This window comes from Kosakonia sp. 1610 (genome assembly GCF_050435845.1).
GTDB lineage: Bacteria > Pseudomonadota > Gammaproteobacteria > Enterobacterales > Enterobacteriaceae > Kosakonia > Kosakonia cowanii.
Genome location: NZ_JBNDKZ010000003.1, coordinates 397141 through 454811 on the forward strand (window position 1 = coordinate 397141; position 57671 = coordinate 454811).

General features: G+C 56.1%; 49 protein-coding genes (1 of these 49 running past the window's edge). 34 read left to right on the plus strand and 15 right to left on the minus strand.

Annotated features, from left to right (window positions below; genetic code table 11):
• Positions 1-135: 135 nt before the first annotated feature.
• The 19 genes from mraZ to mutT all read left to right on the plus strand — a co-directional run bounded on the left by mraZ (position 136) and on the right by mutT (position 22066).
• A complete protein-coding gene (gene mraZ, locus ABIC80_RS12540) occupies positions 136-594 on the plus strand; it encodes a division/cell wall cluster transcriptional repressor MraZ (RefSeq protein ID WP_023480198.1) in 459 nt (152 codons plus the stop codon).
• A 2-nt stretch (positions 595-596) separates the two neighbouring features.
• Complete coding sequence (gene rsmH, locus ABIC80_RS12545; protein ID WP_023480357.1) at positions 597-1538, plus strand: 16S rRNA (cytosine(1402)-N(4))-methyltransferase RsmH; 942 nt, start codon at positions 597-599, stop codon at positions 1536-1538.
• Positions 1535-1900, plus strand: coding sequence for a cell division protein FtsL (ftsL, locus tag ABIC80_RS12550; protein WP_023480380.1), 366 nt, complete (start codon positions 1535-1537; stop codon positions 1898-1900). Before rsmH ends, ftsL begins: the two co-directional genes overlap by 4 nt.
• A gap of 25 nt (positions 1901-1925) precedes the next feature.
• Entirely contained in the window at positions 1926-3692 is a 1767-nt protein-coding gene (locus ABIC80_RS12555; RefSeq protein WP_023480405.1) for a peptidoglycan glycosyltransferase FtsI, read from the plus strand.
• Positions 3679-5166 (plus strand): UDP-N-acetylmuramoyl-L-alanyl-D-glutamate--2,6-diaminopimelate ligase, encoded by a 1488-nt coding sequence (gene murE / locus ABIC80_RS12560; RefSeq protein ID WP_429177374.1) that lies wholly within the window; start codon positions 3679-3681, stop codon positions 5164-5166. The genes ABIC80_RS12555 and murE overlap by 14 nt, the downstream gene beginning before the upstream one ends.
• The gene (murF, locus tag ABIC80_RS12565; protein WP_429177376.1) at positions 5163-6521 is read left to right on the plus strand and encodes a UDP-N-acetylmuramoyl-tripeptide--D-alanyl-D-alanine ligase; all 1359 of its coding nucleotides are present in this window, start codon (positions 5163-5165) and stop codon (positions 6519-6521) included. The genes murE and murF overlap by 4 nt, the downstream gene beginning before the upstream one ends.
• The gene (gene mraY / locus ABIC80_RS12570) at positions 6515-7597 is read left to right on the plus strand and encodes a phospho-N-acetylmuramoyl-pentapeptide-transferase (protein WP_023480302.1); all 1083 of its coding nucleotides are present in this window, start codon (positions 6515-6517) and stop codon (positions 7595-7597) included. The genes murF and mraY overlap by 7 nt, the downstream gene beginning before the upstream one ends.
• A 2-nt stretch (positions 7598-7599) precedes the next feature.
• Positions 7600-8916: a UDP-N-acetylmuramoyl-L-alanine--D-glutamate ligase gene (murD, locus tag ABIC80_RS12575; protein WP_312605072.1), complete on the plus strand. Its 1317-nt coding sequence runs from the start codon at positions 7600-7602 to the stop codon at positions 8914-8916.
• Positions 8916-10157: a cell division protein FtsW gene (gene ftsW, locus ABIC80_RS12580; protein ID WP_054802800.1), complete on the plus strand. Its 1242-nt coding sequence runs from the start codon at positions 8916-8918 to the stop codon at positions 10155-10157. The genes murD and ftsW overlap by 1 nt, the downstream gene beginning before the upstream one ends.
• Positions 10157-11224, plus strand: coding sequence for an undecaprenyldiphospho-muramoylpentapeptide beta-N-acetylglucosaminyltransferase (gene murG / locus ABIC80_RS12585; protein WP_429177378.1), 1068 nt, complete (start codon positions 10157-10159; stop codon positions 11222-11224). Before ftsW ends, murG begins: the two co-directional genes overlap by 1 nt.
• Positions 11225-11284: 60 nt before the next feature.
• Positions 11285-12757 carry a UDP-N-acetylmuramate--L-alanine ligase gene (gene murC / locus ABIC80_RS12590; RefSeq protein ID WP_094419358.1) on the plus strand — a complete coding sequence of 491 codons (1473 nt, stop codon included), beginning with the start codon at positions 11285-11287 and terminating at the stop codon, positions 12755-12757.
• A complete protein-coding gene (locus ABIC80_RS12595) occupies positions 12750-13670 on the plus strand; it encodes a D-alanine--D-alanine ligase (RefSeq protein WP_429177380.1) in 921 nt (306 codons plus the stop codon). The genes murC and ABIC80_RS12595 overlap by 8 nt, the downstream gene beginning before the upstream one ends.
• Before the next feature lies 1 nt (position 13671).
• The gene (ftsQ, locus tag ABIC80_RS12600; RefSeq protein ID WP_042718391.1) at positions 13672-14523 is read left to right on the plus strand and encodes a cell division protein FtsQ; all 852 of its coding nucleotides are present in this window, start codon (positions 13672-13674) and stop codon (positions 14521-14523) included.
• Positions 14520-15776, plus strand: a complete 1257-nt coding sequence (ftsA, locus tag ABIC80_RS12605) for a cell division protein FtsA (RefSeq protein ID WP_023480191.1) — start codon at positions 14520-14522, stop codon at positions 15774-15776. The genes ftsQ and ftsA overlap by 4 nt, the downstream gene beginning before the upstream one ends.
• A 114-nt stretch (positions 15777-15890) precedes the next feature.
• Positions 15891-17039, plus strand: coding sequence for a cell division protein FtsZ (gene ftsZ, locus ABIC80_RS12610; protein WP_007373153.1), 1149 nt, complete (start codon positions 15891-15893; stop codon positions 17037-17039).
• A 100-nt stretch (positions 17040-17139) separates the two neighbouring features.
• Positions 17140-18057, plus strand: a complete 918-nt coding sequence (gene lpxC / locus ABIC80_RS12615) for a UDP-3-O-acyl-N-acetylglucosamine deacetylase (RefSeq protein WP_023480366.1) — start codon at positions 17140-17142, stop codon at positions 18055-18057.
• Between the two features lie 281 nt (positions 18058-18338).
• Positions 18339-18842 (plus strand): secA translation cis-regulator SecM, encoded by a 504-nt coding sequence (gene secM, locus ABIC80_RS12620; RefSeq protein ID WP_206616703.1) that lies wholly within the window; start codon positions 18339-18341, stop codon positions 18840-18842.
• Between the two features lie 57 nt (positions 18843-18899).
• Positions 18900-21605 carry a preprotein translocase subunit SecA gene (gene secA, locus ABIC80_RS12625; RefSeq protein WP_094422787.1) on the plus strand — a complete coding sequence of 902 codons (2706 nt, stop codon included), beginning with the start codon at positions 18900-18902 and terminating at the stop codon, positions 21603-21605.
• Between the two features lie 59 nt (positions 21606-21664).
• Positions 21665-22066, plus strand: a complete 402-nt coding sequence (gene mutT / locus ABIC80_RS12630; protein WP_054802802.1) for an 8-oxo-dGTP diphosphatase MutT — start codon at positions 21665-21667, stop codon at positions 22064-22066.
• A 25-nt stretch (positions 22067-22091) separates the two neighbouring features.
• Here the strand turns inward: mutT and yacG are convergent, their stop codons facing one another.
• From yacG to coaE, 3 genes are read right to left on the minus strand one after another with little or no spacing between them, the layout of a single operon-like run.
• The gene (gene yacG, locus ABIC80_RS12635; RefSeq protein ID WP_076768890.1) at positions 22092-22286 is read right to left on the minus strand and encodes a DNA gyrase inhibitor YacG; all 195 of its coding nucleotides are present in this window, start codon (positions 22284-22286) and stop codon (positions 22092-22094) included.
• Between the two features lie 9 nt (positions 22287-22295).
• Positions 22296-23039, minus strand: a complete 744-nt coding sequence (gene zapD / locus ABIC80_RS12640; protein ID WP_312277792.1) for a cell division protein ZapD — start codon at positions 23037-23039, stop codon at positions 22296-22298.
• Entirely contained in the window at positions 23039-23659 is a 621-nt protein-coding gene (coaE, locus tag ABIC80_RS12645; RefSeq protein ID WP_312277791.1) for a dephospho-CoA kinase, read from the minus strand. Before coaE ends, zapD begins: the two co-directional genes overlap by 1 nt.
• A gap of 319 nt (positions 23660-23978) precedes the next feature.
• Between coaE and ABIC80_RS12650 the strand changes: the two genes are divergently transcribed.
• On the plus strand, positions 23979-25022 hold the full coding sequence (locus tag ABIC80_RS12650; RefSeq protein ID WP_094419361.1) for a GMP reductase: 1044 nt from the start codon (positions 23979-23981) through the stop codon (positions 25020-25022).
• 39 nt (positions 25023-25061) lie between these two features.
• Here the strand turns inward: ABIC80_RS12650 and hofC are convergent, their stop codons facing one another.
• The 4 genes from hofC to nadC all read right to left on the minus strand — a co-directional run bounded on the left by hofC (position 25062) and on the right by nadC (position 29164).
• Positions 25062-26264, minus strand: a complete 1203-nt coding sequence (hofC, locus tag ABIC80_RS12655) for a protein transport protein HofC (protein WP_429177381.1) — start codon at positions 26262-26264, stop codon at positions 25062-25064.
• Positions 26254-27648 carry a type II secretion system protein GspE gene (gene gspE, locus ABIC80_RS12660; protein WP_429177382.1) on the minus strand — a complete coding sequence of 465 codons (1395 nt, stop codon included), beginning with the start codon at positions 27646-27648 and terminating at the stop codon, positions 26254-26256. The genes hofC and gspE overlap by 11 nt, the downstream gene beginning before the upstream one ends.
• A 9-nt stretch (positions 27649-27657) precedes the next feature.
• Positions 27658-28092, minus strand: coding sequence for a prepilin peptidase-dependent pilin (gene ppdD, locus ABIC80_RS12665; RefSeq protein ID WP_429177384.1), 435 nt, complete (start codon positions 28090-28092; stop codon positions 27658-27660).
• Between the two features lie 178 nt (positions 28093-28270).
• The gene (gene nadC / locus ABIC80_RS12670; RefSeq protein WP_023480330.1) at positions 28271-29164 is read right to left on the minus strand and encodes a carboxylating nicotinate-nucleotide diphosphorylase; all 894 of its coding nucleotides are present in this window, start codon (positions 29162-29164) and stop codon (positions 28271-28273) included.
• Between the two features lie 129 nt (positions 29165-29293).
• Here nadC and ampD point away from each other — a divergent pair, with 129 nt between their 5' ends.
• Positions 29294-29857 carry a 1,6-anhydro-N-acetylmuramyl-L-alanine amidase AmpD gene (gene ampD / locus ABIC80_RS12675; RefSeq protein ID WP_429177385.1) on the plus strand — a complete coding sequence of 188 codons (564 nt, stop codon included), beginning with the start codon at positions 29294-29296 and terminating at the stop codon, positions 29855-29857.
• On the plus strand, positions 29854-30708 hold the full coding sequence (ampE, locus tag ABIC80_RS12680; RefSeq protein ID WP_200579892.1) for a beta-lactamase regulator AmpE: 855 nt from the start codon (positions 29854-29856) through the stop codon (positions 30706-30708). The genes ampD and ampE overlap by 4 nt, the downstream gene beginning before the upstream one ends.
• Positions 30709-30723: 15 nt before the next feature.
• On the opposite strand, the gene ABIC80_RS12685 is transcribed toward ampE, so the two are convergent.
• From ABIC80_RS12685 to aroP, 3 genes are all read right to left on the minus strand, one after another.
• The gene (locus tag ABIC80_RS12685) at positions 30724-31674 is read right to left on the minus strand and encodes a glycoside hydrolase family 43 protein (RefSeq protein WP_305206861.1); all 951 of its coding nucleotides are present in this window, start codon (positions 31672-31674) and stop codon (positions 30724-30726) included.
• Positions 31674-33080, minus strand: coding sequence for a glycoside-pentoside-hexuronide (GPH):cation symporter (locus ABIC80_RS12690; protein ID WP_429177386.1), 1407 nt, complete (start codon positions 33078-33080; stop codon positions 31674-31676). The genes ABIC80_RS12685 and ABIC80_RS12690 overlap by 1 nt, the downstream gene beginning before the upstream one ends.
• A gap of 172 nt (positions 33081-33252) precedes the next feature.
• Complete coding sequence (aroP, locus tag ABIC80_RS12695) at positions 33253-34626, minus strand: aromatic amino acid transporter AroP (RefSeq protein ID WP_429177420.1); 1374 nt, start codon at positions 34624-34626, stop codon at positions 33253-33255.
• A 536-nt stretch (positions 34627-35162) separates the two neighbouring features.
• On the opposite strand from aroP, the gene pdhR reads away from it, so the two are divergent.
• From pdhR to yacL, 10 genes are all read left to right on the plus strand, one after another.
• Entirely contained in the window at positions 35163-35927 is a 765-nt protein-coding gene (gene pdhR / locus ABIC80_RS12700; RefSeq protein WP_023480248.1) for a pyruvate dehydrogenase complex transcriptional repressor PdhR, read from the plus strand.
• A gap of 175 nt (positions 35928-36102) precedes the next feature.
• Positions 36103-38766 (plus strand): pyruvate dehydrogenase (acetyl-transferring), homodimeric type, encoded by a 2664-nt coding sequence (gene aceE, locus ABIC80_RS12705; protein ID WP_023480311.1) that lies wholly within the window; start codon positions 36103-36105, stop codon positions 38764-38766.
• A 14-nt stretch (positions 38767-38780) separates the two neighbouring features.
• Positions 38781-40679 carry a pyruvate dehydrogenase complex dihydrolipoyllysine-residue acetyltransferase gene (gene aceF, locus ABIC80_RS12710; RefSeq protein ID WP_054802810.1) on the plus strand — a complete coding sequence of 633 codons (1899 nt, stop codon included), beginning with the start codon at positions 38781-38783 and terminating at the stop codon, positions 40677-40679.
• A gap of 202 nt (positions 40680-40881) precedes the next feature.
• The gene (gene lpdA, locus ABIC80_RS12715) at positions 40882-42306 is read left to right on the plus strand and encodes a dihydrolipoyl dehydrogenase (protein WP_042711868.1); all 1425 of its coding nucleotides are present in this window, start codon (positions 40882-40884) and stop codon (positions 42304-42306) included.
• Positions 42307-42587: 281 nt separating this feature from the next.
• Positions 42588-43319, plus strand: a complete 732-nt coding sequence (gene traT / locus ABIC80_RS12720) for a conjugal transfer complement resistance protein TraT (protein ID WP_023480291.1) — start codon at positions 42588-42590, stop codon at positions 43317-43319.
• A gap of 160 nt (positions 43320-43479) precedes the next feature.
• Complete coding sequence (locus ABIC80_RS12725) at positions 43480-44901, plus strand: hypothetical protein (protein WP_429177387.1); 1422 nt, start codon at positions 43480-43482, stop codon at positions 44899-44901.
• Positions 44902-45174: 273 nt separating this feature from the next.
• On the plus strand, positions 45175-47772 hold the full coding sequence (gene acnB, locus ABIC80_RS12730; protein WP_200579895.1) for a bifunctional aconitate hydratase 2/2-methylisocitrate dehydratase: 2598 nt from the start codon (positions 45175-45177) through the stop codon (positions 47770-47772).
• Positions 47773-47940: 168 nt separating this feature from the next.
• The gene (locus ABIC80_RS12735; RefSeq protein WP_429177388.1) at positions 47941-48786 is read left to right on the plus strand and encodes a YPO3983 family protein; all 846 of its coding nucleotides are present in this window, start codon (positions 47941-47943) and stop codon (positions 48784-48786) included.
• Complete coding sequence (locus ABIC80_RS12740) at positions 48776-49237, plus strand: DUF943 family protein (RefSeq protein WP_288876661.1); 462 nt, start codon at positions 48776-48778, stop codon at positions 49235-49237. Before ABIC80_RS12735 ends, ABIC80_RS12740 begins: the two co-directional genes overlap by 11 nt.
• A gap of 190 nt (positions 49238-49427) precedes the next feature.
• A complete protein-coding gene (yacL, locus tag ABIC80_RS12745) occupies positions 49428-49790 on the plus strand; it encodes a protein YacL (protein ID WP_042716579.1) in 363 nt (120 codons plus the stop codon).
• 30 nt (positions 49791-49820) lie between these two features.
• Here the strand turns inward: yacL and speD are convergent, their stop codons facing one another.
• The 3 genes from speD to ABIC80_RS12760 all read right to left on the minus strand — a co-directional run bounded on the left by speD (position 49821) and on the right by ABIC80_RS12760 (position 51930).
• On the minus strand, positions 49821-50615 hold the full coding sequence (speD, locus tag ABIC80_RS12750; RefSeq protein WP_023480253.1) for an adenosylmethionine decarboxylase: 795 nt from the start codon (positions 50613-50615) through the stop codon (positions 49821-49823).
• A 20-nt stretch (positions 50616-50635) separates the two neighbouring features.
• Positions 50636-51496: a polyamine aminopropyltransferase gene (speE, locus tag ABIC80_RS12755; protein ID WP_305206857.1), complete on the minus strand. Its 861-nt coding sequence runs from the start codon at positions 51494-51496 to the stop codon at positions 50636-50638.
• A gap of 86 nt (positions 51497-51582) precedes the next feature.
• The gene (locus ABIC80_RS12760; protein WP_023480277.1) at positions 51583-51930 is read right to left on the minus strand and encodes a YacC family pilotin-like protein; all 348 of its coding nucleotides are present in this window, start codon (positions 51928-51930) and stop codon (positions 51583-51585) included.
• Between the two features lie 144 nt (positions 51931-52074).
• Between ABIC80_RS12760 and cueO the strand changes: the two genes are divergently transcribed.
• Positions 52075-53640: a multicopper oxidase CueO gene (gene cueO, locus ABIC80_RS12765; protein WP_429177389.1), complete on the plus strand. Its 1566-nt coding sequence runs from the start codon at positions 52075-52077 to the stop codon at positions 53638-53640.
• Positions 53641-53864: 224 nt separating this feature from the next.
• Here cueO and ABIC80_RS12770 read toward each other — a convergent pair whose 3' ends face one another.
• Positions 53865-56255 carry a glucose/quinate/shikimate family membrane-bound PQQ-dependent dehydrogenase gene (locus ABIC80_RS12770; protein WP_429177390.1) on the minus strand — a complete coding sequence of 797 codons (2391 nt, stop codon included), beginning with the start codon at positions 56253-56255 and terminating at the stop codon, positions 53865-53867.
• A gap of 206 nt (positions 56256-56461) precedes the next feature.
• On the opposite strand from ABIC80_RS12770, the gene hpt reads away from it, so the two are divergent.
• Positions 56462-56998, plus strand: coding sequence for a hypoxanthine phosphoribosyltransferase (gene hpt / locus ABIC80_RS12775; protein ID WP_187801341.1), 537 nt, complete (start codon positions 56462-56464; stop codon positions 56996-56998).
• A 28-nt stretch (positions 56999-57026) separates the two neighbouring features.
• Here hpt and can read toward each other — a convergent pair whose 3' ends face one another.
• Positions 57027-57671 carry the 3' portion of a carbonate dehydratase gene (gene can / locus ABIC80_RS12780; RefSeq protein ID WP_042716572.1) on the minus strand. The gene runs 18 nt beyond the window's last position, so only the last 645 of its 663 coding nucleotides appear in the window; its start codon lies off the right edge, out of view — the gene reads right to left on this strand; its stop codon occupies positions 57027-57029.

Consider the following 57671-nt stretch of genomic DNA (forward strand, 5'->3'; position numbering starts at 1 on the left):
ATTACGAATAAGGGATCTTTTGTTCTTGTTGGCCTTTGCGCTGGCTTGACAAGCTTTTCCTCCGCTCCGTAAACTCCCTCGGTGGGGTTTTGTGGGATAAAGTGGTGGAAATGATCATGCGGGGGTAAACCGGACATGTTCCGTGGCGCGACGTTAGTCAATCTCGACAGCAAAGGGCGGTTATCCGTTCCGACCCGTTATCGGGATTCGCTGCAGGAGAGTGCCTCCGGCCAGATGGTCTGTACCATTGATATTCGCCACACATGCCTGCTGCTTTACCCTCTGCCCGAATGGGAAATTATCGAGCAAAAACTGTCGCGGCTGTCGAGCATGAACCCGCTTGAGCGGCGCGTACAACGTTTATTGCTGGGGCATGCCAGCGAGTGCCAGATGGATAGCGCCGGTCGCATCTTAATTGCGCCTGTCTTACGGCAGCACGCCGGGCTAACCAAAGAAGTGATGCTGGTCGGACAGTTCAATAAATTTGAGCTGTGGGATGAAACGACCTGGTATCAACAGGTCAGGGAAGATATTGACGCTGAGCAATCCGGTTCCGAAGGACTTTCGGATCGGTTGCAGGATTTGTCTCTTTAATGATGATGGAAAATTTTAAACACACAACGGTGCTGCTGGATGAGGCCGTTAACGGCCTGAATATTCGTCCGGATGGCATTTACATTGATGGCACTTTTGGTCGCGGTGGACACTCGCGCCTGATCCTCTCCCAACTGGGGGCGGAAGGCCGCTTGCTGGCAATCGATCGCGATCCGCAGGCAATTGAAGTTGCGAAGACCATTAATGACCCGCGCTTCTCCATCATTCATGGACCCTTTTCTGCGCTCGCTGATTATGTCAGCGAGCGCGATCTTATTGGCAAGATCGACGGCATTCTTCTCGATCTTGGCGTCTCTTCACCGCAGCTTGACGATCCGGAACGCGGCTTCTCCTTTATGCGAGACGGCCCGCTGGATATGCGTATGGATCCGACGCGCGGCCAGTCTGCCGCCCAGTGGCTGCAAACCGCAGACGAAGCGGATATCGCCTGGGTGCTGAAAACCTTTGGCGAAGAGCGCTTTGCCAAACGCATCGCCCGCGCCATCGTCGAGCGTAACCGCCTCGATCCGATGACCCGCACCAAAGCGCTGGCGGAAGTGGTAGCAGCAGCGACGCCGATAAAAGATAAGTTTAAACATCCCGCGACCCGTACCTTCCAGGCGGTGCGCATCTGGGTGAACAGTGAACTGGAGGAGATAGAGCAGGCGCTAAAAAACTCGCTCGATGTGCTGGCCCCGGGAGGCCGGCTTTCTGTCATCAGCTTCCACTCGCTGGAAGACCGCATTGTGAAACGCTTTATGCGTGAGCAAAGCCGTGGGCCGCAGGTTCCTGCCGGGCTGCCGATGACCGAAGCGCAACTCAGCAAGCTGGGTGGCCGTCAACTGCGAGCCTTAGGAAAAATGATGCCGGGCGAAGAAGAAGTGGCGGAAAACCCACGTGCCCGTAGTTCAGTTCTGCGTATTGCAGAGAGGACGAACGCATGATCGGCAGAGTGACAGAGACCCTCAGCAAAGTTAAGGGATCGTTAGGAAGCAGCGAGCGCCATGCCTTGCCTGGCGTGATCGGCGACGATCTTTTGCGGTTCGGGAAACTGCCACTCTGCCTGTTCATTTGCATCATCATGACGGCCATCACGGTCGTCACCACCGCGCACCATACCCGTTTGTTAACCGCACAGCGTGAACAACTGGTGATTGAGCGCGACGCGCTGGATATCGAATGGCGCAACCTGATTCTTGAAGAGAACGCCCTCGGCGATCATAGCCGGGTCGAACGGATTGCTACCGAGAAGCTGCAGATGCAGCACGTCGATCCTTCACAGGAAAATATTGTGGTGCAGAAATAGCGATGAAAAAGGAACAACCCAGCGCATGAAAGCCGCGGCGAAGATGGTGAAAGCGAAACGCCAGGAAGAGCAGGCCAACTTTATAAGTTGGCGTTTTGCGTTGCTTTGCGGCTGTATTTTATTGGCGCTCGGCTTCCTGATTGGTCGCGTCGCGTATCTGCAAATCATCAACCCCGATATGCTGGTGCGCCAGGGCGATATGCGCTCGCTGCGCGTGCAGGAGGTGGCGACCTCGCGCGGGATGATCACCGACCGCTCCGGACGTCCGCTGGCGGTCAGCGTGCCGGTAAAAGCGATCTGGGCTGACCCGAAAGAGCTGCATGACGCAGGCGGCGTAACGCTGGATAACCGCTGGAAAGCGCTCTCCGATGCGCTCAATATGCCGCTCGACCAGCTCGCCTCGCGCATTAACGCCAACCCGAAGATGCGCTTTATCTATCTTGCCCGCCAGGTCAATCCGGATCTGGGGGACTACATCAAAAAACTCAAGCTTCCCGGCATTCATCTGCGCGAAGAGTCGCGCCGCTACTACCCGTCCGGGGAAGTGACCGCTCACCTGATCGGCTTTACTAACGTCGACAGCCAGGGGATTGAAGGGGTCGAAAAAAGCTTTGATAAGTGGCTTACCGGCCAGCCGGGCGAGCGCATCGTGCGTAAAGATCGCTATGGCCGCGTGATTGAGGATATCTCCTCGACCGACAGCCAGGCGGCGCACAACCTCGCGCTGAGCATTGACGAACGTCTGCAGGCGCTGGTTTACCGCGAGCTGAACAACGCGGTGGCATTTAACAAAGCCGAGTCCGGCAGCGCCGTGCTGGTGGATGTTAACACTGGCGAAGTGCTGGCGATGGCCAACAGCCCCTCCTATAACCCGAACAACTTCTCCGGCACCGCCAAAGACGCGATGCGTAACCGCGCTATCACCGACGTTTTCGAACCCGGTTCGACGGTGAAACCTATGGTGGTAATGACCGCGCTGCAACGCGGCGTGGTTAACCCCAATACGGTGCTTAACACCGTGCCTTACCGAATTAACGGTCACGAAATCAAAGACGTGGCGCGCTATAGCGAATTGACCCTTACCGGGGTGCTGCAGAAGTCGAGTAACGTTGGCGTATCCAAGCTGGCGTTAGCGATGCCCTCCTCAGCGTTAGTAGATACTTACTCACGTTTTGGACTGGGAAAAACGACCAATTTGGGGATGGTCGGGGAACGCAGTGGCTTATTTCCTCAAAAACAACGGTGGTCTGACATAGAGAGGGCCACCTTCTCTTTCGGCTACGGGCTAATGGTAACGCCGTTACAGTTAGCGCGAGTCTACGCAACCATTGGCAGCTACGGCATCTATCGCCCGCTGTCGATTACCAAAGTCGATCCGCCCGTACCGGGTGAGCGCGTCTTCAACGAATCCATTGTCCGCACCGTGGTGCACATGATGGAGAGCGTGGCGCTGCCGGGCGGCGGCGGGGTAAAAGCGGCCATCAAGGGCTATCGCATCGCGATCAAAACCGGTACCGCGAAAAAAGTCGGGCCGGATGGGCGCTACATCAACAAATACATTGCATACACTGCGGGCGTCGCGCCTGCCAGCCGGCCGCGCTTTGCGCTGGTGGTGGTCATTAACGATCCGCAAGCGGGCAAATACTACGGTGGCGCGGTCTCTGCGCCGGTCTTCGGTGCCATCATGGGCGGCGTACTGCGCACCATGAACATCGAGCCGGATGCGCTGACCACGGGCGAAAAAAGTGAGTTTGTAATTAATCAAGGCGAGGGATCAGGTGGCAGATCGTAATTTGCGCGACCTTCTCGCTCCGTGGGTACCGATGCTACCTGCGCGAGCACTACGAGAGATGACACTCGACAGCCGTGTGGCTGCGTCGGGCGATCTCTTCGTGGCGGTGGTCGGTCATCAGGCGGACGGGCGTCGTTATATCCCGCAGGCGATTGCGCAAGGTGTTGCTGCCATTATTGCTGAGGCGAAAGACGAGGCAAATGACGGTGAAATTCGTGAAATGCACGGCGTGCCGGTGGTTTACTTAAGCCAGTTGAATGAGCGCCTCTCTGCGCTGGCGGGCCGTTTCTACGGCGAGCCGTCAGACCAGTTGCGCCTGATTGGCGTCACCGGTACCAACGGTAAAACCACCACCACGCAGCTGTTAGCGCAGTGGAGCCAACTGCTCGGCGAAACCAGTGCGGTGATGGGCACGGTCGGCAACGGCCTGCTTGGTAAAGTGGTGCCGACGGAAAACACCACCGGTTCAGCGGTCGATGTTCAGCATGTGATTGCCGGTCTTGCGGAGCAGGGCGCTACCCTTGCCGCGATGGAGGTCTCCTCCCATGGTTTAGTTCAGCATCGCGTGGCGGCGCTGAAATTCGCCGCCTCGGTGTTCACCAATTTAAGCCGCGATCACCTCGATTATCACGGTGATATGACCCATTACGAAGCCGCCAAATGGCTGCTCTTCTCCTCGCACCACTATGGTCAGGCGATCATCAACGCCGATGACGAAGTGGGCCGCCGCTGGCTGGCAAACCTGCCGGATGCGGTTGCCGTGTCGATGGAAGGCCATATCAACCCGGATTGCCACGGGCGCTGGCTGAAAACTCTGAGCGTCGATTACCACGATAGCGGGGCGACCATTCGCTTTGACTCCAGCTGGGGCGAAGGGAAAATCGAAAGCCGCCTGATGGGCGCGTTTAACGTCAGCAACCTGCTGCTGGCGCTGGCAACCCTGCTGGCGCTTGGCTATCCCCTCAGCGATCTGCTGAAAACCGCTCCCCGCCTGCAACCCGTTTGCGGCCGGATGGAAGTGTTCAGCGCGCCGGGCAAACCGACGGTGGTGGTGGATTATGCCCACACGCCGGACGCGCTGGAAAAAGCGCTGCAGGCCGCGCGCCTGCACTGCACAGGAAAACTGTGGTGCGTCTTTGGCTGCGGCGGCGATCGTGACAAGGGCAAACGTCCGCTGATGGGCGCGATTGCCGAAGAGTTTGCCGATGTGCCGGTCGTCACCGATGACAACCCGCGCACCGAAGAGCCGCGCGCCATCATTAATGACATTCTCGCCGGTATGCTCGACGCCGGACGCGCGCATGTGGTGGAGGGCCGCGCCGAAGCGGTGACCAACGCCATTATGCAGGCCAAAGAGAATGATGTGGTGCTGCTGGCAGGTAAAGGCCATGAAGATTATCAGATTGTCGGCACCCACCGTCTCGATTACTCAGACCGTGTCACCGCCGCGCGTCTGCTGGGGGTAGTAGCATGATTAGCGTAACGCTCAGCCAGCTTGCCGGCACGCTGCACGGTGAACTTTTAGGTCAGGACGTCACAATTGACGCCGTGACCAGCGATACCCGTAAACTGACGCCGGGCTGCCTGTTTGTGGCGCTGAAAGGCGAACGTTTCGACGCCCACGATTTTGCCGAGCAAGCCAAAGCGGGCGGCGCGGGCGCGCTGCTGGTGAGCCGCAAACTGGATACCGATCTGCCGCAGCTGGTGGTGAGTGATACCCGCCAGGCCTTTGGCGAACTGGCGGCATGGGTGCGTCAGCAGGTGCCGACGCGCGTCGTTGCGCTGACCGGCTCCTCCGGTAAAACCTCGGTGAAAGAGATGACCGCCGCCATTCTGGGCGAGTGCGGCAATACGCTCTACACCGCGGGTAACCTGAACAATGACATCGGCGTGCCGATGACCCTGCTGCGTCTCACCAAAGAGCATCAGTACGCGGTGATTGAGCTGGGTGCTAACCACCAGGGTGAAATCGCCTGGACCGTCAGCCTGACCCGCCCGGAAGCGGCGCTGGTTAACAACCTGGCCGCTGCGCATCTGGAAGGGTTCGGATCGCTGGCGGGCGTGGCGAAGGCGAAAGGTGAAATCTACACCGGCCTGCCGGCCAACGGCATCGCCATTCTCAATGCCGATAACAATGACTGGCTGAACTGGCAGAGCATTATCGGCGATCTCAAAGTGTGGCGCTTCTCGCCCAACGCGGCGAACAGCGATTTTACCGCCACCAATGTGCATATCACCTCGCACGGCACCGAGTTCACGCTGCAAACGCCGACCGGCAATGCCGAGGTGACTTTACCCCTGCCGGGGCGTCACAACATTGCTAACGCGCTGGCAGCAACCGCGCTGGCGATGGCGGTGGGCGCATCCTTGGATGCGGTGAAACAGGGCCTGGCGAAGCTGAAAGCGGTGCCGGGCCGTCTCTTCCCGGTGCGTCTTGGTGAAAACCAGCTGCTGCTGGACGATACCTATAACGCTAACGTCGGGTCGATGACCGCCGCAGCGCACGTGCTGGCAGAGATGCCTGGCTACCGCGTGATGGTGGTGGGCGATATGGCGGAGCTGGGCGATGAGAGCGAAGCCTGCCACGTTCAGGTCGGCGAAGCGGCGAAAGCCGTCGGTATCGACAAGGTGCTGAGCGTCGGCACATTAAGTAAAGCGCTCAGCGACGCCAGCGGCGTTGGCGAGCATTTCAACGATAAAGCTGCGGCCACGGCGCGTTTAACAGCGCTGATTGCCGAGCACCCAATGATTACCATTTTAGTGAAAGGTTCACGTAGCTCCGCCATGGAAGAGGTGGTACGCGACTTACAGGAGAACGGGACATGTTAGTTTGGCTGGCCGAGCATTTGGTCAAATATTATTCCGGCTTTAACGTCTTTTCCTATCTGACGTTTCGCGCCATCGTCAGCCTGCTGACCGCGCTCTTCATCTCATTGTGGATGGGGCCGCGCATGATCGCCCGCTTGCAGAAACTCTCTTTTGGCCAGGTCGTGCGTAACGACGGCCCGGAATCGCACTTCAGTAAACGCGGTACGCCGACAATGGGCGGGATTATGATCCTGACCGCAATTGTTGTCTCCGTGCTGCTGTGGGCTTACCCCTCCAACCCCTACGTCTGGTGCGTACTGGTGGTGCTGGTGGGCTACGGCATCATCGGCTTTGTCGATGATTACCGCAAAGTGGTGCGCAAAGATACCAAGGGGCTTATCGCCCGCTGGAAGTACTTCTGGATGTCAGTGATTGCGCTGGGCGTCGCGTTTGCGCTCTACCTTGCCGGAAAAGATACCCCCGCCACCGAACTGGTGGTGCCGTTCTTTAAAGATGTAATGCCGCAGCTCGGTCTGTTCTATGTGCTGCTCGCTTACTTTGTGATTGTCGGCACCGGTAACGCCGTCAACCTGACGGATGGCCTCGATGGCCTGGCGATTATGCCGACCGTCTTTGTCGCAGGCGGTTTCGCGCTGGTGGCGTGGGCGACCGGTAACATGAACTTCGCCAATTATCTGCACATTCCTTATCTGCGTCACGCGGGTGAGCTGGTGATCGTCTGTACGGCGATTGTCGGTGCCGGGCTCGGTTTCCTGTGGTTTAACACCTATCCGGCGCAGGTCTTTATGGGCGATGTTGGATCGCTGGCGCTCGGCGGCGCGCTCGGCATTATCGCCGTGCTGCTGCGCCAGGAGTTCCTGCTGGTGATTATGGGCGGCGTCTTTGTGGTGGAAACGCTGTCGGTGATTTTGCAGGTTGGCTCGTTCAAACTGCGCGGCCAGCGCATTTTCCGTATGGCGCCGATTCACCACCACTATGAATTGAAGGGCTGGCCGGAGCCGCGCGTGATTGTGCGCTTCTGGATTATTTCGCTGATGCTGGTGCTGATTGGCCTGGCAACGCTGAAGGTACGTTAATCATGGCAGATTACCAGGGTAAAAAAGTCGTCATTATCGGTTTAGGCCTGACGGGCCTTTCCTGCGTGGACTTTTTCCTCGCGCGCGGCGTCACGCCTAAGGTGATGGATACCCGTACGTCGCCGCCGGGGCTGGATAAGCTGCCGGAAACGGTCGAGCGCCATCTTGGTAGTCTTAACGATAACTGGTTGCAGAGCGCCGATCTGATTGTCGCCAGCCCCGGTATGGCGCTGGCGCATCCGTCGCTGAGTGCCGCTGCGGACGCGGGTGTCGAGATTGTCGGCGATATCGAGCTTTTCTGCCGTGAAGCGCAGGCACCGATCATCGCCATTACCGGCTCGAACGGCAAAAGCACCGTCACCAAACTGATCGGTGAGATGGCGGAAGCGGCCGGTAAAAATGTTGGCGTCGGCGGCAATATCGGCCTGCCAGCGCTAATGCTGCTGGACGAGGCGCGCGAGCTGTATGTGCTGGAGCTCTCCAGCTTCCAGCTGGAAACCACCTCCAGCCTGCACGCCGTGGCGGCAACCATTCTCAACGTTACTGAAGATCATATGGATCGCTATCCGTTTGGCCTGCAGCAGTACCGCGCCGCCAAACTGCGTATCTATGAAAACGCCAAAGTGTGCGTGGTCAATGCCGATGACGCTCTGACCATGCCGGTTCGCGGTGCCGATGAGCGCTGCGTCAGCTTTGGCGTTGACGTTGGTGACTATCACCTCAACCGCCAGCAGGGCGAAATCTGGCTGCGGGTAAAAGGTGAGAAGGTGCTGAACGTCAAAGAGATGAAACTGAGCGGCCAGCATAACTACACCAACGCGCTGGCGGCGCTGGCACTGGCGGATGCGGCAGGTTTACCGCGCGCCAGCAGCCTGAAGGCGCTGACCACCTTTGGCGGGCTGGCGCACCGCTTCCAGCTGGCGTTTGAGCATAACGGCGTGCGCTGGATCAACGACTCGAAAGCGACCAACGTCGGTAGTACCGAAGCGGCGCTTAATGGTTTGCAGGTGGAAGGGACGCTGCATCTGCTGCTGGGCGGCGACGGCAAATCGGCGGACTTCACGCCGCTGAAGCGCTATCTCGGTGGCGATCGTATTCGTCTTTACTGCTTCGGGCGCGATGGCGCTGAGCTGGCTGCGCTGCGCCCGGATGTGGCTGAACAGACAGAAACTATGGATCAGGCGATGCGCTTAATTGCCGCGCGCGTGCAGCCAGGCGATATGGTGCTGTTGTCGCCGGCCTGTGCCAGCCTCGATCAGTTTAAGAATTTCGAACAACGGGGCGACCAGTTCACCCGTCTGGCGCAGGAGTTAGGCTAATGCGTTTAACGCTTCCCCGCCCGAGAATGCCGCGTCTGCCAGGTTATGGGATCCTGGCGTGGCTGTTTGCGGCATTGAAAGGCTGGGTCATGGGCTCGCGACAGAAAGATACCGACAGCCTGGTGATGTACGACCGCACGCTGCTGTGGTTGACGCTCGGCCTGGCGGCGATCGGCTTCATTATGGTGACCTCGGCGTCAATGCCGGTCGGTCAGCGTTTGACGGACGATCCCTTCTTCTTCGCTAAACGTCACGGGCTCTATCTGTTCCTGTCGTTCTGTATGGCGATGATCACGCTGCGTCTGCCGATGGAGTTCTGGCAGAAGTACAGCTCGGTAATGCTGATTGCGGCGATCATTATGCTGTTAGTGGTGCTGGTGGTGGGGAGTTCGATCAACGGTGCATCGCGCTGGATTGACCTTGGCATCATGCGCTTCCAGCCGGCGGAGTTCACCAAGCTGTCGCTCTTCTGCTACCTGGCGAACTACCTGGTGCGCAAAGTGGACGAGGTGCGTAATAACCTGCGCGGCTTCTTAAAACCGATGGGCGTGATCCTCGTGCTGGCGGTCCTGCTGCTGGCGCAGCCTGACCTCGGTACGGTGGTGGTGCTGTTTATTACTACGCTGGCGATGCTGTTCCTCGCGGGTGCGAAGCTGTGGCAGTTCATCGCCATTATCGGCATGGGTATCTCGGCAGTGGTGCTGCTGATCCTCGCCGAACCCTATCGTATTCGCCGCGTAACCTCCTTCTGGAACCCGTGGGAAGATCCGTTTGGCAGCGGATATCAGTTAACCCAGTCGCTGATGGCGTTTGGCCGCGGCGAGCTGTGGGGGCAGGGGCTCGGCAACTCGGTGCAGAAGCTGGAGTATCTGCCGGAAGCGCATACCGACTTTATCTTCTCCATCATCGGCGAAGAACTCGGTTATATCGGTGTGGTAGCCGCACTTTTAATGGTATTCTTCGTCGCTTTCCGCGCCATGTCCATTGGCAGAAAAGCGCTGGAGATTGACCACCGCTTCTCCGGTTTCCTTGCCTGCTCCATTGGTATCTGGTTTAGCTTCCAGGCGCTGGTTAACGTCGGTGCGGCAGCCGGTATGCTGCCGACCAAAGGCTTAACCCTGCCGCTGATCAGTTACGGCGGCTCCAGTTTATTAATTATGTCGACGGCGATTACGCTGTTGCTACGGATAGATTATGAAACGCGTCTGAAGAAAGCTCAGGCGTTTACACGAGGTGTGTGATGAGTGGTCAACCTAAGCGGTTAATGGTGATGGCAGGCGGAACCGGCGGGCATGTTTTCCCCGGTCTCGCCGTGGCGCACCATTTGATGGATCAGGGCTGGCAAGTACGCTGGCTCGGAACCGCCGATCGTATGGAGGCTGACCTGGTGCCGAAACATGGCATTGATATCGACTTCATCCGCATCTCCGGCCTGCGCGGCAAAGGGCTGAAAGCGCTGCTGCTCGCGCCGGTGCGTATCTTTAATGCCTGGCGTCAGGCGCGCGACATTATGAAGCGCTTCAAGCCGGACGTGGTGCTGGGCATGGGCGGGTATGTTTCCGGCCCTGGCGGTCTTGCCGCCTGGTCGCTCGGTATTCCGGTTGTCCTGCATGAGCAGAATGGTGTTGCCGGTTTGACCAACAAGTGGCTGGCGAAGATCGCCACCAAAGTGATGCAGGCGTTTCCCGGCGCATTTCCGAAAGCGGAAGTGGTGGGGAACCCGGTGCGCGTCGATGTGCTGGCGCTGCCCCTGCCGCAGATGCGCCTGCCGGGCCGCGAAGGACCCATTCGCGTGCTGGTAGTTGGTGGCTCGCAGGGCGCGCGCGTGCTGAACCAGACCATGCCGCAGGTGGCGGCTAAACTGGGCGCGGCGATCACCATCTGGCATCAGAGTGGGAAAGGCGCGCAGCAGGATGTCGAGCAGGCATATGCCACTGCGGGTCAGGCGCAGCATAAAGTTACTGAATTTATTGACGATATGGCTAAAGCCTATGCGTGGGCGGATGTGGTCGTTTGCCGCTCCGGCGCGCTGACGGTAAGCGAAATCGCCGCTGCCGGTCTGCCAGCGCTGTTTGTGCCGTTCCAGCACAAAGACAGACAGCAGTACTGGAATGCCCTGCCGCTGGAGAAAGTGGGCGCGGCGAAGATCCTCGAACAGCCGCAGTTTACCGTTGATGCCGTGGCAGCAACGCTTGCGGGCTGGGATCGTGAAGCATTAAGAGAGATGGCGGAACGCGCGCGCGCGGCAGCCATCCCCGACGCCACCGAGCGGGTGGCGCATGAAGTGAGCCTTGCGGCTCAAGGTTAAATCGTGGCGACGCCTGTTTGCGTCGCGCCAATTTTTTTAGAAGTTGATGGCGTTTAGAAAATGAATACACAAGAACTTGCGAAACTGCGTTTAATCGTGCCCGAGATGCGTCGCGTCCGGCACATTCACTTCGTTGGCATCGGCGGTGCTGGCATGGGCGGTATTGCCGAAGTGCTGGCCAACGAAGGCTACCAGATTAGCGGTTCTGATTTAGCGCCAAACCCGGTGACGCAGCAGCTGACGTCCCTTGGTGCCACCATCTACTTCAACCATCGCCCGGAAAATGTGCTCGATGCGAGCGTTGTAGTGGTCTCCAGCGCCATCTCTGCCGATAACCCAGAGATTGTTGCCGCACAGGAAGCACGTATCCCGGTGATCCGCCGCGCGGAGATGCTGGCTGAATTAATGCGTTTTCGTCACGGCATCGCTATCGCCGGGACGCACGGAAAAACGACCACCACCGCCATGGTCTCCAGTATCTACGCAGAAGCGGGCCTGGATCCGACCTTCGTTAACGGCGGGCTGGTAAAAGCGGCCGGGGTGCATGCGCGCCTCGGTCATAGCCGTTATCTGATTGCCGAAGCGGATGAGAGCGATGCCTCCTTCCTGCACCTGCAACCGATGGTGGCGATTGTGACCAATATCGAAGCCGACCATATGGATACGTACCAGGGCGACTTCGAGAATTTGAAAACGACCTTTATCAACTTCCTGCACAACCTGCCGTTTTATGGCCGTGCGGTGATGTGTGTTGATGACCCGGTGATTCGCGAGCTGTTGCCGCGCGTTGGTCGTCAAATTACCACCTATGGATTTAGCGATGACGCCGATGTGCGCATTGAAGAGTACCGCCAGCAGGGGCCGCAGGGCCACTTTACGCTGGTACGCCAGGATAAACCGGCGCTGCGCGTGACGCTCAATGCGCCGGGTCGCCACAATGCGCTTAATGCCGCAGCGGCGGTGGCCGTGGCGACGGAAGAGGGGATTGATGACGAAGCGATTCTGCGCGCGCTGGAGAGCTTCCAGGGCACCGGCCGCCGCTTTGATTTCCTCGGCGAGTTCCCGTTGGAAGCGGTGAATGGCAACAGCGGCAGTGCGATGCTGGTTGATGATTACGGCCACCATCCAACGGAAGTGGACGCCACGATCAAAGCCGCGCGCGCCGGCTGGCCGGATAAAAATCTGGTGATGATTTTCCAGCCGCACCGCTATACGCGTACCCGCGATCTCTATGACGATTTCGCCAACGTGCTGACGCAGGTGGATAAGCTGCTGATGCTGGAAGTTTACGCCGCGGGTGAAACGGCGATCCCGGGTGCTGACAGCCGTTCGCTGTGCCGCACGATCCGCGGTCGCGGCAAGATCGACCCGATCCTGGTCTCCGATCCGGATCAGGTGGCAGCGATGCTGGCTCCGGTGCTGACCGGTAACGATCTGATCCTGATTCAGGGCGCAGGTAATATCGGCAAGATCGCCCGCAGCCTCGCGCAGTGCAAACTGGTTCCGCAAAGCGAGGAGGTGCAGCGTGGCTGAGAAAGTTGCCGTTCTGCTGGGTGGTACCTCCGCCGAGCGCGATGTGTCGCTTAATTCAGGCGCGGCTGTGCTTGCCGGGCTGCGTGAAGGTGGTGTTGACGCCCATGCCATCGATCCGCGCGAGGTTGATGTAACCCGCCTGAAAGAGATGGGCTTCAGTAAAGCGTTTATCGCGCTGCACGGTCGCGGCGGTGAAGATGGCACGTTGCAGGGTCTGCTGGAATTGACCGGCGTTCCCTACACCGGCAGCGGCGTGATGGCCTCTGCGATTTCAATGGATAAACTGCGCAGCAAACTGCTGTGGCAGGGCGCGGGTTTACCGGTTGCGCCATGGGTTGCGCTGACGCGCAGCGAGTTTGAATCAGGCCTGCAAGTGTCTGATATTCAAAGTATTGAAGCGTTGGGATTGCCCCTGATCGTTAAGCCAAGCCGTGAAGGCTCCAGCGTCGGGATGTCAAAGGTCAACGAAAGTAGCGATCTGCAGGCGGCTTTAGCGCTTGCTTTTCAACACGATGATGAAGTTCTGATCGAAAAATGGCTCAGTGGCCCGGAATTTACCGTCGCGTTGCTTGGAAATGAAATTTTACCGTCGATTCGCATTCAACCGGCGGGAATCTTCTATGATTATGAGGCGAAGTATCTCTCTGATGAGACGCAGTATTTCTGTCCATCAGGTCTGGAAGCAGAGCGGGAAGCGGCTTTACAGGCGCTGATCGCCAAAGCGTGGCAGGTTTTAGGCTGCCGCGGCTGGGGACGAATCGATGCGATGCTCGACAGTGATGGTCAATTTTATTTGCTGGAAGCGAATACCTCGCCGGGTATGACCAGCCATAGCCTGGTGCCGATGGCGGCGCGTCAGGCGGGGCTGAGCTTTACCCAGCTTGTTGTTCGTATTCTGGAGCTGGCGGAGTGATATGTCTCAGGCTGCGCTGAACACGCGAAATCGCGAAGCGGAGGCGGTAACGACCTCCCGCCGCAACAATGGAACGCGCCTTGCCGGCATTGTGTTCCTGTTGACGGTACTGTGCACCGTGTTGGTGAGTGGCTGGATTGTGCTCGGCTGGATGGATGACGCGCAGCGGTTACCGCTGTCGAAGCTGGTGTTAACCGGCGATCGTCACTACACGCGCAATGATGATATTCGCCAGTCCATTCTGGCGCTTGGCGCACCCGGGACCTTTATGTCCCAGGACGTCAATATCATTCAGAGCCAGATTGAGCGCCTGCCGTGGATTAAGCAGGCGAGCGTAAGAAAGCAGTGGCCGGACGAATTGAAGATTCATCTGGTTGAATATGTGCCCATAGCGCGGTGGAATGACCAGCATATGGTTGATGCGGACGGCAACGCCTTTAGCGTACCGGCGGAACGCACCAGCAAGCAGATATTGCCGATGCTGTATGGCCCGGAAGGCAGCGAAAATGAAGTGCTGCAGGGTTACCGCGATATGGGACAGGTGCTGGCAAAGGATAAGTTCACGCTGAAAGAAGCGGCGATGACCGCGCGGCGCTCCTGGCAGGTGACGTTGAGCAATGATATCAAGCTCAACCTGGGCCGTGGCGATACGATGAAACGTCTGGCGCGCTTTGTTGAACTCTACCCGGTGCTGCAGCAGCAGGCCCAGACGGATGGCAAAGAGATAAGCTACGTGGATTTGCGCTATGACTCAGGCGCGGCGGTAGGCTGGAAGCCTGCCCCTGTACAGGAACAAGCGGATCAGCAGCAAAATCAGGCACAACAGAATCAGGCACAGGCAGAGCAACAATGATCAAGGCGACGGACAGAAAACTGGTAGTTGGACTGGAGATTGGCACCGCGAAGGTCGCCGCTTTAGTAGGGGAAGTTCTGCCCGACGGTATTGTTAATATCATTGGCGTAGGCAGTTGCCCATCCCGTGGGATGGACAAAGGCGGAGTGAACGATCTGGAGTCGGTGGTGAAGTGCGTACAGCGCGCCATCGATCAGGCCGAACTGATGGCCGATTGCCAGATCTCCTCGGTCTACCTTGCGCTCTCGGGGAAACACATTAGTTGCCAGAACGAAATTGGTATGGTGCCGATTTCAGAAGAAGAAGTGACGCTGGAAGATGTGGAAAACGTGGTGCATACCGCGAAATCAGTCCGCGTACGCGATGAACACCGCGTGCTGCACGTGATTCCGCAGGAGTACGCCATTGACTACCAGGAGGGCATTAAAAACCCGGTAGGCCTTTCCGGCGTGCGTATGCAGGCGAAAGTACACCTGATTACTTGCCATAACGATATGGCGAAAAACATCGTTAAAGCCGTTGAACGATGTGGTTTGAAAGTTGACCAACTTATCTTTGCCGGGCTGGCCTCCAGCTATTCGGTGTTGACGGAAGATGAACGCGAACTGGGCGTCTGCGTCGTTGACATCGGCGGTGGTACAATGGACATGGCCGTTTATACCGGCGGCGCGCTGCGCCACACCAAAGTGATCCCTTACGCGGGGAATGTGGTAACCAGCGATATCGCCTACGCCTTCGGCACACCGCCGAGCGATGCGGAAGCGATTAAAGTTCGCCACGGTTGCGCGCTGGGATCGCTGGTCGGTAAAGATGAGAGCGTTGAAGTACCAAGCGTAGGCGGTCGACCGCCGCGCAGCCTGCAGCGCCAGACGCTGGCAGATGTGATTGAGCCGCGCTATACCGAGCTGCTCAACCTGGTCAACGACGAGATATTGCAGTTGCAGGAGCAGCTTCGCCAGCAGGGCGTGAAACATCATCTTGCGGCGGGGATTGTATTAACCGGCGGCGCGGCGCAGATTGAAGGTCTGGCGGCCTGCGCGCAACGTGTGTTCCATACGCAGGTGCGTATTGGTGCACCGCTCAATATTACTGGCTTAACTGATTACGCCCAGGAGCCGTATTACTCTACGGCGGTTGGGTTGCTGCACTACGGGAAAGAGACCCATTTAAGTGGTGAAGCGGAAGTGGAAAAGCGGACGTCAGTCGGTTCGTGGTTCAAACGAATCAACAGCTGGCTGCGAAAAGAGTTTTAATTTTTTTCAGAGACCGTAGAAAATTAGCGGTTTCAGGCGACAGGCACATACGCCAATCCTGATAAGCGGCCCACGGGCTGCCCGGTGAATGAGGCGTAAAGACGGAGAGAGATTATGTTTGAACCAATGGAATTAACCAACGACGCGGTGATTAAAGTCATCGGCGTCGGTGGCGGCGGCGGTAATGCCGTAGAGCATATGGTGCGCGAGCGCATCGAAGGGGTTGAGTTCTTCGCGGTGAATACCGACGCCCAGGCGTTGCGTAAGACGGCGGTAGGGCAGACCATTCAGATCGGTGGCGGTATCACCAAAGGTCTGGGCGCAGGGGCTAACCCTGAAGTCGGTCGTAATGCGGCTGAAGAAGATCGTGAAGCGCTGCGCGCTGCGCTGGAAGGCGCTGACATGGTCTTTATCGCAGCGGGCATGGGTGGCGGTACCGGTACCGGTGCAGCGCCTGTGGTAGCTGAAGTTGCTAAAGACTTAGGCATTCTGACCGTTGCGGTGGTGACTAAACCGTTCAACTTTGAAGGCAAGAAGCGCATGGCCTTTGCAGAGCAGGGTATTACCGAGCTCTCAAAACATGTCGATTCCCTGATCACTATCCCGAACGACAAGCTGCTGAAAGTGCTGGGTCGCGGTATCTCTCTGCTTGACGCGTTCGGCGCGGCAAACGACGTGCTGAAAGGCGCGGTGCAGGGTATCGCCGAGTTGATTACCCGTCCGGGTCTGATGAACGTTGACTTCGCCGACGTGCGCACCGTGATGTCCGAAATGGGCTACGCGATGATGGGCTCTGGTGTAGCAAGCGGTGAAGATCGTGCGGAAGAAGCGGCAGAAATGGCGATCTCCAGCCCGCTGCTGGAAGATATCGACCTCTCTGGCGCGCGTGGTGTGCTGGTTAACATCACCGCGGGCTTCGACCTGCGTCTGGATGAGTTCGAGACCGTTGGTAACACCATTCGTGCGTTCGCTTCTGACAACGCGACGGTGGTTATCGGTACCTCTCTTGACCCGGATATGAACGACGAACTGCGCGTGACCGTTGTTGCCACCGGTATCGGTATGGACAAGCGTCCTGAGATCACTCTGGTAACCAACAAGCAGGCGCAGCAGCCGGTAATGGATCGCTACCAGCAGCACGGCATGCAGCCGATGCAGCAAGAGCAGAAGCCGGCGAAAGTGGTTAACGACAATACGCCGCAGACCACAAAAGAGCCCGATTATCTGGATATTCCGGCGTTTTTGCGTAAGCAGGCGGACTAAGAATTTGCTGGAAGTTGGGCATGTTCGCTCTTTGTGCTAAACTGGCCCACCCATTGTGTTATACAATTTGGTTGGATTGGTAATAAGGCGAGATTATACGATGATCAAACAAAGGACTCTTAAACGTATCGTTCAGGCGACTGGTGTCGGTTTACATACCGGCAAGAAAGTCACACTGACGTTGCGCCCTGCGCCGGCAAATACCGGGGTCATCTATCGTCGCACTGACTTAAATCCACCGGTAGACTTTCCGGCTGATGCTAAATCTGTGCGTGATACTATGCTCTGTACTTGTCTGGTCAACGAGCATGACGTGCGGATTTCCACCGTCGAGCACTTAAATGCGGCTCTGGCGGGGCTGGGTATCGACAACATTATTGTCGAAGTCGATGCACCGGAAATTCCAATTATGGATGGCAGTGCAGCACCGTTCGTATACCTGTTGCTTGATGCAGGGGTCGAGGAGCTGAACAGCGCCAAGAAATTCGTTCGCATCAAAGAGACGGTGCGCGTTGAAGATGGCGATAAGTGGGCCGAGTTCAAACCGCATAACGGTTTTACGCTCGATTTCACCATCGACTTCAACCACCCGGCGATTGATGCCAGCACGCAACGCTACGCGATGAACTTCTCTGCCGATGCATTTATGCGCCAGATTAGCCGTGCGCGTACCTTCGGTTTCATGCGTGATATCGAATACCTTCAGTCCCGCGGCCTGTGCCTGGGCGGAAGCTTCGATTGTGCCATCGTAGTTGACGATTATCGCGTACTGAACGAAGACGGCCTGCGTTTCGAAGATGAATTCGTGCGCCACAAAATGCTCGATGCAATCGGCGACCTCTTTATGTGTGGTCACAACATTATCGGTGCGTTTACCGCTTATAAATCCGGTCATGCGCTGAACAACAAACTTCTGCAGGCTGTCCTGGCAAAACAGGAAGCCTGGGAATATGTGACCTTCGAAGACGAAGCTGAACTGCCGCTGGCATTCAAAGCACCTTCAATGGTTCTGGCATAACGCCATAACCTAAAAAATCGACTGGTTAACCTGGCACTCTCTCCGGTCAGGGGAACCAGTCGTTTTTCTTTTTGCGCGCCGCAAAATCCTCTCTTTACGACTAATCTTTCCGAAAATCTTTTCAACGCCGCGATCCTGCGTTTGATTGCTGCTTTCCTCGCCAGTTTTCACGCGCGTCAGGCCTGTTTCCTGCTGTGTGGCGGCGGCATTAGTGATAAGATTTGGGCGCAATCGACTTTCATAGACGCAACATCATGGACGCGTCTTTTTCGGTGGAGCAAGTGAGCGGAATACTGACGCGTTGGCGACAATTTGGCAGACGCTATTTCTGGCCGCATCTCTTATTAGGGATGGTCGCGGCGAGTTTTGGCTTGCCCGCGCTTGCCAGTAATACCGAAACCCACGCCACGCGCGAAACGACGCGCAATCACGCTTCGGCAACCACGGCGAATTTTACCAGCCTCGCGCTGCTGGAAGCGAAACGCCGCCCGAACTTCACCGTCGATTACTGGCATCAGCACGCCATCCGCACCGTTATTCGTCATCTTTCGTTCGCCATGGCGCCGCAAACGCTGGCCGCCGCAACGGAAGAGCCTTTGCCGATTCAGGCACACCATCTTGCCCTTCTTGATACGCTAAGCGCGCTGCTTAACGTTGAAAGCAAGCCGCCGGCGATTGTACGCCTTGCAGCTCGCCTCTCTTTTACCCCTTTCGCGACGTTCAGTGTCTCGAACTGGATTAGCCAGGCGCAGGGTATCCGCGCCGGGCCATACTCCCTCAGCTAAAAAAAGCCCTATTCATCCATTTTTTTCGCTTCGCTGAGCGGAGTATCAGAGATTTTTATCATGCTAAATTTGTTAACAAAAGTATTCGGTAGCCGCAACGATCGTACGCTGCGCCGTATGCGTAAAACCGTCAACCAGATTAATGCCATGGAACCGGCCCTTGAGAAGCTCAGCGATGATGAGCTGAAAGGGAAGACGGTAGAGTTCCGCGCGCGTCTTGAGAAGGGCGAAAGCGTTGATTCCCTGCTGCCGGAAGCCTTTGCGGTGGTACGTGAAGCCAGTAAACGCGTCTTCGGCATGCGCCACTTTGATGTGCAGCTGCTTGGCGGCATGGTGCTTAACGATCGCTGTATCGCCGAGATGCGCACCGGTGAAGGTAAAACCCTGACCGCAACCCTGCCGGCCTACCTCAACGCGTTGAGCGGCAAAGGCGTACACGTGGTTACCGTCAACGACTATCTGGCGCAGCGTGACGCCGAAAACAACCGTCCGCTGTTCGAATTCCTCGGCCTGACCGTCGGCATCAACCTGCCGGGCATGCCGTCTGTCGCAAAACGCGAAGCTTACGCCGCCGATATCACCTACGGCACCAACAACGAATATGGCTTCGACTACCTGCGCGATAATATGGCGTTCAGCCCGGAAGAGCGCGTTCAGCGTAAGCTGCACTATGCGCTGGTGGATGAGGTGGACTCCATCCTGATCGATGAAGCGCGTACGCCGCTTATCATCTCCGGTCCGGCGGAAGATAGCTCCGATCTCTACAAAAAAGTGAACAAAATCATTCCTCACCTGGTGCGCCAGGAGAAAGAGGATTCTGACACTTTCCAGGGCGAAGGCCACTTCTCTGTCGACGAAAAAGCGCGTCAGGTTACCCTGACCGAGCGCGGTCTGGTGCTGATTGAAGAGCTGCTGGTGAAAGAGGGCATCATGGAGGAGGGCGAGTCGCTTTACTCCCCGACCAACATCATGCTGATGCATCACGTTACCGCCGCGCTGCGTGCCCATGTGCTCTTTACCCGCGATGTTGATTACATCGTGAAAGAGGGTGAAGTAATCATCGTTGATGAGCACACCGGTCGTACGATGCAGGGCCGCCGCTGGTCCGATGGCCTGCACCAGGCCGTTGAAGCCAAAGAGGGCGTTGAGATCCAGAACGAAAACCAGACCCTGGCCTCCATCACCTTCCAGAACTACTTCCGTCTGTATGAAAAACTGGCCGGTATGACCGGTACCGCAGATACCGAAGCGTTCGAATTTAGCTCCATCTACAAGCTCGATACCGTGGTTGTACCGACTAACCGCCCGATGATCCGTAAAGATATGGCGGATCTGGTCTATATGACCGAAGCGGAAAAAATCCAGGCGATCATCGAAGATATCAAAGAGCGTACCGCCAACGGTCAGCCGGTGCTGGTCGGTACCATCTCGATTGAAAAATCAGAAGTGGTATCGAATGAGTTAACCAAAGCGGGCATTAAACATAACGTTCTGAACGCCAAGTTCCACGCTAAAGAAGCAGATATCGTGGCGCAGGCCGGTTATCCGGGCGCTGTCACTATCGCCACCAACATGGCGGGCCGTGGTACCGATATCGTGCTGGGCGGCAGCTGGCAGTCTGAGCTGGCCGAGCTTGTCGATCCGACCCCTGAGCAGGTTGCAGAGCTGAAAGCCGAGTGGCAGAAACGCCATGACGCGGTGCTGGCATCAGGTGGTCTGCACATCATCGGTACCGAGCGCCACGAATCGCGCCGTATCGATAACCAGCTGCGCGGTCGTTCCGGTCGTCAGGGCGATGCGGGTTCTTCCCGTTTCTACCTCTCGATGGAAGATGCGCTGATGCGTATTTTCGCCTCCGATCGCGTCTCCGGCATGATGCGTAAGCTTGGCATGAAGCCGGGCGAAGCGATTGAGCACCCGTGGGTGACAAAAGCGATTGCCAACGCGCAGCGTAAAGTGGAAAGCCGCAACTTCGATATCCGTAAACAGCTGCTGGAATATGATGATGTGGCGAACGATCAGCGTCGCGCAATCTACACCCAGCGTAACGAGCTGCTGGATGTGACGGACGTAAGCGAAACCATCAACAGCATTCGTGAAGATGTCTTCAAAGCGACCATCGACGGGCACATTCCGCCGCAGTCTCTGGAAGAGATGTGGGATATTCCTGGCCTGCAGGAGCGTCTGAAAAATGATTTCGACCTCGAACTGCCGATTGCGGAGTGGCTCGATAAAGAGCCGAACCTGCATGAAGAGACGCTGCGTGAGCGTATTCTGCAGAGCGCTGTAGAGACCTATCAGCGTAAAGAGGAAGTGGTTGGCGCGGAGATGATGCGTCACTTCGAAAAAGGCGTCATGCTGCAAACCCTCGACTCCTTGTGGAAAGAGCACCTGGCGGCGATGGATTATCTGCGCCAGGGGATCCATCTGCGCGGCTACGCGCAAAAAGATCCGAAGCAGGAGTACAAGCGTGAATCCTTCGCCATGTTCGCCGCGATGCTGGAGTCACTGAAGTATGAAGTGATCAGCACCCTGAGCAAGGTGCAGGTGCGCATGCCGGAAGAAGTTGAAGCGATGGAGCAGCAGCGCCGCGAAGAGGCAGAGCGTCTGGCACAGATGCAGCAGCTAAGCCATCAGGACGATGAAGCCGCTGCCGCCGCTGCACTTGCCGATCAATCCGGCGAGCGCAAAGTTGGCCGGAACGATCCTTGCCCGTGCGGTTCTGGTAAGAAATATAAACAGTGCCATGGCCGTCTCGCATAACGGCTAACTAACTGATGAAAAGGCGCAGAGATCTGCGCCTTTTTTATGGAGTCATCAGCATGAAAATACTCAACATCGCCGTCGGTATTATTCGTAATCCGCAGGGCGAAATCTTTATTACCCGGCGCGCGGCCGATGCGCATATGGCAAACATGCGCGAATTCCCCGGCGGCAAAATCGAAGCGGGTGAAACGCCGGAGCAGGCGATGATCCGTGAACTTCAGGAAGAAGTGGGCATCACCACGCAAAGCGCCACACTGTTCGATAAGCTGGAGTATGAATTCCCCGACCGCCATATCACGCTCTGGTTCTGGCTGGTGGACAAATGGCAGGGCGAGCCGTGGGGTAAAGAGGGGCAGCCGGGCGAGTGGATTGCGCAGAGTGCGCTGAAAGCGGAAGATTTTCCCCCCGCTAACGAACCGGTCATTACAAAACTGATTGCGCTGAGCCAGGCCCGCTGACCTTCAGCCAGCGGGCAGCCCGGGATTACTGTTGCTCTTCGCTCCACTCATCGCTGTCAGAGAGATCGCCTGCGCTGGGGATACGTTTCTCTTCCGCAGCCCATTCGCCAAGGTCAATCAACTGGCAGCGTTTGCAGCAAAAAGGGCGATACGGGCTGGCTTCGCCCCACACCACAGGTTTGCCGCAGGTCGGGCAATTCACAATTGTCTTATCAGTCATCAGGGTTCCTTAACAGCAGGCTAATTCAAAATCGAGCCGCTCCGGCACCGTGCCGTGTTCGCTATCGAGGGGCATAAAACGAATGGCAAAGCGGCTTTTATGGCCGGAGATTTGCGGGTAAAGCCGCGCGTCAAGCGGCAGTTGCAGACGCAGCAGATCGGCATCATCACCGTTATCCTGGTAGAAACCGTTCAGGCTGGTCTGGCGACGATACGGGGCGGCATTGCGGATCAGATCGAGGATTAATGTCAGGGTAGCGCGCAGCGGTTCAAGGCTCTCCAGCCAGTAATTGACCTGCGCATCGCGCTGCTCCTGCGGTAAGTGTAACCACATATGCAGCGTCGGCAGATCGAAGCTACAGCAGCCGCCGGGAATGCTTAGGCGCTGGCGCACCAGCGCAATCAGCCGATCTTCGCGTAACACCTGGCCAATACGCGGTGCATTCATCAGCACGGCACCGCTCCCTTTCAGCTGTTGGCGGATCTCTTCAATACGTCTCGGATCGACGCCCGGCACTTCGCTCCAGGCTTGCAGTTTACGTTGCTGGCGCTCCAGCTCTTTCAACAATTCAGTACGGGTGTCACCGCGCTCGAACACATCCAGCAGATCGCCCACGTTACGGAAGAAGTGCAGCGCGCCTGCATGATCGCTGACGGGCAGATGGACGGAGAGTTGTTGCAGTAAGAACTCGACGCGCAGCCAGGTGCGCATCTTTTCATTCAGCGGATGTTCAAAAAGGATGTGGGTGTGCATTACGGTTTTTCCTGTGATACGGCCTGCGCGGCGAGAGCGAGATAGTGCGCATGCAGGCGGGCAACATCCGATGCGATTGCATCTGGTGCGCCATTATTGTCAATGACATCATCCGCGACGGCAAGCCGCGCATCGCGCGTAGCCTGCGCGGCGAGGATCTGTTCAGCATGTTCGCGGGTCACGCCGTCACGGCGCATGGTGCGTAAAATTTGCGTCTCAACCGGAACGTCAATGACTAATACCCGATCGGCTTTGTGGTAAAGCTGGTTCTCCACCAGCAGCGGAACGACCCACAGCACATAAGGTGATGTCGCCCGGGCCATCTGACGCTCGGTCTCTTGCTGGATAAGCGGGTGCAGCAAGCCGTTGAGCCAGCGCTTATCCACGTCAGAGGCAAAAATATGTTCGCGCAGTAAGCGACGGTTGAGTGAACCGTCCGCGAGGATCATTTCATCGCCGAACTTTTCGGCAATAGCGCGTAGCGCAGGAGTGCCCGGTTCGACGACCTGGCGGGCAATCACGTCCGCATCGATAACGTTAACACCCTGTTCGGCGAACGCGTCCGCCACGGTACTTTTACCGCTGCCAATACCGCCCGTTAACGCGACCTTATACTTCATAACACTCAATCCTGTAAGGGGCTGCCAGACTCATTCTCTGCTGTTATTTTCGTCACTCATCACAACGAAACCGCAGCAGACTTAGCGTGAAAAAAAGCAAAGCCACTCTTTTTTTATTTATAGGAATCAGTAAGTTGAAAATCAATCAGACAATAAAGAAATCAATTAACTGAAACTGGCATATTCACCAGGTAAATTTATAGGATTGTAGCGTAAAAAAAGAGATTTTCGCAGTCTTGCGCGGCCCTTATTAGTGCGTATGATAGCGTCACTGGAGTTGTGAGTTTGTCTTAGCGCCATTAACCCCAGGAATCCCTACATGCGTATCGAAGAAGATTTGAAGTTAGGTTTCAAAGACGTTCTTATCCGCCCTAAACGTTCCACTCTTAAAAGCCGTTCCGATGTTGAACTGGAGCGCGAATTCACTTTCAAGCACTCAGGAATGCGCTGGTCTGGCGTACCGGTTATCGCTGCCAATATGGATACCGTAGGGACATTCGCCATGGCGAAAGCGCTGGCCTCGTTCGATATCCTGACTGCCGTACACAAGCACTACTCCGTTGAAGAGTGGCGAGCATTTGTGCAGGCACAGGCCGACTCTGTGCTGCGTCACATAATGGTGTCAACCGGCACATCCGATGCCGATTTCGAAAAAACCAAACAGATCCTCGCGCTGCATTCCTCGCTCAATTTTGTCTGCATCGACGTTGCTAACGGCTACTCCGAACACTTCGTGCAGTTTTTGGCTAAGGCTCGTGACGCCTGGCCGGACAAAACCATCTGCGCGGGCAACGTCGTAACCGGCGAAATGTGCGAAGAGCTGATCCTCTCCGGCGCCGATATCGTCAAAGTGGGCATTGGCCCTGGCTCTGTCTGCACGACGCGCGTGAAAACCGGCGTCGGTTACCCGCAGCTCTCGGCGGTTATTGAGTGTGCCGATGCGGCGCACGGCCTTGGCGGCCAGATCGTCAGCGACGGCGGTTGCACCGTGCCGGGCGATGTTGCCAAAGCCTTTGGCGGCGGCGCAGACTTCGTGATGCTTGGCGGTATGCTGGCAGGGCATGAAGAGAGCGGCGGCACGCTGATGGAAGAGAACGGCGAGAAGTTTATGCTCTTCTACGGCATGAGTTCTGAGTCCGCGATGAACCGTCACGTTGGTGGCGTGGCAGGCTACCGCGCCGCTGAAGGCAAAACCGTTAAGCTTCCGCTGCGTGGCCCGGTTGAGAATACCGCGCGCGATATTCTCGGTGGTTTACGTTCCGCCTGCACTTACGTCGGTGCCTCTCGTCTGAAAGAGCTGACCAAACGCACCACCTTTATTCGCGTTCAGGAGCAGGAAAACCGCGTTTTCAACAGCCTGTAACTGGCTTGCGGTAAACGCGGTGTAACATGTTTGCCGCCATCAGCCTGTACCGCCCATCGCATCGCCAAGATGAAAGATGGGCAGGTACATCGCCACCACCAGCACACCAATGATTATCCCTGTCGCCACCAGCATCAGCGGCTCCAGCACTGCAGCCAGCCCGTCGGCCTGACGTTGCGTCTGTTCACTGTAATACTGCGCCAGATTATCCAGCATGCTGTCGAGCGCGCCTGACAGCTCCCCGGTTCGCACCAGTTGTATGCAAAGAGGTGGAAACTGACCGCTCGCTTTTAATGCGGCAAATATTGGCGCGCCCTCGGTTATCTCCCGCTGCGCCCGTACTAACAGATCTCGCCAGTAGGGGCAGACCACCGTTTCGGTCACGCTCTCCAGTCCCTGTAAAAAGGCAATACCGGCACGCTGGGTCAGCGACAGGACGGTAAAGATCTGGCTCAGGCGTTGCCCGCGTACCAGTGGCCCGATAACCGGGCTGGCAAGCAAGAACCGCTGACAGGCACGTAGCCAGTTGTCGTGACTACGTAGCCGCAGCAGCAGCGCGCCTGCCAGCCCGCTAACCAGCATCAAAGGCAGGGCGCACTGTTTGACTATCCCGGCACCTGCAATGACGCCGCGCGTTAATGCTGGCAGCGGCGTATTGAAAGTCTGGTAGATGGCGGCAAACTCCGGCAGCACCAGGTAGATCATTGCCAGCACCACCGCCGCGGTCAGCGACAGAATAATCAGCGGGTAGCGCAGCGCTTTTTTCACCTTCAGCTTCAGTTCATGCTGCGCTTTTTGCTGCGCAGCGAGCCTGAAGCAGCACTCGTCCAGCTTGCCGGTCAGTTCACCGGTGCGGATCATCGCCTGCCAGAGCGGGGGAAATACCTCCGGCCACTGACGCAGCGCCGCAGAGAAGGTTTCCCCTTCTTCGAGTGCCGCTGACAGGCTGCGCAGCAGTGCCTGCCACTGTCTGGCCGGGTGCTGCTCCGCCATCAGCTGTAACCCTTCCGGCAGTGTCAGCCCGGCCTGAAGCAGGGTGGCAAGCTGGTTAAGCAGCGGCGTGCTCTGCTCGGGGCTCCACAGACGTGCGCGCACCGCTCGACGTTTCAGCTTCAACGGATGGCACTGCTGTTGCAACAGGCATAACACCGCCGCGTCACGGCTTACACTCCAGAGCAGCCCCTCATGTAGTTCACCGCTATCATCCAGCCCCGACCATTGCCAGAGTTGCCTACTCGCCATGCGGGTAGCCCAATATCCGTACCAGTTCCTCAAAGGTCGTCAGCCCCTGTTCAACCGCCTGGCAGCCATGGTGAAAGAGCGTTGTCATGCCCTCTTCACGTGCGCACTGCTCAATGTCGTTCACGCTCATGCCGCTGGCAATCGCCTGGCGGATCGGCGGTGTGATGTTGAGGATCTCAAACAGCGCCACCCGGCCGTAGAAACCGTGATAACAAGCTTCACACCCCTGAGCGCGCCAGCGTGGCAGCGGGCGTGACCAGACGTTATCCGGCAGATGAATGCTCTCTGTCGCCAGTTTACGGCAGTGGGGGCAGAGCTTACGCACCAAGCGCTGGGCAACCACCAGCGATAATGCCGAAGAGATCATCCAGCGTGCCACGCCCATCTGCTCAATCCGCACCAGCGTTTCGCTGGTGGAGTTGGTATGCAGCGTCGACAGCACCAGGTGGCCCGTCTGCGCGGCCTTGATAGCAATCTCGGCGGTTTCACCATCGCGGATCTCGCCGACCATAATGACGTCGGGGTCCTGGCGCAGCAGGGCGCGCAGTACGCTCTGAAAAGTGAGCCCGGCGCGCGGGGCTATCTGTGTTTGATTCAGCCCGGCAAGCGGGATCTCCACCGGATCTTCCACGCTGCAAAGATTAACCTCCGGTTTATTGCGCGCCTGTAACGCGCTGTAGAGCGTGACGGTCTTGCCGCTGCCCGTGGGACCGGTCACCAGCAGTAAACCTTGCGGCTGCGCCAGCGCGGCGTTGAACTGCGTCAGCTGCGCGTCGGTCATGCCGAGCGCAGGCAGTGCCAGCGCCTGGTTTACCTGGTGCAGCAACCGCAGCACCACTTTCTCGCCGTGGCGGCAGGGCAGTGTGGCAATACGAAACGACACCGGCTGATCGGCGAGGGTGACGGTGAACTGCCCATCCTGTGGCAGTCGCCGCTCGGCGATATCCAGATTGCCCATCACTTTTAACCGGGCGGTCAGAGTGTCGGAGAGGGTGCAGGGCAGGGGCGACAGCGGATGGAGCACGCCATCCACCCGCAGGCGGATCGCGTAGTGCATCTCGCCCGGCTCGAAATGGATATCTGATGCGCGCAGCATCAGCGCCTGTTGCAGCGTATGGTTGATGATCTCGACCGCCGAGCCGCTCTCCTCGGTGAGTGCGTCATGTGTGGCGGGTAGCGCCTGCGCGGCGAGCTGTTGATGTTTTTCCATCTCCTCCTGCGTCCAGCAGCGAATATCAACGCGCTGCCGGGCAACAAAACTGAGTGACTCCATTAGCTCCATGCTCGGGCTGCCTACAACCGCGATAACCAGCGCGTCATCATCTTTGCTCAGTAAGGCCGCATTATGGCGGCGGCACAGCGCCTCAAGTTTGTTCTCTTTCATCAGATATCCTTATCGACCGGTACGGAAAACGTCTTCGCACGCCTGCTGCAACGCACTGTCTGCCTCGGTGTTACAGTTGCGCGCCCAGCCCTGAATGCCATTTGCGCTGCTCCACTGCGGTGTCATCACCACGCTTAAACCGTTAAGACTTTCCTGGCCGGTGAGCGAGACCACGCCTTTGGCAACGCTGAGCGCGGCGACATAACGCGTCGTCGTTGGTGCGGGGATACCGTTGCTGCTGGCGTCGCAGCTATCGACGCCGCCGCGCTCCAGCGCGCAGAGCTCGACGGCGGTGCGATAGGGGACAAAAGTTTGCAGCATGTCCGTTAGCGCGGCTTTGCGCAGGTAGTTTTGATACGCAGGAATGCCGATGGCGCTCAGAATGGCGACGATGCCAATCACCACCATCAGCTCAATGAGGGTAAATCCGTGTTGTCTGTTCATAGACGGCTCCTTATGCAGAGCCGTTAATGTGTCAGGGAGGTTGAAGCGGAGCGAGGGGCAAAAGAGCAGCCCGGAAAGTGGCTTCCGGCGTTTTTACCGCGGTTGCATAACAGAACAAGATTGCTGCGAGATAAGCCGCAAAAAAAACGGGCCAGCGGCCCGTGATGTTGGGAGAGGATCAGCGAAAACGCATTGAGAGATCGAGGGCGCGAACGTGCTTTGTCAGCGCGCCGACAGAGATGTAATCAACACCGGTTTGTGCAAATTCGCGCAGCGTCTGCTCGGTAACGTTGCCGGAGACCTCCAGCTTCGCCTGGCCATTGGCCCGTTTGACCGCTTCGCGCATCTGCTCCGGCACGAAGTTATCCAGCATGATGATATCGGCACCCGCTTTTAGCGCGTCGTCGAACTCTTCCAGCGTTTCGACTTCAACCTCGACCGGCACATCCGGGTGCAGCCAGAAGGCCTTCTCCACCGCGTTGCGCACCGAGCCTGCGGCAATAATGTGGTTCTCTTTGATCAAAAATGCATCGGAAAGCCCAAGGCGATGATTCGCGCCGCCGCCGCAGAGCACCGCATATTTCAGCGCCGTGCGCAGGCCGGGCAGGGTTTTACGCGTATCAAGCAGTTGCGTTTTGGTGCCCTCCAGCAGGGCGACATAGTTGCGCACCGCGCTGGCGACGCCGGAGAGCGTCTGGACAAAGTTGAGCGCCGTACGTTCACCGGTCAACAGCACGCGCGAAGGGCCATCCAGCTCAAACAGGGGCTGATCGGCGTGCACCGTGTCGCCATCCGCAACGTGCCAGGTGAGCGTCACGTCGTCGCCCGCCAGCTGTATAAACACCTCTTCAACCCAGCGTTTACCGCAGAATACCCCCTCTTCACGGGTGATTACTACCGCATGGGAGCGGTTCTCTGGCGGTAATAATTGCGCGGTAATGTCGTTATTCGCATCGACTTCTCCACCCAGATCTTCACGCAATGCCAGTGCGACGGCGGCAGGAATATCCAGTTCGATGCGTTTGAGCAACGCGTCACGGCGAAGGTCGGGGTTATAGCGGCGAGGCGGCATGATAGGCTCCAAAAAGTGTAACGAATCACAAAGTTAGCGTTTGGTTGTGCAGCTCCGGCATTATGGGAGGCGGCCTAAGCATGCTACTCTGAAGCGTGTTTCAGCACCATCCTCTATAAGGAGTTCCTTATGCAGTTACGCAAGGGTTGGCTGGTGGAGGCGCGGCATGTGCCCTCTCCGCATTATGATTGCCGCCCGGACGATGAGTCGCCATCACTGTTGGTGGTACATAATATCAGCCTGCCTCCCGGCGAGTTTGGCGGCCCGTGGATTGACGCGCTCTTTACCGGCACGCTGGATCCCAGCGCCGATCCCTATTTTGCCGGCATTGCTCATCTTCGCGTTTCTGCGCACTGTCTGATTCGCCGCGATGGAGAAATCGTGCAATATGTGCCTTTCGATAAGCGCGCCTGGCATGCGGGCTTCTCCTCTTATCAGGGGCGCGAGCGCTGCAACGATTTCTCAATCGGTATTGAGCTTGAGGGAACGGACGATCTGGCGTATACCGACGCGCAGTACCGCCAGCTGGCGGCGGTGACACGAACGGTGATTGAGCTTTACCCGGCGATTGCCGACAATATGACCGGACACAGCGATATCGCGCCTGAACGCAAGACCGACCCCGGCCCTGCGTTTGACTGGGCCAAATTTCGTGCCCTGGTCGCCGCGTTGTCAGAAAAGGAGAAGCCATGACGTTATTCACCATGCTGCTGGTGCTGGCAGCGGAGCGGCTGTTTAAACTGGGAGAGCACTGGCAACTGGATCACCGGCTGGAGGTGCTGTTCCGGCGCATCAAGCGTTATTCGATGCTGAGAACGCTGTTAATGACGGCGTTAGCCATGCTGGTGACCTTCCTGATCCTGCGCGCGCTGTTGGGGCTGTTTTTCAACGTCCCGCTGCTGGTGGTGTGGATCCTGATTGGCCTGCTGTGCATCGGCGCGGGCAAAGTGCGGTTGCACTACCACGCCTATCTGAAAGCGGCGGCGCGAAACGACAGCCGCGCCCATATGGCGATGGCCAGTGAGCTGACGCTGATTCACGGCGTGCCGCCCGGATGCGATGAGCGTGAGTTCCTGCGCGAATTGCAGAATGCGCTGCTGTGGATCAACTTCCGCTTCTACCTCGCGCCGCTGTTCTGGTTTGTGGTGGGTGGCCCCTGGGGGCCGGTATTGCTGGTTGGGTACGCCTTTTTGCGCGCCTGGCAGTACTGGCTGGCGCGCTTCAAGACGCCGACCGAGCGGCAGCAATCGGGCATCGACGCGATTTTACATCTGCTCGATTGGGTGCCGGTGCGCCTTGCGGGCGTGGTCTACGCGCTGCTCGGTCATGGTGAAAAAGCACTGCCTGCCTGGTTTGCCTCGCTCGGTGATACCCACACCTCGCAATACCATGTGTTAACGCGGCTGGCACAGTTCTCGCTGGCGCGCGAGCCGCATCATGATAAGGTCGCCACGCCGAAAGCGGCGGTGTCGATGGCGAAGAAGACCTCGTTTGCCGTGGTCGTGGTGGTGGCGTTACTGACGATTTACGGCACGCTGATGTAACCGCGTGCCGCCGGTTTACTGATTATCCGCCGCCGGGATGCCGAAATCAGGCATCCCGTTTTCCTGCCAGCGAATCGTTTTCAGGCGCGTATGGCGGTTGGGATCATAGAGCGGATCGCCCTCAATTTCGGTGTAGTTACGCGCGTGATACACCAGCACATCTTCCCCCTCCGGCGTCTGCGTAAAGCTGTTGTGTCCCGGTCCATACTGGCGGTTTTCATAACTGGTTTTAAACACCGGCTCTGGCGATTTATGCCAGTTTTGCGGCGCAAGCGGGTTGGCGTCGAGATCGATCCACAGTAGCCCCATGCAGTAGTTCTCGTCCGTCGCGCTGGCGGAGTAGCTGATAAAGAGCTTATCTTCGTGAAACAGCACCGCCGGGCCTTCGTTAACCAGAAAGCCGCGGCACTCCCACTCAAACTCCGGTTTGCTTAACATCACCGGCTCGCCTTTCAGCGTCCACGGGTTCTCCATCTCCGCCAGATAGAGATTGGAGTTGCCGGCAATATCCGGCGCTTTTTGCGCCCACAAATACCAGCGCTTACCCTGATGCACAAAGGTAGTGGCATCCAGCGCAAAGGTGTCGAACAGCGTCTTAACCTGACCTTTCTCAACCCACTTCCCGGTTAATGGATCGGCATCGGCGCACTCCAGCACAAACATGCGGTGCTGGAACATATTCAGCTTATCGAGAGCCTTGGTTCCGGCAGCGGCAAAGTATAAATACCATTTGCCCTCGATATGATGCAGCTCCGGCGCCCAGATAAGCTCGCTCATCGGCCCGCTTTGCGGCTTACGCCACACCACAACGCCTTCGGCGCTGCGCAGCCCGTCGAGCGTAGCGGCGCGGCGGATCTCCAGTCGATCGTACTCCGGCACCGAGGCGACAAAGTAGTAGTGTTCGTCGTGGCGCAGAATAAACGGGTCTGCGCGCTGTTCAATAAAGGGGTTCGGCCAGGTTTTCATTATGCATTCCTTACGTTTTTCGCCGCCGGTACGCTCTGGTTGTCGCTCAGTTCGTGGTAGTTAATGCGGCGTTTTTCCAGATCCGCCTGGATCAGTTTCATCAATTCACGGTCGACTTTCAACAGACGAACCACGCCTGCGGTGATGAGATAACCGACGCCCGGGATCACCGTAAACAGCAGCATAATGCCGTTGATGGCGCTGGCGCTCTGCTGTTTGGCACCGGCGTCGTAGCCATACCAGGAGAGCAGGAAACCAACCATCGCGCCCGCCACCGCCAGCCCCACTTTCAGGAAGAAGAGGTTGCCGGAAAAGCTGATGCCGGTGATACGTTTGCCGGTTTTCCACTCGCCGTAGTCATCGACATCGGCCATCAGCGACCAGTGCAGCGGGGAGGGGATCTGGTGCAGGATGTTGAGCAGGAAGTAGAGCACCGCAATCATCACCGTTGCGCGCGGGTCGAGGAAGTAAAAGCCGCAGGAGAAGATCGCCAGCGCGATATTGGTCCAGAAGAAGACTTTCAGTTTGCACCAGCGGTCGGTCAGCACTTTTGCCAGCATGCTGCCGAACATCATGCCGACCACGCCGAGGCTGATAAACAGCGTGGCGAAGTGGGTGCTCTCCTGCATCACCCAGGTGACGTAATACATGGTGGCGGCCATACGGATAAAGCCGGGGCAGACGTTGCACAGCGTCAGCAGCAGGATGCGCACCCACTGATCGTTCTTCCACACGTCCCTGAAATCTTTCTTCAGATCGTCATTGGTCGGCACCGCCGGGCGTACACGCTCGCGCACCGTAGCAAAGCAGTACAGGAACATACACATGCCGATAAATGCCAGCACCGTCATCGCCATCTGATAGCCTTTGGCTTTATCCGCGCCGCCGAACCACTCCGCCATCGGCAGCAGCGTCAGCGACAGCAGCAGCGTCGCGATGCCGACCATCACAAACCGGTAAGACTGGCAGGCCACGCGCTCTTTCGGATCGTTAGTGATAACGCCGCCCAGTGAGCAGTAGGGAATGTTAATGGCGGTATAGGTGAGCGAGAGCAGGAAGTAGGTGACAAAGGCATAGATAACTTTGCTGCTGTAGGTCCACTCCGGCGTGGTAAACATCAGCACGCTAAAGACCGCGTAAGGCACGGCAATCCACAGCAGCCACGGGCGAAAACGGCCATATTTGCTTTGCGTGCGATCGGCCAGCGCGCCCATTAACGGGTCGGTAATGGCATCAATAACGCGAATCGACAGCAGGAGCACGCCAACCAGCGCGGGAGCCAGACCGAAGATATCGGTGTAAAAATAGTTCACAAACAGCATGATAGCGCCAAAGATGATGTTGCATCCGGCGTCGCCCATGCCATAACCAATCTTCTCTTTAACAGACAGTTTAGTGGTGTCCATCGACGGGTCTCCCTCTGAGGTATGAGTTCGATTATTCGCCCGTAAATTTTTATTTGCGTAGCAGGATCACGCCGCAGAGATGGACAATATGGCTACGTAAAGGAAAGTGTGAGGAAGTTAACATCGGTTTAACAACCCTCTCCCGGGCGGGAGAGGGCAGGGCAGAAGGGGATCAGTGTGCTTTTACCGCTTTTGCATTTTTCTGTCGTATCAGGTAACCGACGCCAAGAATCGCAATCCATACCGGGATAAGCCACACGGAGATCGCCATACCCGGCGTCATCACCATGATAACCAGCACTGCCGCCATAAAGATCAGGCAGATCCAGTTCCCCAGCGGGTAGAAGAGCGCCGGGAAGCGCGGTTTCACGCCCTGTTGCTGTTTCGCACGACGAAAACGCATGTGCGCGAGGCTAATCATCGCCCAGTTAATCACCAGCGCGGAGACCACCAGCGCCATCAGCAGCCCAAAGGCGGATTCCGGTGCGAGGTAGTTAATCAGCACGCAGAGCGCGGTGAAGAGCGCGGAGACGAGGATGGTGTTGACCGGCACGCCGCGCTTGTCGGTTTTTTGCAGCATCTTCGGCGCGTTGCCCTGTTTGGCCAGGCCAAACAGCATGCGGCTGTTGCAGTAAACGCAGCTGTTGTAGACCGACAGCGCCGCCGTCAGTACCACGATATTCAGCGCGTTGGCTACAAAGGAGTCGCCCAGTTCATGGAAGATCAGTACAAACGGGCTGGTGTCAGCCGTTACGCGGGTCCACGGCAGCAGAGAGAGCAGCACCGCCAGCGAGCCGATATAGAAGATCAGAATGCGGTAGATAACCTGGTTGGTTGCTTTGGGAATGCTCTGCTCCGGGTTATCTGCTTCCGCCGCGGTGATACCGACCAGCTCCAGCCCGCCGAAGGAGAACATGATGATCGCCATCATCATCACCAGGCCGCCGATGCCGTGCGGCAGGAAGCCGCCCTGTTCCCATAAGTTGCGAACCGTCGCCTGCGGGCCTGCGCTGTCGCTAAACAGCAGCCAGCCGCCGAAGAGGATCATCGCCACCACGGCCACCACTTTGATAATGGCAAACCAGAACTCCATCTCGCCGAACACTTTTACGTTGGTCAGGTTGATGGCGTTGATAACGACAAAGAAGACGGCCGCAGAAACCCAGGTAGGAATTTCCGGCCACCAGAACTGGACATATTTACCGACCGCCGTCAGTTCGGCCATGGCGACCAGCACGTAGAGCACCCAGTAGTTCCAGCCGGAGGCGAAGCCGGCAAAACTGCCCCAGTATTTGTAAGCGAAATGGCTGAAGGAGCCGGCAACTGGCTCTTCGACCACCATCTCACCGAGCTGGCGCATAATCAGAAACGCGATAAAACCGGCAATGGCGTAGCCGAGAATAATGCCGGGGCCGGCCGACTGGATGACTGACGCGCTGCCCAGAAACAGCCCAGTCCCAATAGCACCGCCCAGCGCGATAAGCTGTATATGGCGGTTCTTAAGGCCGCGCTTTAGCTGATCGCCGTGCTGTTGACCTTCCATTATGAAACCTCGTGTGTGGTTATTATGTTTACGCTATGTTTAAGCGTGTAATGAATAAGTTCCATTTATATGTATTTTTTGCTTTACGAAGCGGCAGGATGATTTTGACTTGAGACCTTTCGCATGCCAAAGAATAGTGGTAAGCGAACGGGAATGCATCTGCTTTATGACGGGTCTATGACGAGCTGATGAAAAAAAGAGCGTCGGCCAATAACCCTCTTACCCCCTCATACCAAAACACCCCTCTTTTTATTCATCAGAAGTGAATAAAAAATCATCTATAAACCGACTGAATCGGTTCACATTCAGTAATTTGCGTTTCGGGAAAGTTAAAACTCACTCTTAAGGGGTAAACGAGTCATTTGCGTAAGGTTACATCTTTGAAACGCCATTTCTCTTTGCTTGTTAAAATGTGCGTGGTTTCCTGATTTCAATCAAAACCTGTATGGACAGAAGGTGAATACTTTGTTACTTTAGCGTCAACAATATGAAATTGGTAAGACCAATTTACTCCGGGCGAGTGGCAGAGACAGGGAACAATGGCCTACAGCAAAATCCGCCAACCTAAACTTTCCGATGTGATTGAGCAGCAACTGGAGTTTTTGATTCTCGAGGGCACACTCCGTCCCGGTGAAAAACTTCCTCCAGAGCGCGAGCTGGCCAAACAGTTCGACGTTTCTCGTCCTTCACTGCGCGAGGCCATCCAGCGTCTCGAAGCGAAAGGCCTGCTCCTACGTCGCCAGGGTGGCGGGACCTTTGTCCAAAGCAGTCTGTGGCAGAGCTTCAGCGATCCGCTGGTCGAGCTTCTGACCGATCATCCCGAATCCCAATTTGATCTTCTCGAAACGCGCCATGCACTGGAAGGCATTGCTGCTTATTACGCGGCGCTTCGCAGCACCGACGAAGACAAAGTGCGGATTGGCGAGCTGCATCGCGCCATCGAGCTGGCTCAGCAGTCGGGCGATCTGGACGCAGAGTCCAGCGCGGTCGTGCAGTATCAAATCGCCGTAACGGAAGCGGCACATAATGTAGTCCTGCTTCATCTGCTACGCTGCATGGAGCCAATGCTGGCGCAGAACGTTCGTCAAAACTTCGAACTGCTCTACGCCCGCCGCGAGATGCTACCGCTGGTCAGCAACCATCGCGCGAGTATCTTCGCCGCGATCATGGCAGGCAAACCGGAAGAGGCGCGTGAAGCGTCGCACCGCCATCTGGCGTTTATCGAAGAGATTTTGCTGGATCGCAGCCGTGAACAGAGTCGTCGTGAACGCTCTCTGCGTCGGCTGGAGCAGCGCAAGAATTAGAATTTTCTGGCGCAAATTGTGCCGGAAGAGTTGTAACAACAGCGCCAACTTTTAGAGCGCGGCAACTAAACGCAGAACCTGTCTTATTGCACTTTTACGAACCTTTACAGGCCGTCAGAGTGCAATGGGACAGGTTCCAGACAATCAACGATTAGATAGATAAGGAATACCCCCCATGTCAGAACGTTTACAAAATGACGTGGATCCGATCGAAACTCGCGACTGGCTACAGGCGATCGAATCGGTCATCCGTGAAGAAGGTGTTGAGCGTGCTCAGTATCTGATTGACCAGCTCCTTTCTGAAGCCCGCAAAGGCGGTGTGAAAGTGGCAGCTGGCACAGGGGCGAGCAACTACGTAAACACTATTGCCGTTGAAGATGAACCGGAATACCCGGGCAATCTGGAACTGGAACGCCGTATTCGTTCAGCTATCCGCTGGAACGCAATCATGACGGTTCTGCGTGCGTCTAAAAAAGACCTCGAGCTGGGCGGTCACATGGCCTCCTTCCAGTCTTCCGCAACCATTTACGAAGTCTGCTTCAACCACTTCTTCCGCGCTCGTAACGAGAAAGACGGCGGCGATCTGGTGTACTTCCAGGGCCACATCTCTCCGGGCGTGTACGCACGTGCATTTGTTGAAGGTCGTCTGACTGAAGAGCAGATGAACAACTTCCGTCAGGAAGTTCACGGTAAAGGCCTCTCCTCTTACCCGCACCCGAAACTGATGCCGGAATTCTGGCAGTTCCCGACCGTTTCCATGGGTCTGGGCCCGATTGGTGCGATCTATCAGGCGAAGTTCCTGAAATATCTGGAACACCGTGGTCTGAAAGATACCTCTGAACAGACCGTTTACGCCTTCCTCGGCGACGGTGAGATGGATGAGCCGGAATCCAAAGGTGCGATCACTATCGCGACCCGTGAGAAACTGGACAACCTCTGCTTCATCATCAACTGTAACCTGCAGCGTCTTGATGGCCCGGTCACCGGTAACGGCAAAATCATCAACGAACTGGAAGGCATCTTCGCAGGTGCTGGCTGGAACGTAATCAAGGTGATGTGGGGCTCTCGTTGGGACGAGCTGCTGCGTAAAGACACCAGCGGTAAACTGATCCAGCTGATGAACGAAACCGTTGACGGCGACTACCAGACCTTCAAATCGAAAGATGGGGCGTACGTTCGCGAACACTTCTTCGGTAAATACCCGGAAACCGCCGCGCTGGTTGCAGACTGGAGCGACGAGCAGATCTGGGCACTGAACCGTGGTGGTCACGATCCGAAGAAAATCTACGCTGCACTGAAAAAAGCGCAGGAAACCAAAGGCAAAGCAACTGTCATCCTGGCCCACACCGTTAAAGGTTATGGCATGGGCGACACCGCTGAAGGTAAAAACATCGCTCACCAGGTGAAGAAAATGAACATGGACGGCGTGCGTTATATCCGCGACCGCTTCAATGTTCCGGTGACCGATGAGCAAGTTGAAAAACTCTCTTACCTCACTTTCGCTGAAGGCTCTGAAGAGCACAAATATCTGCATGAACGTCGCCAGGCGCTGAAAGGCTACCTGCCGTCACGTCAGCCGAACTTCACCGAAAAACTGGATCTGCCTGCGCTGGAAGACTTCTCTCAGCTGCTGGAAGAGCAGAACAAAGAGATCTCCACCACCATCGCCTTCGTTCGTGCCCTGAACGTGATGCTGAAGAACAAGTCGATCAAAGATCGCCTGGTTCCGATCATCGCCGATGAAGCGCGTACCTTCGGTATGGAAGGTCTGTTCCGTCAAATTGGTATTTACAGCCCGAACGGCCAGCAGTACACCCCGCAGGACCGTGAGCAGGTTGCTTACTACAAAGAAGACGAGAAAGGTCAGATCCTGCAGGAAGGTATCAACGAACTGGGTGCTGGCGCATCCTGGCTGGCGGCTGCGACCTCTTACAGCACCAACAACCTGCCGATGATTCCGTTCTACATCTACTACTCGATGTTCGGTTTCCAGCGTATCGGTGACCTGTGCTGGCAGGCAGGCGACCAGCAGGCTCGCGGCTTCCTGGTAGGCGGTACTTCTGGTCGTACGACCCTGAACGGTGAAGGTCTGCAGCACGAAGATGGTCACAGCCACATTCAGTCGCTGACTATCCCGAACTGTATCTCTTACGATCCGTCTTACGCTTACGAAGTTGCGGTCATCATGCATGACGGTCTGCAGCGCATGTACGGCGAGAAACAAGAGAACGTTTACTACTACATCACCACGCTGAACGAAAACTACCACATGCCGGCAATGCCGGAAGGCGCCGAGGAAGGTATCCGTAAAGGTATCTACAAACTCGAAACCGTTGCGGGTAACAAAGGTAAAGTTCAGCTGCTGGGCTCCGGTTCTATCCTGCGTCACGTTCGTGAAGCAGCGCAGATCCTGGCTAACGACTACGGCGTAGGTTCTGACGTTTATAGCGTCACCTCCTTCACCGAACTGGCGCGTGATGGTCAGGATTGTGAACGCTGGAACATGCTGCACCCGCTGGAAACTCCGCGCGTTCCGTACATCGCTCAGGTGATGAACGACGCTCCGGCTGTAGCATCTACTGACTATATGAAACTGTTCGCCGAACAGGTTCGTACTTATGTACCGGCTGATGATTACCGCGTACTGGGTACCGATGGCTTCGGTCGTTCCGACAGCCGTGAAAACCTGCGTCACCACTTCGAAGTTGATGCTTCTTATGTGGTTGTAGCAGCCCTGGGCGAACTGGCTAAACGTGGCGAAATCGACAAGAAAGTGGTGGCAGAAGCGATCACCAAATTCAACATCGATGCAGATAAAGTTAACCCGCGTCTGGCGTAAGAGGTAAAGAGACAATGGCTATCGAAATCAACGTACCGGACATCGGGTCTGATGAAGTAGAAATCACCGAGATTCTGGTCAAAGTGGGCGACAAAGTTGAAGCTGAACAGTCGCTGATCACCGTAGAGGGCGACAAAGCCTCTATGGAAGTTCCGTCTCCGCAGGCTGGCGTCGTGAAAGAGATCAAAGTCTCTGTCGGCGACAAAACCGAGACCGGTAAACTGATCATGATTTTCGATTCCGCCGACGGTGCAGCTGACGCTGCACCTGCTCAGGCAGAAGAGAAGAAAGAAGCCGCGCCGGCAGCAGCTGCTCCGGCCGCTGCAAGCGCAAAAGACGTTCACGTGCCGGATATCGGCGGTGATGAAGTCGAAGTGACCGAAATTCTGGTGAAAGTGGGCGACAGCGTGACCGCTGAGCAGTCCCTGATCACCGTGGAAGGCGACAAAGCCTCCATGGAAGTTCCGGCGCCGTTCGCTGGTACCGTGAAAGAGATCAAAGTCAACACCGGCGACAAAGTCTCCACCGGTTCTCTGATTATGGTCTTCGAAGTGGCAGGTGCTGCACCGGCTGCTGACGCGAAACCGCAGGTCAAAGAAGAAGCGGCTTCTGCTCCGGCAGCGGCTGCGGGCGCGAAAGACGTTAACGTACCGGATATCGGCGGTGACGAAGTCGAAGTGACCGAAGTGATGGTCAAAGTCGGCGATAAAGTCTCTGCTGAACAGTCTCTGATCACCGTTGAAGGCGACAAAGCCTCGATGGAAGTCCCGGCACCGTTCGCGGGCGTGGTAAAAGAGCTGAAAGTGAACGTGGGCGACAAAGTCTCCACCGGCTCGCTGATCATGGTCTTCGAAGTGGAAGGCGCTGCGCCTGCCGCTGCTCCGGCAGCGAAACAGGAAGCGGCTCCGGCACCGGCTGCAAAAGCAGAGAAACCGGCTGCTGCGGCTCCGGCTAAAGCAGAAGGCAAATCTGACTTCGCAGAGAACGACGCTTACGTCCACGCAACTCCGCTGATCCGCCGCCTGGCGCGCGAATTCGGCGTGAACCTGTCGAAAGTGAAGGGCTCCGGTCGTAAAGGCCGTATCCTGCGCGAAGACGTTCAGGCTTACGTGAAAGACGCGGTGAAACGCGCAGAATCCGCACCTGCTGCCGCTACCGGCGGTGGTCTGCCAGGCATGCTGCCGTGGCCGAAAGTGGACTTCAGCAAGTTCGGTGAAATCGAAGAAGTGGAACTGGGCCGTATCCAGAAAATCTCTGGTGCTAACCTGAGCCGTAACTGGGTGATGATCCCGCACGTTACCCACTTCGACAAAACCGATATCACCGATCTGGAAGCGTTCCGTAAACAGCAGAACGCCGAAGCCGAGAAACGTAAACTGGACGTGAAATTCACCCCAGTGGTCTTCATCATGAAAGCCGTTGCTGCGGCCCTTGAGCAGATGCCACGTTTCAACAGCTCCCTGTCCGAAGATGGTCAGCGTCTGACGCTGAAAAAATACATCAACATCGGTGTGGCGGTTGATACCCCGAATGGCCTGGTGGTTCCGGTCTTTAAAGACGTGAACAAGAAGAGCGTGACCGAGCTGTCCCGCGAACTGACCGTGATCTCCAAGAAAGCGCGTGATGGTAAACTGACTGCCGGCGAAATGCAGGGCGGCTGCTTCACCATCTCCAGCATCGGCGGCCTGGGTACGACCCACTTCGCGCCGATTGTGAACGCGCCGGAAGTGGCTATCCTGGGCGTCTCCAAGTCCGCGATGGAACCGGTGTGGAACGGTAAAGAGTTCGTTCCGCGTCTGATGATGCCGATTTCACTCTCCTTCGACCACCGCGTGATTGACGGTGCTGATGGGGCGCGCTTTATCACCATCATCAATAACATGCTGTCCGACATTCGCCGTCTGGTGATGTAATCGAAAAGCCGGCCTGACGGCCGGCTTTTTTCTGCTAATCTCATAGCGCTTTTGGGGTTATCAGGGGCAAAGGACAATTCGTTAGCCGTTTGTTGTTTCAAAAATGTTAACAATTTTGTAAACTGCGGGCGGATAGAACGTCCCGGTGGATGAAGGGCGACATGAAGTACCCCTGACCGCCGGAAATCAATAAGAGGTCATGATGAGTACTGAAATCAAAACTCAGGTCGTCGTACTTGGGGCAGGCCCGGCAGGTTACTCTGCTGCCTTCCGTTGCGCTGATTTAGGTCTGGAAACCGTCATCGTTGAACGCTACAACACCCTCGGCGGTGTTTGTCTGAATGTAGGTTGTATCCCTTCTAAAGCGCTGCTGCACGTCGCGAAAGTGATTGAAGAAGCTAAAGCGCTGGCCGAGCACGGCATCGTCTTCGGCGAACCGCAGACCGACATCGACAAAATCCGCACCTGGAAAGACAAAGTGATTAACCAGCTGACCGGCGGCCTCGCAGGTATGGCAAAAGGCCGTAAGGTCAAAGTGGTTAACGGTCTGGGTAAATTTACCGGGGCGAACACCCTGGAAGTGGAAGGCGAAAACGGCAAAACCGTAATCAACTTCGACAACGCCATCATCGCGGCGGGTTCCCGTCCGATTGAACTGCCGTTCATTCCGCATGAAGATCCGCGCGTGTGGGACTCCACCGGCGCGCTTGAGCTGAAATCCGTACCGAAGCGTATGCTGGTTATGGGTGGCGGCATCATCGGTCTGGAAATGGGCACCGTATACCATGCGCTGGGTTCAGAGATTGACGTGGTTGAGATGTTCGACCAGGTGATCCCGGCTGCAGACAAAGACGTGGTGAAAGTCTTCACCAAACGCATCAGCAAGAAGTTCAACCTGATGCTGGAAACCAAAGTGACCGCCGTTGAAGCAAAAGAAGACGGTATCTACGTTACGATGGAAGGCAAAAAAGCGCCGGCTGAACCGCAGCGTTACGACGCCGTGCTGGTCGCCATCGGCCGTGTGCCGAACGGTAAAAACCTCGACGCCGGTAAAGCGGGCGTGGAAGTGGACGACCGTGGCTTTATCCGCGTCGACAAACAGCTGCGCACCAACGTGCCGCACATCTTCGCTATCGGCGATATCGTCGGTCAGCCGATGCTGGCGCACAAAGGCGTGCATGAAGGCCACGTTGCCGCAGAAGTTATCGCCGGTAAGAAACACTACTTCGATCCGAAAGTGATCCCGTCTATCGCCTATACCGAGCCAGAAGTGGCATGGGTAGGTCTGACCGAGAAAGAAGCGAAAGAGAAAGGCATCAGCTACGAAACCGCCACCTTCCCGTGGGCAGCTTCTGGCCGTGCTATCGCTTCCGATTGCGCAGACGGTATGACCAAACTGATTTTCGACAAAGAGACGCACCGTATTATTGGTGGCGCGGTTGTCGGTACCAACGGCGGCGAGCTGCTGGGTGAAATCGGTCTGGCGATCGAAATGGGCTGTGATGCAGAAGATATCGCGCTGACCATCCACGCGCACCCGACGCTGCACGAATCTGTTGGCCTGGCCGCAGAAGTGTTCGAAGGTAGCATCACCGACCTGCCGAACCCGAAAGCGAAGAAGAAATAAGCCTCTTCACGCCGCGTGTGCGTTCGACAATAAAGCAGCCTATATGGCTGCTTTTTTTATTCCTGCCGCAGAACCACCACATTTAGTAGGTAATTAGCCCTCAACCAATTGATAACGAAGCCGATAACTCACTTAAGAATAGTATTGGCACGCTCGCCTCAGGCGGGTGGCCTGGCGTCGTCATGACATGGACTTTGTCACTTATCCGCGTTTCATCGCTCCCGTCCTGCCTTTGCCGCATTTGTTGTTCTTCTGGTGTTCGAAATATAAAGGAATCGTTAATGTCTATTAAAAAACTCGCTGTTGTCGGTATGGTTCTGGCAGCGTTTACCCTCTCCGGCTGTGGCGCGATGACGACGGCTATCAAAAAACGCAATCTGGATGTAAAAACCCAGATGAGCCAGACCATCTGGCTGGAGCCGGCTTCTGAGAAAACTGTGTTTATTCAGGTAAAAAATACCTCTGATAAAGACATGAGTAATTTGCAGACCCTGCTGGCGAAAGAGCTGAGTGACAAAGGCTACAAAGTCACCTCCTCTCCGGATACGGCCTATTATTGGATTCAGGCGAACGTGCTGAAAGCGGACAAAATGGATCTGCGTGAAACTCAGGGCTACCTGAAAAGTGGTTACGAAGGCGCGGCGATTGGTGCCGGTCTGGGTGCCGGTATCACCGCCTATAACAGCAACTCCTCCGGCGCCGCGCTGGGCGTGGGTCTGGCGGCTGGCCTGATTGGCCTCGCAGCAGACGCGATGGTGGAAGATGTGAACTTCACTATGATCACCGACCTGCAGATCTCCGAGCGCAGCAAAGCGAAAGTGACCACCGATAATATCGCCGCTCTGCGTCAGGGCACCTCTGGTATCAAGCTGCAGACCAGCACCGAAGAGGGTAACCGCGCGAAATACCAGACCCGCGTGGTCTCTAACGCCAACAAAGTAAACCTGAAATTCGAAGAGGCGAAACCGGCCCTCGAAGCGCAGCTGGCAAAATCTGTCGCCAACATTATGTAAGTTGACTGCTGGCAGCTAACAAGCGGGCTCAGGCAACTGGCCCGCTTTTTTTATACGTAAAAGTGACGGGTGCCTGCTTTTCAGCCAAAAGCGATAAACCTTCGCCGCACGTTGCCGATGTTACTTATTTACTATTTCGGTGAGAGGGAGTTTCATCGCCATGATTAACGGCCTTAACCTTACTGCGCTACTGCCATCAGCCGCGCGGGTCAGTACCTCTGCGCGGGTCGGCATTGCGCCCGCATCTGTAAACAAAGCATCCCCCGCGGATGACGCCTCGACAAAAGTGATGTTCGGCAGCCAGACGTCGGAGATCGCCGCCGTCTATTCGCTGATGCCCAAGAAAGTGAACCCGGCGATTGCCGAGCAGCAGCATAGCCAGATTCAGGGGCTGATGGGGCTGGCCTCCGGTGGTATCTCCGTCTCCGCGTTTGCCACGCTTGGCAGCACGCTGCTGAGCAACCTGAATGATAACCGTGGCGATGTGGTGCAGACGCTGCGCGGTGCGGATATGGGCATTGCCCGCGCGCCTTATGATTCAGCCATCACCATGGATATCGTCACCCAGTCCGGCACCAAAGTGCAGCTGGTGATGAGCCAGCAGGATGACGGCATGACCGTCCAGCTGAAAACCGACGGCGAAGCGCTCAATGACGACGAAGCCGCTGCCATCGCCGGCCTCGGTAAAGCGCTGGGAGAGACCCTCAGCGGCCTCGGCAAGCAGCAACCGCAGTTGGACATCAGCGGCTTAACCCAGTTTGATACGCGCCTGCTGAAATCGGTGGATCTGAAAACCGACCTGCGTAACGACGATAAGTCGTTGCAGTCGCTCAATTTCCATGCGGATAACAAAACGCGTTCCACGGCTTATGAAGATGGCGACTTCTCGCTGAAAATGAGCAGCGACATGGCGCACTCCGCCTTTGCCGGCAACGCCGCGCAGCAGCAAATCGCCTTAAGCGCGTGGGACAGTAAATTCGATAAAGCGCGCACTGCCGGGCAGGGCAATTATGACCAGATGGCGGCGCTGAAGGCGGTCTTCCGCGCGCTTAACAGCAATACCAGTGCCGAAAAAATGCCTGTCGTGGCGACCAGTGCGATTCGCATCGGTGATAACGGCGCGTCACAGCTCAGCGGGCTGAATGATTTTTCACTCTCGCTGACGCAGACGGAGAAGTCGGTCAACCCGGCGAAGCTGCAGGAGAAAGACCGCTTTGCCTACACCGCCTCGCAGTCAACGGAAGCCAGCGATCATAGCGACAGCTCTAAGAGCGTGAAGCAGACGACGCGTAGCAATCTGAGCGCCGCCTGGCACCAGGCGATCGATCCGTCGATTCCACTGGCGCTGGGCACGCAGAAATCCTCACAAAGCTACTACTACCATGTGGTCGAAAACAGCGAGGAGAACAGCACCACGCTCAACTACAACGGACGCGGTCAACTGGCCAACGTTGCGCACCATCAGCAGGTAGATAACCGTGAAACGGTGAAAAAGTACCTGATGGGCAAACTGGTTGATGAGAGCCTGAACCCGGAGAAATACAGCCGTAGCTGGGGGCTGGACATTCTCGGCAAGCTTTAACATTGTCTTAACGTAACGGCTCTGCGGAGCCGTTTGTTTTCTCGGCGGTTCGAGGATTATTTTTCGCTAAACCCCTCTGCCGTCGGCTTTATGCCATCTGTAACGATTCAGCCGGGATTTAATGTTGCTTTTTTGTAAACAGATTAACACCCCCTGAAATTCCTGCTATGCTGCCCGGCGCGGTTCGCGGATTTACCCTACAAACTGCTGTCTCACAGGAGCGTGAAGAGAAACGCCTGCCGCATTATGACAATGAGAGCGAGGAGAACCGTCGTGCTAGAAGAATACCGTAAGCACGTAGCTGAACGTGCCGCTGAGGGGATTGCGCCAAAACCATTAGATGCAACCCAAATGGCCGCGCTTGTCGAGCTGCTGAAGAGTCCGCCTGCTGGCGAAGAAGAATTCCTGTTAGACCTGCTGGCTAATCGTGTACCGCCCGGTGTTGACGAAGCCGCCTATGTGAAAGCGGGTTTCCTTGCAGCTGTCGCTAAAGGCGAAGCAACCTCCCCACTGGTTAGCCCTGAGAAAGCCGTTGAACTGCTGGGTACCATGCAGGGCGGTTATAACATCCATCCGCTGATTGACGCGCTGGATAACGACACGCTGGCACCAATTGCTGCCAAAGCCCTCTCCCATACCCTGCTGATGTTCGATAACTTCTACGATGTGGAAGAGAAAGCGAAAGCGGGCAACGCCTACGCCAAACAGGTGATGCAATCCTGGGCGGATGCTGAATGGTTCCAGAGCCGTCCGCCGCTGGCCGAAAAGATCACCGTTACCGTCTTTAAAGTGACCGGCGAAACCAACACCGATGACCTTTCACCGGCACCGGATGCCTGGTCGCGCCCGGATATTCCGCTGCACGCGCTGGCGATGCTGAAAAACGCCCGTGAAGGGATCGAACCGGATCAGCCGGGCAGCGTTGGCCCGATCAAGCAGATCGAGGCGCTGGCGCAGAAAGGCTTCCCGCTGGCCTACGTCGGCGACGTTGTCGGGACCGGCTCTTCGCGTAAATCCGCCACCAACTCGGTGCTGTGGTTTATGGGCGACGACATTCCGAACGTGCCGAACAAGCGCGGCGGCGGTCTGGTGCTTGGCGGCAAAATCGCGCCTATCTTCTTCAACACCATGGAAGATGCCGGTGCGCTGCCGATTGAAGTTGACGTCTCTGACCTGAATATGGGCGACGTGATTGACGTTTACCCGTTCAAAGGCGAAGTGCGCAACCACGAAACCAACGAACTGCTGGCGACCTTTGAACTGAAAACCGACGTGCTGATTGATGAAGTGCGCGCCGGTGGCCGTATCCCGCTGATTATCGGCCGTGGCCTGACCACCAAAGCGCGTGAAGCGCTGGGTCTGCCGCAGAGCGAGATCTTCCGTCAGGCGAAAGACGTGGCGGAAAGCAGCCGCGGCTACTCGCTGGCACAGAAAATGGTCGGCCGCGCCTGTGGCGTCGACGGTGTTCGTCCGGGCGCATACTGCGAACCGAAGATGACCTCAGTCGGCTCGCAGGACACCACCGGTCCGATGACCCGTGATGAGCTGAAAGACCTGGCGTGCCTCGGCTTCTCTGCCGATCTGGTGATGCAGTCCTTCTGCCACACCGCGGCCTATCCGAAGCCGGTTGACGTCACCACCCACCATACGCTGCCGGACTTCATTATGAACCGTGGCGGCGTGTCGCTGCGTCCGGGCGATGGCGTTATCCACTCCTGGCTGAACCGCATGCTGCTGCCGGATACCGTTGGTACCGGCGGTGACTCCCACACTCGTTTCCCGATTGGTATCTCCTTCCCGGCGGGCTCTGGTCTGGTGGCGTTTGCTGCCGCGACCGGCGTAATGCCGCTGGATATGCCGGAATCGGTGCTGGTGCGCTTTAAAGGCAAAATGCAGCCGGGCATCACCCTGCGCGATCTGGTTCACGCCATTCCGCTGTACGCCATCAAACAGGGCCTGTTGACCGTTGAGAAGAAGGGTAAGAAAAACATCTTCTCCGGCCGCATCCTGGAAATTGAAGGCTTGCCGGATCTGAAAGTCGAGCAGGCGTTCGAGCTGACCGATGCCTCCGCTGAGCGTTCTGCTGCGGGTTGCACCATCAAGCTGAACAAAGAGCCGATTATCGAGTATCTGACCTCCAACATCGTGCTGCTGAAGTGGATGATTGCTGAAGGCTATGGCGATCGCCGTACGCTGGAGCGCCGTATCCAGGGCATGGAGAAATGGCTGGCGGATCCGCAGCTGCTTGAAGCGGATGCTGACGCAGATTACGCGGCGGTGATCGATATCGATCTGGCTGAAATCAAAGAGCCGATCCTCTGCGCGCCGAACGATCCGGACGATGCGCGTCTGCTCTCTGATGTGCAGGGCGAAAGCATCGATGAGGTGTTTATCGGTTCCTGTATGACCAACATCGGCCACTTCCGCGCCGCCGGTAAGCTGCTGGACAGCCACAAAGGCCAGCTGCCGACCCGCCTGTGGGTTGCGCCGCCGACGCGTATGGATGCCGCGCAGCTGACCGAAGAGGGCTACTACAGCGTCTTTGGTAAGAGCGGTGCACGTATTGAAATCCCGGGCTGCTCCCTGTGCATGGGTAACCAGGCGCGTGTGGCAGATGGTGCGACCGTCGTTTCAACGTCGACCCGTAACTTCCCAAACCGTTTAGGTACCGGCGCGAACGTCTTCCTGGCTTCTGCTGAGCTGGCAGCCGTCTCGGCGCTGATCGGCAAGCTGCCGACGCCGCAGGAGTATCTGACCTTTATGGATCAGGTGGATAAAACCGCCGTGGATACTTACCGCTACCTCAACTTTGACCAGCTTGATCAATACACCGACAAAGCTGAAGGCGTGATATTCCAGACCGCCGTCTAAATCAGAAAGCCACTCTTCGGAGTGGCTTTTTTTTCCGTTATGTCTTTAAAAAAAGTTAAATTCCGAATTAGACTCGTCTGGCCCCGCATCGACTTAACCTCCAACATGTAACGTTTTATTCTTCCTGAGCAGATTACGCCAAAGGATGATAATAAATGGAGGTGTTCGATGGTCGCGCAAGTTTTTCCCACTCTGATTTTTAAAACTCAAAAAACGATGGATGATTATGGTGCGCCTGATATGCGCTATGGTGATTTATCCGAACAATATTTAAAGAATAATCTTCACATGTTTGATATATCATCTCGAATCAATCCTTATACCTTGCAAGAGATAAATCCGCTTAGAAAATCTTTATTTATGCATTATGGATCTCGAAGTGATGGTCGCCATGTTACCCTGCAGGAGTGTGCCGCTATACTATTTGATGAGTTCCGATTTTTATCTGGCACCTTTTCAATTTACAGTAATTATCAACATCTCATTAAGAAAATGATTACTCATATGCAAACAGGCAATGGATTGCCTTTTTGTAATACAGTTCTTAATACTGCGCTGCGAGAGCAAATCCTGTCCGATAAATCAGCATTGAATAGCAGTAGATTGTTATTAAAGCAGGCTATTCAGCAAAATATTGATTGGACAAATCAATCCTATCCTGCTGAAAGAGTTGGTGAGTTAAGTAAAGCTATTTCCTTTAGCAAATTGCCAAAATTTGACCGATTTAAAGATAGCTTCAACGGGATGGGCATCACCGTGCATGATACCTGGGCAACACATATCACAGTAAAATCTTTGTATATCGATGGAAGCCATTACCGCGCTGAGGTTCATTACAAAATTCAGGATCACTTTGGTCTCGATATTACAGATATATCTAAATTCAAATTCAATCAGTTTCGTTTCTTTCGTATCTGGTTTATGCTTCAGCGTTATGAAAGGTTTGGATATAAGCCATTTATGACTAACATGGAAACAACTATTGAGATTGTCGGAGAACGAAATGAAAGTTAATAACAGACTCATTTATAGCGTGATTCTGTCAATTCTAATTTTAGCCGGTTTGTTCACCTGGTTTACACAGCGCCCGGTAAAAATCATCGCTGTTCATGAAAATGGTCATTATAGTTCTGTGCTGGTGGAGCAATTCCCTGTTACTGACAGAGGCAAAATAGATTGGTGGGTGCAAAATAAAAATATCCTGCAAAAAATATATGGGATCCCAAAGCCCTCAGACTGGGGCTATTTCAATGTTATGTTTTGGGATTTTGGCGATGGTTATAAAAAGCAGGATAAAAGCGAGCGGTTGTGCTTCGAAGATATGAAAACGGAAGAACGGTGTATCGACAAAAATAAAATTTTTAGCGTTGAGCGCGATCGTCACGGAAATACATTATTTACCGTCAATGATGGACGATATCAAATGAATGAAAACGGAGAGGTCGTACGTTTAAGTGATGAGTGATTCCTGAACACGGTGCATAGTGGAAAAAGGCGCATCGCCAGAAAACGGTTTCAGATTTATGGTTCCAGCCAGCACGTTCAGGTTCATCTGTAAGAATTTTTCACGACTTCCCGTCCCCGCGCTTTTTTTCCTGTATGGTGCTGCGATAATTAAAGCACTGGCGGCTCTCTGGCCCCCATGAGGAGCAATGATGGATTACGAATTTCTGCGCGATGTCACCGGCGGCGTCAAAGTGCGCATGTCGATGGGGCACGAAGTGATCGGCCACTGGTTTAACGAAGAGGTGAAAGAGAACCTCGCCCTGTTGGATGAAGTGGAGCAGGCGGCGCAAACGGTGAAGGGTAGCGAGCGCTCGTGGCAGCGTATCGGCCATGAGTACACGCTGTGGCTGGATGGCGAAGAGGTGATGATCCGCGCCAATCTGCTGGAGTTTACCGGCGACGAGATGGAAGAGGGGATGAACTACTACGATGAGGAGAGTTTATCGCTCTGCGGCGTGGAGGATTTTCTTCAGGTGGTGGCCGCTTACCGGCAATTTCTTAAACAACGCTAATCGGGGAGCGTCCCTGCTCCCGCTGCGCATTTACACGGCCGGGATGTTGCGGCCGTAGTAGATCTCGCGCATCTCTTTCCACAGCGCTTCCGTGATCTCTTTCCGCTCCTGCGGCGTCAAATCTTCCGGTTTGGTATGGAACATGTAGTGCTTAAGGTCGAACTCCTTAAGCAACATTTTGGTATGGAAGATGTTTTCCTGGTAAACATTCACATCCATCATGTCATACAGCGATTTCATATCGTCAGACATAAAGTTCTGGATCGAATTAATCTCGTGGTCGATGAAGTGCTTCATGCCATTCACGTCGCGCGTAAAGCCGCGCACGCGGTAGTCGACGGTCACGATATCCGACTCAAGCTGATGGATAAGGTAGTTCAGCGCTTTCAGCGGCGAAATCACCCCGCAGGTTGAGACTTCAATGTCGGCGCGGAAGGTGCACAACCCGCCTTCAGGGTGGCTTTCCGGGTAGGTGTGCACGCAGATATGGCTTTTATCCAGATGCGCGACAACCGCTTCCGGCAGCGGCCCCGGGTGTTCGGTTTTATCAATCAGGTGCGGATCGACCGGCTCTTCGCTTACCAGGATCGTCACGCTCGCACCCTGCGGCTCGTAGTCCTGGCGGGCAATATTCAAAATGTTGGCGCCAATGATGTTACAGGTCTCCGTGAGGATCTCCGTCAGGCGGTTGGCGTTATAGAGTTCATCAATATAGGCAATATAGCCGTCGCGCTCTTCGGCGGTTTTGGCGTAGCAGATATCGTAGATACAAAAACTCAGGCTTTTGGTCAGGTTGTTAAAGCCATGTAGTTTAAGCTTTTTCAATTTTTCTCACCCCCTTAGCGTCACTGTGCAGACAGTGCATCGTGTAGATATTGTGGCAGAGCGAATGCTGCCGTATGGATTGCCGGATTGTAGTAACGGCAGGTCAGTGCGGCGGTGTGGAAACGCGCGGCGATAATCTCCGTGGAGAGCGAGCGCAACGCGTCGTTATCCGTCGCCCAGGCAAAGGTCATAATGCCGCCATAATAGGTCGGGATCGCCGCCTGGTAGAAACTAACATCGGCAAAGTAGTGGCCCAGTTTGCGATGGCTGCCGACGGCTTCCTCCTGCTGTAAGAAGCAGACGCCGTTCTGCGCGACAAAAATCCCGCCGGGATTGAGGCAGCGCTTGCACCCTTCATAAAACGCCGAGGTGAAGAGGCTTTCGCCCGGACCGACAGGATCGGTACAGTCAGAGATAATCACATCGAAGGTTTTTTGCGTGTGGTTGACGAAGTTGACGCCATCATCAATCACCAGCTCAAAGCGCGGGTCATCGTAGGCACCGGCGTTGTGTTTTGGCAGGTACTGGCGGCAGAAGGAGACGACGCCTGCGTCGATCTCTACCATGGTGATGGTTTCAATATTTTTGTGGCGGGAGACTTCGCGCAGCATCGCGCCGTCGCCGCCGCCAATGATCAGCACATGCTTTGCGTGACCGTGCGCCAGCAGCGGAACGTGAGTCATCATCTCGTGATAGATAAACTCATCGCGTTCGGTGGTTTGTACCACGCCATCCAGCGCCATCACGCGGCCAAAGGCGGCGTTTTCGAAGATAATCAGATCCTGATGATCGGTCTTCTCGTGGTAAAGCACCTTATCAACGGCAAAGTACTGACCAAAGTTGTCGTGCAGCGTTTCTTGCCAAATGGTGTTGTCGGCCATTCGTCGCTCCTTTGTTAACATCCGTGAAAAACGGGCGCAACATGATAGCCAACTCTGGCGAACGATGCACGGTCAAAAGATAGGCGCTATTTCACGTAGGCGAGCAGACTCAACGAGTCACGGGCAAGGGCTTTGCACTTTTTCGCCGTTGGAATGCCGATGCCGCTCAGATCGCGATAGCTCTCTTCGCCCAGCGCTTTCATGTTCCAGCTATCGTAGTTGCTGAGATCCCACTGATTTTGCTGGGCAAAAAAGACCAGCGCACGGCGGATCTGCCCGTTAGGTAAGTTGTTATAACCGCAGTCATTTTTCAGAAATACAAACACCGCCGTCAGATCGGCCATGTCTTCAGCTTCAGATTCACTCAGGGCATAACTATTGGCGGAGACAGCGAGCAGGCTGCCAAGGATGATACTTCTGAAAAACGTTTTCATTCTCTCTACCACGGCGTAACGGAAATTAAACGTTAGCACAGTCCAGTTAACGCGACGATATTTATTATCGTCTGCTTTCTTGACCTTCCGGCAGGGGAAAGGTTTACGCTTAATGCATCGCCGACTCTTGATAAGGACATACCCATGCAACGTCGAGATTTCCTTAAATATTCCGCGCTCCTGGGGGCCGCCAGCGCGCTGCCGCTCTGGAGCCGCTCGCTCTTCGCCGCCACCCGGCCCACGTTACCCATTCCACCGCTGCTTGCCCCGGATGCAGAGAGCCGCATCCTCTTAACGGTGCAGGCGGGGGAGAGCCAGTTTGCGCAGAAAAGCGCGACAACCTGGGGTTATAACGGCGCGTTGCTGGGGCCAGCTATTCAGCTGCGTCAGGGAAAAGCGGTGACGGTGGATATCCGCAATCAGCTTGCCGAAGAGACCACCGTGCACTGGCACGGTCTCGAAGTGTCAGGCGAGGTCGACGGCGGGCCGCAAGGCGTTATTAAGGCGGGCGGTAGCCGGACGGTGACCTTTACTCCGACGCAGCAGGCCGCCACCTGCTGGTTCCATCCTCATCAGCATGGCAAAACCGGGCGTCAGGTGGCGATGGGGCTCGCCGGGCTGGTGCTGATCGAAGATGACAACAGCCGCAAATTGCGCCTGCCGCAACAGTGGGGTATCGATGATGTGCCGGTGATCGTGCAGGACAAAAAATTGACTGCGCAGGGGCAGATTGATTACCAGCTTGATGTAATGAGCGCGGCGGTGGGGTGGTTTGGCGATACGCTGCTCGCCAATGGTGCGGTCTACCCGCAGCATGCGGCTCCGCGCGGCTGGCTGCGCCTGCGTCTGCTCAACGGGTGTAACGCGCGCTCGCTCAATTTTGCTACCAGCGATCAGCGCCCGCTCTATGTCATCGCCAGTGATGGCGGGCTGTTAAGTGAGCCGGTTAAGGTGACTGAACTGCCGATGTTGATGGGCGAGCGGTTCGAGGTGCTGGTGGATATCAGCGATGGCAAGCCTTTCGATCTGATGACGCTGCCGGTTAAGCAGATGGGGATGACCGTCGCGCCGTTTGACCAGCCGGTGCCGGTGCTGCGTATTCAACCGTTGCAGGTGACCGCCTCGGGCGATCTGCCGGATACGCTTGCTTCGCTGCCCGCACTGCCTGCGCTTGAGGGCTTAACTCAGCGCACCCTGCAACTGTCGATGGATCCGATGCTCGATATGATGGGCATGCAGGCGCTGCAGCAGAAGTATGGCGACGGCGCGATGGCGGGCATGGGAGTGCATCACGGCGATATGCAGGGCATGCATGGGATGCAGATGGATCATGGCCATATGGATCACGGCAGCCAGGGTTTTGATTTCCACAATGCCAACCGGATTAACGGCAAAGCGTTTGATATGGTGACGCCGCAATTTGCGGTGCAAAAAGGGCAGTTTGAGCGCTGGACGATCTCCGGAGAGGGGGACATGATGCTGCACCCGTTCCATATTCACGGTACGCAGTTCCGCATCCTCTCTGAAAACGGCAAGCCGCCGGCGGCGCATCGCGCAGGCTGGAAGGATACGGTCAATGTGTATGGTGCGCGCAGTGAAGTGCTGGTGCGCTTTGATCATGCAGCAGCGAAAGAGTTTGCCTATATGGCGCACTGCCATCTGCTGGAGCATGAAGACACCGGCATGATGCTCGGCTTTACCGTCGCGTAAACTGTGCCCGGCAACAAATGCCTGATGGCGCTTCGCTTATCAGGCCTACGGTTCTGTGTTCGGTTTCAGGGTTTTGTAGGCCGGATAAGGCGCCAGCCGCCATCCGGCAATGCATTGCGATTTCACAATAAAAAAGCCCGGCAGCGCTATGCGTGCCGGGCTTTGTTTTGTAGGCCGGATAAGGCGTTAGCCGCCATCCGGCAATACGACATCAGAGTGCGTAATTACTTCGCATCATCCGGCAGAGCAAACGCCACGATGTAATCACCCATCTTGGTACCGAACGAACCGTGACCGCCTGCGGAGATGACAACATACTGCTTGCCATTCACTTCATAGGTCATCGGCGTTGCCTGACCACCCGCTGGCAGACGACCTTCCCACAGTTTGTCACCGTTGGTCATGTTGTATGCGCGCAGGTAGTTATCCGCGGTACCGGCAATAAACAGCACGTTACCGGCGGTGGAGATCGGGCCGCCAAGCATCGGCATACCGAGGGTAAACGGCACTTTAATCGGCATCGGGAACGGCAGGCTATCCTGCGGCGTACCGATACGTTTTTTCCATGCTACCTGGTTGGTTTTCAGATCCAGCGCAGAGATATAACCCCAGGCTGGCTGTTTGCACGGCAGGCCAAACGGCGAGAGGAACGGATTCAGCGTTACGCCAAACGGCACGCCATACTGCGGCTGAATACCGGATTCCGAACCGGTGCCTTTCGCATCTTTCGGCGGCTCCATCGGGTTGTTTGGACCACGCGGGATCAGCTTCGAGACAAACGGCAGCGCCATCGGGTTAGCAATCGCCACCTGGCGGTTTGGATCGACGGAGATACCGCCCCACTCAAACATGCCGAGGTTACCCGGGAAGACCAGCGTACCCTGCTCAGACGGCGGGGTGAAAATGCCTTCATAACGCATCTGGTGGAACATCACGCGGCACACCAGTTGGTCGAACATGGTGGCGCCCCACATATCCGCACCGCTCAGATCTCGCTTCGGACGGAAGCTCAGATCGGAGAAGGGTTGGGTTTTGGTGACGTAATCGCCTTTCGCTGCGCCCTGCGGAACCGGTTTTTCCGGTGCCGGCACAACCAGTTCGCCGTTACGACGATCCAGTACGAAGATGTTACCGGTTTTCGCCGGGGCATAAACGACCGGCACTTTCTTACCGTTCACATCGATATCCGCCAGCGTCGGCTGGGACGGCATATCCATATCCCACAGATCGTGGTGTACGGTCTGGTAGCTCCACACCAGCTTACCGGTGGTCGCATTCAGCGCAACAATGGAACTGGCATAACGCTCCTGCTCCGGCGTACGGTTACCGCCCCAGATATCTGGCGTAGTAACGCCCATCGGCAGGTAGACCATATCCAGCTTGGCGTCATAAGCGGCAGGCGCCCAGGAGTTCGGCGAGTTAATGGTGAACTTGTGCTCGTCCGACGGGATCGCATTCGGATCTTTCGCGCCCGGATCGAAGGCCCACAGCAGCTTACCGGTGTTGATATCAAAACCACGAATCACACCAGACGGCTCACGGGTGGAGAAGTTATCCGTTACCGCACCGGCAATGATAATCACTTTATCGGTGACGATCGGCGGTGAAGTCGGCTCATACATCCCCGGCGTGGTAACCGGCATGTTGGTTTGCAGGTTGAGGATACCTTTGTTAGCAAAGGTGTCACACAGCTTGCCGTTATCAGCGTTAACCGCAAACAGGCGACCGTCGTTCACCGGCAGAATGATGCGGCGCGGGCAGTTAGCCACCACGTCCGGGCTGGCGTTTTCTGCCGTCGCTTCGTGGTAGGAGACACCACGGCAGGTCACGTGCTGGAAGGTCGGGTCCGCATTCAACTGCGGATCGAAGTGCCACTTCTCTTTACCGCTTGCCGCATCAAGTGCGAACAGACGCTGGTGCGCGGTGCAGAGGAACAGGGTGTCGCCCACTTTAATCGGCGTCACTTCGTTGGTGATTTCACCCGGATCGTTCGGCAGCTTCAGGTCGCCGGTGCGGAACACCCAGGCTTCCTTAAGGTTTTTAACGTTATCCGCGTTGATCTGCTTCAGCGGGGAGTAACGCTGGCCTTCCTGGTTACGGCCATAAGCCGGCCAGTCGCTATCGGCAACGTTAGAAATCGGTGCAGCAGGCGTCGAGTCAGCGCTCAGGGTGCCGTTGATCTCCTGCGGGTCGTTAAAGCCGGCCCAGGTCAGAATGCCGCCGCTAATCAGCAGTACCGCTACCAGGGCAGCAACCGCGCCACGGGCAGGAATAATCAGGCGACGCCAGACAAATGGCAGAATCAGCCAGATACCGAAGAAGACAAGAATATCGCTACGTGGGGTCAGCGCCCAGAAGTCGAAGCCGACTTCCCAAACGCCCCACAGCATGGTGGCAAGCAGCAGAGCCGCGTAGAGCCAGAGCGCGGAACGCTTCCCTTTCCACAGCAGCCAGGTCACGCCAAGCATCACCAGGCCAGCGATGGGGTAGTACCAGGAGCCGCCGATGGAGATCAGCCAGACACCACCGATTAAAAGATACAGCCCGCAGAAGGCTGCAAAGATCGTCGTCAGCATGATCAATAGCCGCGACCGTTGCGATTTTGTTTCTGCCATAAAAGGAATACTCATCAGTTTGTTAAATTTTTGATAGCAACTAATTATAGGTGTTAACAAGTGTGATCGTCATCACAAATCGAGCTTTCTCGATGCATGCCCACCTCAATTGGTTTTGCTGGTATACTTCACGGCTTGCGTTTCAATCACCGGTTTAAGCGATTGGTGTTGAATTATTTGCTTCTAAAATCATATGGTTAGTTAATATGAAACACAAAGTTGAAGTGATGATCCCGGAAGCGGAGATCAAAGCACGCGTCGCCGAACTGGGTCGTCAAATCACTGAACGTTACAAAGATAGCGGCAGCGAGATGGTGCTGGTGGGGCTGCTGCGCGGCTCGTTTATGTTTATGGCCGATCTCTGCCGTGAAGTGCAGGTCTCCCATGAAGTCGATTTTATGACCGCTTCCAGCTACGGCAGCGGCATGTCATCGACCCGCGATGTGAAAATCCTCAAAGATCTGGATGAAGATATTCGCGGCAAAGATGTATTGATTGTTGAAGACATTATCGATTCTGGCAACACGCTGTCGAAAGTGCGCGAGATCCTGCGCCTGCGCGAGCCGAAGTCGCTGGCGATCTGCACCCTGCTGGATAAGCCGTCCCGACGCGAAGTGGATGTCACCGTCGAGTATGTTGGTTTCTCGATTCCGGATGAGTTTGTGGTGGGTTACGGAATTGACTACGCTCAGCGCTATCGCCATTTGCCCTATGTCGGCAAAGTGGTGATGCTGGACGAATAAAAAAAATCGGGGCCGACGGCCCCGATTGTTATTTGTGATTAATGTGCTTCTGGCTGATGTTCTGCACACCTGTGCGGTAACGCTGTTCCAGCGTTTCGCGGTTGGTGGCGGTCACATCCAGATCGCGCAGCAGGCCGTCATGGATACCGTAAGCCCAGCCGTGAATCGTCACGTTCTGGCCGCGTTTCCAGGCGGATTGCATAATCGTTGAGTGGCCAAGGTTATAAACCTGCTCCATGACGTTCAATTCGCACAGCGTATCGAGACGACGTTCTGGCGGCATTTCGCCGAGCAGCGAGCTATGTTTAAACCAGATGTCGCGAATGTGCAGCAGCCAGTTGTTGATAAGACCCAGTTCCGGGTTTTCAACCGCTGCCTGAACGCCGCCGCAGCCGTAGTGGCCGCAGATGATGATGTGTTCAACTTCCAGCACATCAACCGCGTATTGCACAACGGAGAGGCAGTTTAAGTCGGTATGGATGACCAGGTTGGCCACGTTACGGTGAACAAACAGCTCGCCGGGTTCAAGGCCAGTCAGGCGCTCAGCCGGAACGCGTGAGTCTGAACAGCCAATCCACAGAAAGCGCGGCTTTTGTGCCTGCGCCAGCGTTTCAAAAAATCCTGGATCTTCCTCGACCAGCATTTTTGACCATAGTGCGTTGTTGCTGATGAG

Bases quoted from the DNA above. Each gene is read 5' to 3' on its own strand.
- ftsL (WP_023480380.1), top strand. From the start codon at position 1,535: ATGATCGGCAGAGTGACAGAGACCCTCAGCAAAGTTAAGGGATCGTTA.
- lpdA (WP_042711868.1), top strand. From the start codon at position 40,882: ATGAGTACTGAAATCAAAACTCAGGTCGTCGTACTTGGGGCAGGCCCG.
- hofC (WP_429177381.1), bottom strand. From the start codon at position 26,264: ATGGCGAGTAGGCAACTCTGGCAATGGTCGGGGCTGGATGATAGCGGT.
- ABIC80_RS12685 (WP_305206861.1), bottom strand. From the start codon at position 31,674: ATGAAAACCTGGCCGAACCCCTTTATTGAACAGCGCGCAGACCCGTTT.
- yacL (WP_042716579.1), top strand. From the start codon at position 49,428: ATGGATTACGAATTTCTGCGCGATGTCACCGGCGGCGTCAAAGTGCGC.
- coaE (WP_312277791.1), bottom strand. From the start codon at position 23,659: ATGAAGTATAAGGTCGCGTTAACGGGCGGTATTGGCAGCGGTAAAAGT.
- murC (WP_094419358.1), top strand. From the start codon at position 11,285: ATGAATACACAAGAACTTGCGAAACTGCGTTTAATCGTGCCCGAGATG.
- aceE (WP_023480311.1), top strand. From the start codon at position 36,103: ATGTCAGAACGTTTACAAAATGACGTGGATCCGATCGAAACTCGCGAC.
- zapD (WP_312277792.1), bottom strand. From the start codon at position 23,039: ATGCACACCCACATCCTTTTTGAACATCCGCTGAATGAAAAGATGCGC.
- cueO (WP_429177389.1), top strand. From the start codon at position 52,075: ATGCAACGTCGAGATTTCCTTAAATATTCCGCGCTCCTGGGGGCCGCC.
- pdhR (WP_023480248.1), top strand. From the start codon at position 35,163: ATGGCCTACAGCAAAATCCGCCAACCTAAACTTTCCGATGTGATTGAG.
- ABIC80_RS12725 (WP_429177387.1), top strand. From the start codon at position 43,480: ATGATTAACGGCCTTAACCTTACTGCGCTACTGCCATCAGCCGCGCGG.
- ampE (WP_200579892.1), top strand. From the start codon at position 29,854: ATGACGTTATTCACCATGCTGCTGGTGCTGGCAGCGGAGCGGCTGTTT.
- nadC (WP_023480330.1), bottom strand. From the start codon at position 29,164: ATGCCGCCTCGCCGCTATAACCCCGACCTTCGCCGTGACGCGTTGCTC.
- mraZ (WP_023480198.1), top strand. From the start codon at position 136: ATGTTCCGTGGCGCGACGTTAGTCAATCTCGACAGCAAAGGGCGGTTA.
- murG (WP_429177378.1), top strand. From the start codon at position 10,157: ATGAGTGGTCAACCTAAGCGGTTAATGGTGATGGCAGGCGGAACCGGC.
- ftsW (WP_054802800.1), top strand. From the start codon at position 8,916: ATGCGTTTAACGCTTCCCCGCCCGAGAATGCCGCGTCTGCCAGGTTAT.
- ABIC80_RS12770 (WP_429177390.1), bottom strand. From the start codon at position 56,255: ATGGCAGAAACAAAATCGCAACGGTCGCGGCTATTGATCATGCTGACG.
- ABIC80_RS12735 (WP_429177388.1), top strand. From the start codon at position 47,941: ATGGTCGCGCAAGTTTTTCCCACTCTGATTTTTAAAACTCAAAAAACG.
- rsmH (WP_023480357.1), top strand. From the start codon at position 597: ATGATGGAAAATTTTAAACACACAACGGTGCTGCTGGATGAGGCCGTT.
- ABIC80_RS12690 (WP_429177386.1), bottom strand. From the start codon at position 33,080: ATGGACACCACTAAACTGTCTGTTAAAGAGAAGATTGGTTATGGCATG.
- ABIC80_RS12740 (WP_288876661.1), top strand. From the start codon at position 48,776: ATGAAAGTTAATAACAGACTCATTTATAGCGTGATTCTGTCAATTCTA.
- ftsA (WP_023480191.1), top strand. From the start codon at position 14,520: ATGATCAAGGCGACGGACAGAAAACTGGTAGTTGGACTGGAGATTGGC.
- hpt (WP_187801341.1), top strand. From the start codon at position 56,462: ATGAAACACAAAGTTGAAGTGATGATCCCGGAAGCGGAGATCAAAGCA.
- murD (WP_312605072.1), top strand. From the start codon at position 7,600: ATGGCAGATTACCAGGGTAAAAAAGTCGTCATTATCGGTTTAGGCCTG.
- ABIC80_RS12760 (WP_023480277.1), bottom strand. From the start codon at position 51,930: ATGAAAACGTTTTTCAGAAGTATCATCCTTGGCAGCCTGCTCGCTGTC.
- ABIC80_RS12650 (WP_094419361.1), top strand. From the start codon at position 23,979: ATGCGTATCGAAGAAGATTTGAAGTTAGGTTTCAAAGACGTTCTTATC.
- traT (WP_023480291.1), top strand. From the start codon at position 42,588: ATGTCTATTAAAAAACTCGCTGTTGTCGGTATGGTTCTGGCAGCGTTT.
- speE (WP_305206857.1), bottom strand. From the start codon at position 51,496: ATGGCCGACAACACCATTTGGCAAGAAACGCTGCACGACAACTTTGGT.
- yacG (WP_076768890.1), bottom strand. From the start codon at position 22,286: ATGACTGATAAGACAATTGTGAATTGCCCGACCTGCGGCAAACCTGTG.
- ftsZ (WP_007373153.1), top strand. From the start codon at position 15,891: ATGTTTGAACCAATGGAATTAACCAACGACGCGGTGATTAAAGTCATC.
- ABIC80_RS12555 (WP_023480405.1), top strand. From the start codon at position 1,926: ATGAAAGCCGCGGCGAAGATGGTGAAAGCGAAACGCCAGGAAGAGCAG.
- gspE (WP_429177382.1), bottom strand. From the start codon at position 27,648: ATGAAAGAGAACAAACTTGAGGCGCTGTGCCGCCGCCATAATGCGGCC.
- ftsQ (WP_042718391.1), top strand. From the start codon at position 13,672: ATGTCTCAGGCTGCGCTGAACACGCGAAATCGCGAAGCGGAGGCGGTA.
- ppdD (WP_429177384.1), bottom strand. From the start codon at position 28,092: ATGAACAGACAACACGGATTTACCCTCATTGAGCTGATGGTGGTGATT.
- mutT (WP_054802802.1), top strand. From the start codon at position 21,665: ATGAAAATACTCAACATCGCCGTCGGTATTATTCGTAATCCGCAGGGC.
- lpxC (WP_023480366.1), top strand. From the start codon at position 17,140: ATGATCAAACAAAGGACTCTTAAACGTATCGTTCAGGCGACTGGTGTC.
- aceF (WP_054802810.1), top strand. From the start codon at position 38,781: ATGGCTATCGAAATCAACGTACCGGACATCGGGTCTGATGAAGTAGAA.
- mraY (WP_023480302.1), top strand. From the start codon at position 6,515: ATGTTAGTTTGGCTGGCCGAGCATTTGGTCAAATATTATTCCGGCTTT.
- ampD (WP_429177385.1), top strand. From the start codon at position 29,294: ATGCAGTTACGCAAGGGTTGGCTGGTGGAGGCGCGGCATGTGCCCTCT.
- murF (WP_429177376.1), top strand. From the start codon at position 5,163: ATGATTAGCGTAACGCTCAGCCAGCTTGCCGGCACGCTGCACGGTGAA.